This is a genomic window from Acinetobacter wanghuae (assembly GCF_009557235.1).
GTDB classification, from domain to species: Bacteria; Pseudomonadota; Gammaproteobacteria; order Pseudomonadales; family Moraxellaceae; genus Acinetobacter; species Acinetobacter wanghuae.
The window spans coordinates 980414-1038084 of the sequence record NZ_CP045650.1 but is presented as its reverse complement, the minus strand read 5'-3'; the positions used below and the strand labels follow the sequence as shown (position 1 = coordinate 1038084).

54 protein-coding genes, 4 tRNA genes and 1 pseudogene (2 of these 59 running past the window's edge) are annotated in these 57671 nt (G+C 40.9%); 25 read left to right on the top strand and 34 right to left on the bottom strand.

Going from position 1 to position 57671, the window contains the following annotated elements:
- The 6 genes from pstB to GFH30_RS04710 form a co-directional block, all read right to left on the bottom strand.
- A protein-coding gene (gene pstB, locus GFH30_RS04735; RefSeq protein WP_153373360.1) for a phosphate ABC transporter ATP-binding protein PstB crosses the window boundary here: on the bottom strand, positions 1–810 show its 5' portion. 105 nt of this gene lie to the left of the window's left edge; 810 of the gene's 915 nt are visible here — the first part of the coding sequence; it begins with the start codon at positions 808–810; the stop codon falls past the left edge of the window.
- A gap of 13 nt (positions 811–823) precedes the next feature.
- Positions 824–2218 (bottom strand): phosphate ABC transporter permease PstA, encoded by a 1395-nt coding sequence (gene pstA / locus GFH30_RS04730; RefSeq protein ID WP_153371140.1) that lies wholly within the window; start codon positions 2216–2218, stop codon positions 824–826.
- Positions 2218–3597, bottom strand: a complete 1380-nt coding sequence (gene pstC / locus GFH30_RS04725; RefSeq protein ID WP_153371139.1) for a phosphate ABC transporter permease subunit PstC — start codon at positions 3595–3597, stop codon at positions 2218–2220. The genes pstA and pstC overlap by 1 nt, the downstream gene beginning before the upstream one ends.
- A gap of 105 nt (positions 3598–3702) precedes the next feature.
- Positions 3703–4725, bottom strand: a complete 1023-nt coding sequence (locus GFH30_RS04720; protein ID WP_153371138.1) for a substrate-binding domain-containing protein — start codon at positions 4723–4725, stop codon at positions 3703–3705.
- A gap of 323 nt (positions 4726–5048) precedes the next feature.
- Entirely contained in the window at positions 5049–6581 is a 1533-nt protein-coding gene (locus tag GFH30_RS04715) for a pyridoxal phosphate-dependent decarboxylase family protein (protein WP_153371137.1), read from the bottom strand.
- A 3-nt stretch (positions 6582–6584) separates the two neighbouring features.
- Positions 6585–7958, bottom strand: coding sequence for a diaminobutyrate--2-oxoglutarate transaminase (locus tag GFH30_RS04710; RefSeq protein ID WP_153371136.1), 1374 nt, complete (start codon positions 7956–7958; stop codon positions 6585–6587).
- A 485-nt stretch (positions 7959–8443) separates the two neighbouring features.
- Here GFH30_RS04710 and GFH30_RS04705 point away from each other — a divergent pair, with 485 nt between their 5' ends.
- Both GFH30_RS04705 and GFH30_RS04700 read left to right on the top strand, forming a co-directional pair.
- Positions 8444–9148 (top strand): SIMPL domain-containing protein, encoded by a 705-nt coding sequence (locus tag GFH30_RS04705; protein WP_153371135.1) that lies wholly within the window; start codon positions 8444–8446, stop codon positions 9146–9148.
- Between the two features lie 159 nt (positions 9149–9307).
- Positions 9308–9904, top strand: a complete 597-nt coding sequence (locus tag GFH30_RS04700) for a phosphatase PAP2 family protein (RefSeq protein WP_153371134.1) — start codon at positions 9308–9310, stop codon at positions 9902–9904.
- 59 nt (positions 9905–9963) lie between these two features.
- Here the strand turns inward: GFH30_RS04700 and proB are convergent, their stop codons facing one another.
- The 4 genes from proB to GFH30_RS04680 form a co-directional block, all read right to left on the bottom strand.
- Positions 9964–11097 carry a glutamate 5-kinase gene (gene proB, locus GFH30_RS04695; protein ID WP_153371133.1) on the bottom strand — a complete coding sequence of 378 codons (1134 nt, stop codon included), beginning with the start codon at positions 11095–11097 and terminating at the stop codon, positions 9964–9966.
- Positions 11098–11123: 26 nt separating this feature from the next.
- Positions 11124–12338 carry an Obg family GTPase CgtA gene (gene cgtA / locus GFH30_RS04690; protein ID WP_153371132.1) on the bottom strand — a complete coding sequence of 405 codons (1215 nt, stop codon included), beginning with the start codon at positions 12336–12338 and terminating at the stop codon, positions 11124–11126.
- Positions 12339–12515: 177 nt separating this feature from the next.
- The gene (locus GFH30_RS04685; RefSeq protein ID WP_153371131.1) at positions 12516–13106 is read right to left on the bottom strand and encodes a hypothetical protein; all 591 of its coding nucleotides are present in this window, start codon (positions 13104–13106) and stop codon (positions 12516–12518) included.
- Between the two features lie 34 nt (positions 13107–13140).
- Complete coding sequence (locus GFH30_RS04680) at positions 13141–13512, bottom strand: winged helix-turn-helix transcriptional regulator (RefSeq protein ID WP_153371130.1); 372 nt, start codon at positions 13510–13512, stop codon at positions 13141–13143.
- A gap of 119 nt (positions 13513–13631) precedes the next feature.
- On the opposite strand from GFH30_RS04680, the gene GFH30_RS04675 reads away from it, so the two are divergent.
- Positions 13632–14486, top strand: coding sequence for an SDR family oxidoreductase (locus GFH30_RS04675; protein ID WP_153371129.1), 855 nt, complete (start codon positions 13632–13634; stop codon positions 14484–14486).
- A 22-nt stretch (positions 14487–14508) separates the two neighbouring features.
- On the opposite strand, the gene GFH30_RS04670 is transcribed toward GFH30_RS04675, so the two are convergent.
- The 6 genes from GFH30_RS04670 to uvrB form a co-directional block, all read right to left on the bottom strand.
- Positions 14509–15183 (bottom strand): hypothetical protein, encoded by a 675-nt coding sequence (locus tag GFH30_RS04670; RefSeq protein ID WP_153373358.1) that lies wholly within the window; start codon positions 15181–15183, stop codon positions 14509–14511.
- A gap of 9 nt (positions 15184–15192) precedes the next feature.
- Positions 15193–15870: an MFS transporter gene (locus GFH30_RS04665; protein ID WP_406565747.1), complete on the bottom strand. Its 678-nt coding sequence runs from the start codon at positions 15868–15870 to the stop codon at positions 15193–15195.
- A 321-nt stretch (positions 15871–16191) separates the two neighbouring features.
- Positions 16192–17649, bottom strand: coding sequence for a glyceraldehyde-3-phosphate dehydrogenase (locus GFH30_RS04660; protein WP_153371127.1), 1458 nt, complete (start codon positions 17647–17649; stop codon positions 16192–16194).
- Positions 17650–17969: 320 nt separating this feature from the next.
- On the bottom strand, positions 17970–18905 hold the full coding sequence (gene rarD, locus GFH30_RS04655; protein ID WP_153371126.1) for an EamA family transporter RarD: 936 nt from the start codon (positions 18903–18905) through the stop codon (positions 17970–17972).
- 155 nt (positions 18906–19060) lie between these two features.
- Positions 19061–19651 carry a lipocalin family protein gene (locus GFH30_RS04650; RefSeq protein ID WP_153371125.1) on the bottom strand — a complete coding sequence of 197 codons (591 nt, stop codon included), beginning with the start codon at positions 19649–19651 and terminating at the stop codon, positions 19061–19063.
- 143 nt (positions 19652–19794) lie between these two features.
- On the bottom strand, positions 19795–21816 hold the full coding sequence (gene uvrB / locus GFH30_RS04645; RefSeq protein ID WP_153371124.1) for an excinuclease ABC subunit UvrB: 2022 nt from the start codon (positions 21814–21816) through the stop codon (positions 19795–19797).
- Between the two features lie 232 nt (positions 21817–22048).
- On the opposite strand from uvrB, the gene GFH30_RS04640 reads away from it, so the two are divergent.
- Complete coding sequence (locus GFH30_RS04640) at positions 22049–22831, top strand: A1S_2505 family phage non-structural protein (protein WP_153371123.1); 783 nt, start codon at positions 22049–22051, stop codon at positions 22829–22831.
- An 80-nt stretch (positions 22832–22911) separates the two neighbouring features.
- Here GFH30_RS04640 and GFH30_RS04635 read toward each other — a convergent pair whose 3' ends face one another.
- Positions 22912–23094 carry a hypothetical protein gene (locus tag GFH30_RS04635; RefSeq protein WP_153371122.1) on the bottom strand — a complete coding sequence of 61 codons (183 nt, stop codon included), beginning with the start codon at positions 23092–23094 and terminating at the stop codon, positions 22912–22914.
- A 393-nt stretch (positions 23095–23487) separates the two neighbouring features.
- On the opposite strand from GFH30_RS04635, the gene GFH30_RS04630 reads away from it, so the two are divergent.
- The 4 genes from GFH30_RS04630 (at position 23488) to GFH30_RS04620 (ending at position 27219) form a co-directional block, all read left to right on the top strand.
- The gene (locus GFH30_RS04630; RefSeq protein ID WP_153371121.1) at positions 23488–24606 is read left to right on the top strand and encodes an OmpW/AlkL family protein; all 1119 of its coding nucleotides are present in this window, start codon (positions 23488–23490) and stop codon (positions 24604–24606) included.
- A 133-nt stretch (positions 24607–24739) separates the two neighbouring features.
- Positions 24740–25951: an MFS transporter gene (locus GFH30_RS04625; protein WP_153371120.1), complete on the top strand. Its 1212-nt coding sequence runs from the start codon at positions 24740–24742 to the stop codon at positions 25949–25951.
- Complete coding sequence (locus GFH30_RS13490) at positions 25944–26078, top strand: hypothetical protein (protein WP_264766837.1); 135 nt, start codon at positions 25944–25946, stop codon at positions 26076–26078. The genes GFH30_RS04625 and GFH30_RS13490 overlap by 8 nt, the downstream gene beginning before the upstream one ends.
- A gap of 175 nt (positions 26079–26253) precedes the next feature.
- A complete protein-coding gene (locus GFH30_RS04620) occupies positions 26254–27219 on the top strand; it encodes a TauD/TfdA dioxygenase family protein (RefSeq protein ID WP_153371119.1) in 966 nt (321 codons plus the stop codon).
- Between the two features lie 92 nt (positions 27220–27311).
- Here GFH30_RS04620 and GFH30_RS04615 read toward each other — a convergent pair whose 3' ends face one another.
- Positions 27312–28217 (bottom strand): LysR substrate-binding domain-containing protein, encoded by a 906-nt coding sequence (locus tag GFH30_RS04615; RefSeq protein ID WP_153371118.1) that lies wholly within the window; start codon positions 28215–28217, stop codon positions 27312–27314.
- Positions 28218–28326: 109 nt separating this feature from the next.
- Between GFH30_RS04615 and GFH30_RS04610 the strand changes: the two genes are divergently transcribed.
- Positions 28327–29190: a pirin family protein gene (locus GFH30_RS04610; protein WP_153371117.1), complete on the top strand. Its 864-nt coding sequence runs from the start codon at positions 28327–28329 to the stop codon at positions 29188–29190.
- Between the two features lie 71 nt (positions 29191–29261).
- On the opposite strand, the gene sthA is transcribed toward GFH30_RS04610, so the two are convergent.
- Positions 29262–30677, bottom strand: a complete 1416-nt coding sequence (gene sthA, locus GFH30_RS04605; RefSeq protein ID WP_153371116.1) for a Si-specific NAD(P)(+) transhydrogenase — start codon at positions 30675–30677, stop codon at positions 29262–29264.
- Between the two features lie 215 nt (positions 30678–30892).
- Here sthA and lipA point away from each other — a divergent pair, with 215 nt between their 5' ends.
- Positions 30893–31906: a lipoyl synthase gene (gene lipA / locus GFH30_RS04600; protein ID WP_153371115.1), complete on the top strand. Its 1014-nt coding sequence runs from the start codon at positions 30893–30895 to the stop codon at positions 31904–31906.
- Positions 31907–32247: 341 nt separating this feature from the next.
- Positions 32248–34709 (top strand): annotated as a pseudogene (locus GFH30_RS04595) (acyl-CoA dehydrogenase).
- A 58-nt stretch (positions 34710–34767) separates the two neighbouring features.
- Here the strand turns inward: GFH30_RS04595 and GFH30_RS04590 are convergent.
- The 8 genes from GFH30_RS04590 to GFH30_RS04555 all read right to left on the bottom strand — a co-directional run bounded on the left by GFH30_RS04590 (position 34768) and on the right by GFH30_RS04555 (position 42450).
- The gene (locus tag GFH30_RS04590; protein ID WP_153371114.1) at positions 34768–35643 is read right to left on the bottom strand and encodes an NAD(P)-dependent oxidoreductase; all 876 of its coding nucleotides are present in this window, start codon (positions 35641–35643) and stop codon (positions 34768–34770) included.
- 9 nt (positions 35644–35652) lie between these two features.
- Positions 35653–37020 (bottom strand): pyrimidine utilization transport protein G, encoded by a 1368-nt coding sequence (rutG, locus tag GFH30_RS04585; protein WP_153371113.1) that lies wholly within the window; start codon positions 37018–37020, stop codon positions 35653–35655.
- Positions 37021–37052: 32 nt separating this feature from the next.
- Positions 37053–37520, bottom strand: coding sequence for an NADH-dependent FMN reductase RutF (rutF, locus tag GFH30_RS04580; protein WP_406565746.1), 468 nt, complete (start codon positions 37518–37520; stop codon positions 37053–37055).
- Positions 37521–37670: 150 nt separating this feature from the next.
- Positions 37671–38051 carry a pyrimidine utilization protein C gene (gene rutC / locus GFH30_RS04575; RefSeq protein WP_153371111.1) on the bottom strand — a complete coding sequence of 127 codons (381 nt, stop codon included), beginning with the start codon at positions 38049–38051 and terminating at the stop codon, positions 37671–37673.
- A 38-nt stretch (positions 38052–38089) separates the two neighbouring features.
- Positions 38090–38836: a pyrimidine utilization protein B gene (rutB, locus tag GFH30_RS04570; RefSeq protein WP_153371110.1), complete on the bottom strand. Its 747-nt coding sequence runs from the start codon at positions 38834–38836 to the stop codon at positions 38090–38092.
- Positions 38833–39942, bottom strand: coding sequence for a pyrimidine utilization protein A (gene rutA, locus GFH30_RS04565; protein WP_153371109.1), 1110 nt, complete (start codon positions 39940–39942; stop codon positions 38833–38835). The genes rutB and rutA overlap by 4 nt, the downstream gene beginning before the upstream one ends.
- Positions 39943–40267: 325 nt before the next feature.
- A complete protein-coding gene (gene rutD / locus GFH30_RS04560) occupies positions 40268–41056 on the bottom strand; it encodes a pyrimidine utilization protein D (protein ID WP_153371108.1) in 789 nt (262 codons plus the stop codon).
- Positions 41057–41259: 203 nt separating this feature from the next.
- Positions 41260–42450, bottom strand: coding sequence for a S1C family serine protease (locus GFH30_RS04555; protein WP_153371107.1), 1191 nt, complete (start codon positions 42448–42450; stop codon positions 41260–41262).
- A gap of 167 nt (positions 42451–42617) precedes the next feature.
- On the opposite strand from GFH30_RS04555, the gene GFH30_RS04550 reads away from it, so the two are divergent.
- The 7 genes from GFH30_RS04550 (at position 42618) to GFH30_RS04520 (ending at position 45378) form a co-directional block, all read left to right on the top strand.
- Positions 42618–43376, top strand: a complete 759-nt coding sequence (locus GFH30_RS04550; protein ID WP_153371106.1) for a Nif3-like dinuclear metal center hexameric protein — start codon at positions 42618–42620, stop codon at positions 43374–43376.
- 155 nt (positions 43377–43531) lie between these two features.
- Positions 43532–44158 carry a superoxide dismutase gene (locus GFH30_RS04545; protein WP_153371105.1) on the top strand — a complete coding sequence of 209 codons (627 nt, stop codon included), beginning with the start codon at positions 43532–43534 and terminating at the stop codon, positions 44156–44158.
- Positions 44159–44306: 148 nt separating this feature from the next.
- Positions 44307–44382 (top strand) — tRNA-Asn (locus GFH30_RS04540).
- A 5-nt stretch (positions 44383–44387) separates the two neighbouring features.
- Positions 44388–44463: transfer RNA gene (locus tag GFH30_RS04535), tRNA-Asn, on the top strand.
- 250 nt (positions 44464–44713) lie between these two features.
- A tRNA-Asn gene (locus GFH30_RS04530) sits at positions 44714–44789 on the top strand.
- A 5-nt stretch (positions 44790–44794) separates the two neighbouring features.
- Positions 44795–44870, top strand: a tRNA-Asn gene (locus tag GFH30_RS04525).
- Positions 44871–44934: 64 nt separating this feature from the next.
- Positions 44935–45378: a DUF2726 domain-containing protein gene (locus tag GFH30_RS04520; protein WP_153371104.1), complete on the top strand. Its 444-nt coding sequence runs from the start codon at positions 44935–44937 to the stop codon at positions 45376–45378.
- A 5-nt stretch (positions 45379–45383) separates the two neighbouring features.
- Here the strand turns inward: GFH30_RS04520 and GFH30_RS04515 are convergent, their stop codons facing one another.
- From GFH30_RS04515 to glnA, 6 genes are all read right to left on the bottom strand, one after another.
- Positions 45384–45608: a hypothetical protein gene (locus GFH30_RS04515; protein WP_153371103.1), complete on the bottom strand. Its 225-nt coding sequence runs from the start codon at positions 45606–45608 to the stop codon at positions 45384–45386.
- A 149-nt stretch (positions 45609–45757) separates the two neighbouring features.
- The gene (locus tag GFH30_RS04510) at positions 45758–46975 is read right to left on the bottom strand and encodes an alpha/beta hydrolase family protein (RefSeq protein ID WP_153371102.1); all 1218 of its coding nucleotides are present in this window, start codon (positions 46973–46975) and stop codon (positions 45758–45760) included.
- 107 nt (positions 46976–47082) lie between these two features.
- Positions 47083–47967: a 4-hydroxybenzoate octaprenyltransferase gene (gene ubiA / locus GFH30_RS04505; protein ID WP_153371101.1), complete on the bottom strand. Its 885-nt coding sequence runs from the start codon at positions 47965–47967 to the stop codon at positions 47083–47085.
- 12 nt (positions 47968–47979) lie between these two features.
- Positions 47980–48453, bottom strand: a complete 474-nt coding sequence (locus tag GFH30_RS04500) for a chorismate--pyruvate lyase family protein (RefSeq protein WP_153371100.1) — start codon at positions 48451–48453, stop codon at positions 47980–47982.
- A gap of 24 nt (positions 48454–48477) precedes the next feature.
- A complete protein-coding gene (locus GFH30_RS04495; RefSeq protein WP_153371099.1) occupies positions 48478–48756 on the bottom strand; it encodes a hypothetical protein in 279 nt (92 codons plus the stop codon).
- A gap of 95 nt (positions 48757–48851) precedes the next feature.
- Entirely contained in the window at positions 48852–50267 is a 1416-nt protein-coding gene (glnA, locus tag GFH30_RS04490; RefSeq protein WP_171501022.1) for a type I glutamate--ammonia ligase, read from the bottom strand.
- 797 nt (positions 50268–51064) lie between these two features.
- On the opposite strand from glnA, the gene GFH30_RS04485 reads away from it, so the two are divergent.
- From GFH30_RS04485 to GFH30_RS04455, 7 genes are all read left to right on the top strand, one after another.
- On the top strand, positions 51065–51649 hold the full coding sequence (locus tag GFH30_RS04485; RefSeq protein WP_153371097.1) for an anthranilate synthase component II: 585 nt from the start codon (positions 51065–51067) through the stop codon (positions 51647–51649).
- A gap of 19 nt (positions 51650–51668) precedes the next feature.
- Complete coding sequence (trpD, locus tag GFH30_RS04480; protein WP_153371096.1) at positions 51669–52715, top strand: anthranilate phosphoribosyltransferase; 1047 nt, start codon at positions 51669–51671, stop codon at positions 52713–52715.
- Between the two features lie 17 nt (positions 52716–52732).
- Positions 52733–53539 (top strand): indole-3-glycerol phosphate synthase TrpC, encoded by an 807-nt coding sequence (gene trpC / locus GFH30_RS04475; protein ID WP_153371095.1) that lies wholly within the window; start codon positions 52733–52735, stop codon positions 53537–53539.
- A gap of 184 nt (positions 53540–53723) precedes the next feature.
- Positions 53724–54410, top strand: coding sequence for a Smr/MutS family protein (locus GFH30_RS04470; RefSeq protein ID WP_153371094.1), 687 nt, complete (start codon positions 53724–53726; stop codon positions 54408–54410).
- 95 nt (positions 54411–54505) lie between these two features.
- Entirely contained in the window at positions 54506–55054 is a 549-nt protein-coding gene (folE, locus tag GFH30_RS04465; RefSeq protein WP_171501025.1) for a GTP cyclohydrolase I FolE, read from the top strand.
- Positions 55055–55349: 295 nt separating this feature from the next.
- The gene (locus GFH30_RS04460) at positions 55350–55865 is read left to right on the top strand and encodes a hypothetical protein (protein ID WP_153371092.1); all 516 of its coding nucleotides are present in this window, start codon (positions 55350–55352) and stop codon (positions 55863–55865) included.
- Positions 55866–55916: 51 nt separating this feature from the next.
- The gene (locus GFH30_RS04455; protein ID WP_153371091.1) at positions 55917–56483 is read left to right on the top strand and encodes a DUF4385 domain-containing protein; all 567 of its coding nucleotides are present in this window, start codon (positions 55917–55919) and stop codon (positions 56481–56483) included.
- Positions 56484–56500: 17 nt separating this feature from the next.
- Here GFH30_RS04455 and GFH30_RS04450 read toward each other — a convergent pair whose 3' ends face one another.
- Positions 56501–57671: the 3' portion of a diguanylate cyclase gene (locus GFH30_RS04450; RefSeq protein ID WP_153371090.1), read on the bottom strand. It continues 215 nt past the right edge of the window; 1171 of the gene's 1386 nt are visible here — the last part of the coding sequence; the start codon falls outside the window, past its right edge; it ends in the stop codon at positions 56501–56503.

Genomic DNA, 57671 nt, shown 5'->3' with positions numbered 1-57671 from the left:
AGCTGTGCGATGAGAAACACGCGCTGCTTGCTGCATAGAATGCGTCACAATCGCAATGGTGTATTGCTGTGATAACTCTGTGATCAGTTCTTCAATCTTCGCTGTAGCAATCGGGTCAAGTGCCGAACACGGCTCATCCATTAAAATCACTTCAGGCGATACAGCAATAGTACGTGCGATACATAAACGCTGCTGTTGCCCCCCTGAAAGCCCTGTTCCAGGTTGATTCAAACGATCTTTGACTTCATCCCACAGTCCTGCTTTTCTTAGGCTATTTTCTACAATTTCTTCAAGATCATACTTATCCCGTGCCAATCCATGTAATTTCGGACCATAGGCCACATTATCAAAAATTGATTTTGGAAACGGATTTGGCTTTTGGAACACCATACCCACTTGCGCTCGCAATAACACCACATCTAGGTTGGGATCGTAAATATCTTGATGATCTAGCATTACTTGACCTGTCACACGGCAACCATCAATCGTGTCATTCATACGGTTTAATGTGCGTAAAAAGGTCGATTTACCGCAGCCTGATGGCCCAATAAATGCAATGACTTCATTTTCATAAATATTCAGATCAATGCCTTTAATCGCCTCCGCTTCACCATAATAGACATGCACATTTGAAGTACTCATTTTAACGTCACGTTTTTTTTCGCTCGGTTGTTGTTCTGTTTGCACATCAAATTGCGAAATAAATGACGTCGAAGACTGCTCAATAGCTTGAGTATGAAGATCCTGCGTTGATTGAGGCATTGTAGCGCGATCCTTTTCTAAGGCATTTAATATATCTGTCGTTTTCATCATTGTGTCTCCCCTACCAACGAACTTCAAATTTCTTACGTAACCAAATCGCTAAACCATTGAGTCCAATCATCAATGCCAGTAATACAATAATGGCTGCTGCGGTACGTCCTTCAAAAAAGTTACGTAATTCATTGCCTTGCCATAAAAAGATTTGCACTGGAAGTGCTGATGATTGATCAAACGGCGTTGCAGGCACACTTGCCACAAATGCACTCATACCAATGAGAAGCAAAGGTGCGGTTTCACCTAAAGCTTGTGCTACCCCAATAATCGCGCCTGTTAAAATACCGGGAATCGCAAGTGGTAACACATGGTGAAATACCGTCTGCAACCGAGATGCACCTAAGCCCAATGCCGCTTGACGTATTGAAGGTGGCACAGCTTTTAAAGATGCACGCGTAGTAATAATCACGGTTGGCAATGTCATTAAACTCAAAACCAAACCACCGACCAATGGTGCTGAAAGTGGTAAATGCATCCAACCAATGAAGATGGCAGCGCCGAGTAAACCAAATACAATCGATGGGACTGCTGCAAGGTTATTAATATTGACTTCGACGATGTCCGTAACCCAATTCTTAGGTGCGAATTCTTCAAGATAAATCGCTGATGCCACGCCAATGGGAATCGAAATAAAGATCACGATCAACATCATAAATACTGAGCCCATGAATGCGCCCGCTAAACCAGAGGTTGCTGGCGAGCTTCTTGAATCTGGACTAGAGAAAATATTGGTATTGAAGGTATTTTCAATCACATTTGATGCTTTCAGTTCATCTGCAATGGTACGAACTTCAGGGCTAAGTTGTTGCTGCTCATCCGCTAAATCACGATTAATATTGCCTTTGAGCCATACATCCACATTAGCATCCGCCAACACTTTGACTGATTGTGTTTGACCAATCAAGGTTGGATTTTCTAGCACCATATCTCGAAGACGATAGGCTTCTGAACTGGCATAAATAGATGACAGTTCATCTCGCTGACTTTCTAGTTTTGGAGACTGTGCAATCATGGCATTGATAATCAATTGATCCCAATCCACCATACCGACTTGCGTTTGCCATGCGATATAACGCTGTTCAAACTGCGCAGGTGTCTCTGCCTCTTTTTGAATAGGCTTAGCAGCAATATCAATCACCTTCGCATCAAAGTAAATTGGCAAACTCATACTACTTTGCCAAAACGCAGGAATACCCTTTGCCAAAATACTGCCAAATAATAGGACAACAAAAAAAAGTCCAGAAATGACGGCACTAAAACCTAAAAACTTAAATGTTTTTTCTTTGCGATGTCTTTTCGACAAAGAACTTTCAATTAAGCGCTTACGCTTTTCACGGCGCTCTTGAGCCAATGTTGACTCAATTGCTTCATCGATGGGTGTCGTTGTTTGAGATGTTGTCATTAGTCGTATTGCTCGCGATATTTACGCACAATCATCAGTGCAACAATGTTAAGGCCTAATGTAATCACAAAAAGAGTCAATCCTAACGCAAAGGCAACGAGGGCCTGTGGACTAGCAAAATCGGTATCACCTGTCAGTTGATTCACAATGGTGATAGTGACCGTTGATACGGCTTCAAGTGGATTAATATGCAGCAATGGACTATTACCTGCGGCTAGCACCACAATCATGGTTTCCCCAATTGCACGAGAAGCTGCCAATAAAAATGCACCAATAATGCCGGGTAATGCTGCCGGAATGACCACTTGACGAATGGTTTCTGATTTAGTTGCACCAAGCCCCAATGAGCCATCTCGCATCGCACGTGGCACTTGAGTAATGATGTCATCTGAAAGTGACGACACAAAAGGAATGATCATAATGCCCATGACAAAACCAGCTGTCAGTGCACTGGTCGCATTAATATCTAATCCGACACTCGCGCCTAAAGATTTGGCAAAAGGACCAATAATCATAAGTGCAAACACACCATAAACAATGGTTGGTATACCCGCTAATATTTCAATTGCCGGTTTCGCCCATGTTCTGAATTTCGGTGAAGCATATTCTGCTAAATAAATGGCAATCATCAAACCCACTGGAATAGCGACAAGCAATGCAATGCCGCTGACCATGAGCGTTCCCCATAATAAGGGCAATAAGCCATAACTGCCTTCAGCATTTCCTGTCGTGCTGAATCCCGGATCCCAAACCGTACCAAAGAAGAAACTAAGTGGATTGACGAAACTAAAGAATCGCATTGCTTCGCTGAACATCGACATGACAATGCCAATCGTGGTGAGAATGGCAACACCTGAACACAGTGCCAAACCAAAGTTCATCACTTTTTCGACATGATTTCGCGCGCGATACTGGGCCGTAATTTTTTTCTTCGCCCACATGATTCCAACAATCGCAACCGTTAACACCACCACCAATTTGGCATATTGTGCAATGCTCAGCATTTGTGCTAATTGTGCTGCGGCTTGTAACTCATAAGGTTGAGCTTGATCATTCACCCCAAAGCCTGAAGCAATGGCTTGCACACGATCCATCAATACGCTCAAACTTGCAGGATCTAAACTTGCGAGTACCTGTGCGGGCACATGATCTAAAATAATGTGCTTTAAAAGCAGCGGTTCGACAATATTCCAAACCAACAAAATGAGAAATGCAGGCAACCCGCACCAGAGCGCAACCAAAGCAGCATAATATTTCGGACGTGAATGTAATGCAGATGAGTTTTGACCCACACCCGCTAACTTTTTACTCTTCGCAAGTCCGATTTGATAAGCAATTGCAATCAGTGCCAACAACACACCGATGAGGAGTAAATTCATGTACTCTCCAATCCATTTTTATGGGTTAAATGGCTTTAAATCACCGCTTTAACCTAAAGTTAAATCCATGATAAAGCCCAGTTCATCATGGATTTTTCATTGTGATTATTTAACGCTTTTGCCTGCTTTAAAGTTAGCAAGAATACTGGCACGGTCTTTATCAGATAGCGAAATCAGACCGGCTTTATCCAGTTTTGAACCTTTTCCTGACACTTTTTTACTGATGAAATACTCGGTGAATTCTTTTAAGCCTTTAATTGATTTTAAATGTTCACCTTTCACATATACATACAATGGGCGAGATACAGGATAAGACCCATTTAAAATGGTTTGTTCTGAAGGAATGACATTATTCACTGTTGCAACACGTAACTTGTCACGGTTTTGATCATAGAAGCCTAAACCAAACACACCTACCGCATGTGGAGAAGTTTTTAAACGTGCCAATGTTTCGGTGTAATCACCTGAAATCTCAATGACTTTGCCGTCTTTACGGAAACTTGAACATGCTTTCTTTTGTGCATCTTTATTTAAATTTTTAATAGCAGCATACGTTTCACAACCATCGTCCACCATTTTCTCCTGGAAGACTTCACGCGTACCATGATTCGATGCTGGAATAATTAAAGTGATTGCTTCATTCGGTAAGTTTTTATCGATTTGATTCCAACGTGTATAAGGATTTGGCACCATTTTGCCATTCGACGGAAGCTCGGCAGCAAGGGCCGCATAAACATGTTGTGGACGTAATTTATAAGCTGCTTTTTTCGCATTGGATGCAAATACAATACCGTCATAACCAATCTTAATTTCTAAAACCTGATTCACACCTGCTTTTTTACATGCATCAAGTTCAGTACTTTTAATTTTTCGTGATGCATTGGCAATATCAATGCTGTTGTCCCCAACGCCAGCACAGAACTGCTTAAGTCCACCAGATGTCCCTCCTGATCCCACAACAGGTGTTTTAAACTGCGGAAAGTTTTGTCCAAATTCTTCAGCCACAATACTCGCATAAGGCAGAACTGTTGAAGAGCCTGCAATTTGAATCGTATCGCGTGCTGCATTGGCTGTGGTTGCTGTTGCCCCGATAACTGCAATGGCAAGTGCTATTTTTGTAAATTGCATTGTGTATCTCTCTTTTTAGCAATGTGAGTACGCAACTTTTATATCGTTATGTACTTGTTTCGATACCAGCATTTTGATTTTAGAATATGACAAGCAAGTTACGGGTTTATGACAGTTTTATGATTTCTCAAAATAGAAACTTTTTTTAAATATTATTTATATTTATCAGTTGTTTAAAAATACCAGAATTACAAATATCCGTACCAATTGACACATAGCGGATGTAAGGAAATTTGTATTTTAAAAATAAAATTAGATGAAATGACATACTTTTGATTAAAAAAAGGCGCTCGATTGAGCGCCTTTTTTACATAAGCAATCGATTAATCAATTGGCGGTGTATATGTACCATCCGCGATTGAACCTTTGATACGATCAGCCTCGTTTAATACAAGTGCCAACAAGTTCTTCACGTTATCTAAAGTTGCAACAGGGCTTAAAGTCGTCATTTTCAAAGATTGAACCTGACCCACTTTCGTTACACCAATATTCGCTTCACCACGGGCAAAGAGTTCATCTGCCACGTTTTGATTCAGTGTATCGAGTAATTCTGTTGGGTAACCTTCAGGAATAACACGGAATAAAACTGAAGCAAATTGTGGATCTACCAACATTTCTAGACCATCAGTTGCATCGATATACGCTGCAACATCACGAGTAAGACCTACACCGTGATCGATCATTGAACCGTAAAGCTCTTCACCGAGTGCTTCAACCGTCATCCACAATTTGAGAGCATCGAAACGACGCGTCGTTTGTAATGACTTCGAAACAAGGTTCGGTACGCCATGCTCTTCATCATAAGCTGAGTTTAAATACTCTGCTTCATAATGCATAAAGCGATAGTTCGCTTCGTCTTTGAGCAAGAACGCGCCACACGAAATCGTTTGGAAATAATGCTTATGGAAATCAAGCGTCACTGAGTCAGAAAGCTCGATCCCGTCTAGCATAGAACGATAGTCATTCGAAAGAATCAGTGCACCGCCCCATGCTGCGTCGATATGCATCCACGCGCCATATGTGTTGGTGATTTCACGAATTTCTTTCAATGGATCAATCGCACCTGCATCTGTTGTACCCGCAGTTGCCACCACACAAGCCACAATCTTACCTTCTGCCTGAAGGTGCGCCATGGTTTTTTCAAGTGCGTCTACATCCATCTGTGCGTTGTCGTTCACAGGAACAGTGACCACAGATTGGAAGCCCATGCCCATCATCGCCATGTTCTTTTGCACAGAGAAATGTGCATTTTCAGAACAAATGACTTTGACATTACGCATAGCGTCGCTCGGCACTCCATCACGCTGAACAGACCACGGATGACCGTTTTCGTCTTTCCAGTTTTTCGCGATGCACGCATCACGCGCAAGCAACACACCCATTAAGTTCGACTGCGTACCGCCAGAGGTGAATACACCTGCTTGACCTGCACCATAGCCGACTTTTTGGCGAAGCCAGTCGATGAGTTGCACTTCCATCAATGAACCTGCAGGGCTTTGATCCCATGAGTCCATGGATTGGTTGGTTGCGTTAATCAACACTTCCGCGATTTGGCTGGTCACCATGGTTGGGCAGTGCAAATGCGCTAAAGAATGCGGATGATGTACTTTTAAGCTTTTATTGAGGAAAAGCTCAACCATACGATCAAGTGATTTTTGTACACCTAAACCTTCTTTAGAAGGATTGAATGCAATAGCAGAGCGCAGCTCTTTGATGCTACCGCCCGTGTACATTTTGTCATTTTGCAACCATGCAGATACAGCTTTAACCGCTGAATCCATTGCTGACTGATAGTCAGCAATAGACTCTGCATCATTGCAGAATAAGGCTTTACGATGTTCTGCAAAATCTACCATGTCTTACGCGCCTCGAGTTGCAACTAATGCTTCAGCAAGAGCTTTCTTGAAGCGAGCAATCACTTCTACACATTCGTCATGATTGATGATCAATGGGCAAAGTAAACGAATCACTGTACCGTTACGACCGCCTTTTTCTAACAATAGTTTGTTATCGAAGCATGCGGCTTGAATGGCAGCAGCCAATTGACCATCACCTGGCAATGAACCCATGTGATCGGCTTTTTGACGCTCATCTACAATTTCAACACCAATCATCAAACCACGACCACGCACGTTACCGATACATGGGAATTCTGCTGCCAATTTTTTAATTTCAGCTTGTAAGAAATCACCACGCTCTTGCGCGTTTTGCGCCAAGTTTTGCTCTTTGATGGTTTTAATTGTTGCAAGACCCGTACCCATCGCCAATTGGTTACCACGGAAAGTACCCGTGTGACCCGCTGGCTGCCAAGCATCAAACTTACGTTTAATACCGAGTACAGCAAGTGGCAAGCTACCACCGACGGCTTTTGACATCACCACAACATCAGGTTCAATACCCGCATGTTCAAACGCAAACATCTTACCTGAACGTGCAAAGCCTGCTTGAACTTCGTCAAGAATTAAAACGATGTTATGTTTTTCAGTCACTTCACGAATTTTTTTCAGCCATTTCACTGGTGCTGTCACCACACCGCCTTCACCTTGAATCGCTTCAAGAATGACAGCCGCAGGTTTAGTTACACCGCTCTCGACATCTTCGATAAAGTTTTCGAAATAATAAGTTAAAGCATCTACACCTGCTTCACCGCCAATACCCAATGGGCAGCGGTATTCGTGTGGATATGGCATAAATTGTACGCCTGGCATTAAGCCATTCACCGAATTTTTCGCAGACAAGTTACCTGTCATGGCTAAAGCGCCATGCGTCATCCCATGATAGCCACCAGAGAAGCTAATCACAGAACTACGACCTGTATAGGTTTTGGCTAATTTAATCGCTGCTTCTGTACCATCTGCACCAGACGGACCACAGAACTGTAGACAATACTCTTCCTTACCACCCGGTAATTGTTCAAGTAAAGCTTCAGTGAAAGCATCTTTTAAAGGTGTTGTTAAATCCAAAGTATGCAACGGTAAACCGCTTGCAAGGGTATCTTGGATACTTTGAATGACCGCAGGGTGATTATGGCCTAATGCCAATGTCCCTGCCCCAGCTAAACAATCGAGGTACGTCGTACCTTCAACATCGGTAACCCAGCACCCTAAGGCTTTTGCTATCGCAAGTGGAAGTTTACGTGGATAGCTACGAACATTGGATTCCATCTGACTTTGGCGAGTCAAATAGTATTCGTTAGTAGACTTAGTGGCAGAATTTACTGAAGAAACGCTCATATCGAATTACCATCTCTGATATGGGTTAATAGAAATAAGTCGGGGGACTTTCGGTCTTTTGACTCGGTGCTTTATGGTTTTCTAGTTAGTTTAGAGAGCTCTTTATAAGGAATGGCTAACTAGATGGCGGATGATACAGTTTTTTTAAAAAAAATATAGAGTTTTTGCTACTAAAATCTATAAGATTCTTACGAAAAGTTTTACTAAACAAAGAATATGTATGAATTCCAAGCAAAATTCTAATTTTATTGCGTATTTAACCCGAGTTTTACTTGCTTAAAAAGCATCAAATTCGATGACAAAACAGCGCATAAAAAATCAATCAAGTTATTGATTATATTAAATATAAATTAAAATAATAAAGAAAATAAATCCTAGTGATTAACAATGATTAGACACGATCTTCGTATATTCATCACGATTAAGATTTAATATGCTTAAATACAGAAATATCGTTACATTTTTTAAAAAATAGGATAAAAAATATGCGTCTTTTGCCAATTTCGACAGCGCTCATTGCTGCTGCACTTTCTACACTCAGTTTTGCCGCACCCACTGAACCGCTGAATTACAATATTATTAACTTAACGGCTGAAGCAAATCGTGAAATTTCCAATGATGAAATGCATGCGACTTTGTATATTGAAAAATCGAATAAACAACCTGCACAACTTGCGACTGACATAAATCAATTAATGAATTCGGCCGTGGCTGCTGCTAAAAAATATCCATCTGTCAAAATTGAAACGGGTTCACAAAGTACTTATCCAATTTATGACAATGACAACCGAAAACTCAAAGAATGGCGTGGTCGTGCACAGGTTCGTATTGAATCAAAAGATTTTAAAGCCACGTCTCAACTGATTGCTGAGCTGCAACAAAACTTCCAAACTGAGTCAATTAACTTCACTGTTTCAGATGAACAGCGTAAAAAAGTCGAAAATGAATTGATGATTGAAGCCTCTAAAAATTTCCAACAACGTGCTCAAAGCTTGGCACAAGCATGGCATAAATCAGGTTATCAGTTGGTCAGCTTAAATATGAATACCAACAGCTATAGCCATCAGCCTGTACCCCGTATGAGTATGATGAAAGCAGCATCAAATGATATGGCAGTCACTGAGCAAAATGTGGCTGCGGGCGAATCACAAATGACGATTAGTGCAAACGGCTCAATTCAATTGAAATAAAACAGTTGAATAATTGAATAAAAAACCACCTTGATGGTGGTTTTTTATCAAGTGACATTTCAATTCAAACATCATTGCTACAAATTCGTGCAATGGAGTGTATAAATTCAGTCTGCATCTGATTAAAGTAAGCCGTCTTTTGTGCAATGCCAGTCTTCCATGTCAATCCAACAACTTAACTTAGACTTATTTCAAACACTGAATGTCCCTGAACACGCTTCTTCAATGATGATGCACTATGCGATGTTTATTGCGCATGATCTGGTTTACGTGATGCTGATTGTGTTTGCAATCGCATGGTTTATGGGCAATCGAGAAACAAAAACAGGCATTGTTAAAGCTTTTATTTTTACGGCAATCACACTTTTAATCAGTGAAGTTTTATCTGCTGTTTTACATACACCGCGTCCTTTCGTGATGCACGTTGGTCAGACGCTCATTGAGCATGATGCAACGGGATCTTTCCCAAGCAATCATATGAGTATTTTTAGTGGTATTGCATTCGCGTATTACTTCTCAGTTAAACGTGATTTAGGGCGAATTTTACTGTGTGTCGCCTGGCTGGTGGCATGGTCTCGGGTTTATGTCGGTGTGCACTTCCCGATTGATATGCTTGGGGCATTTTTCATTGCCTTGATAATCAATTTGACAGGCTTACCTTTGTGGTGGAAATATTCAGATAAATTGATGGATGGGATTTTATGGATTCATCAGAAAATCTTTGGCATTTTTATTCGTAAAGAATGGATTCGGTAAATATAAACTAGAATAAAAAAATCCCGCTCGAAAGCGGGATTTTTTATGCAGAGGCAAAATCAATAAATTGCCATATGATTTCGATGGATCATCTCAAGTGAACGTGCTTCACCTAAAACCTGATGAACTTTGTCTGACGCCAAACCGCGAACAATATCCGCAGAACGTGAACTAAAGTTGACACGACCGACCGCAATACGATGACCTTGGGTATCGACACATTCAACCACATCACCACGCTCAAAGTGACCTTCGACTGCTTTAACCCCTACAGGCAATAAGCTACGATGGTTTTCTTTAATTGCCTTCACCGCACCATCATCAATCACTAAACGTCCTGCAGTTTGCAAGTGCGCAGCAAGCCATTGTTGATGTGCAGTCATACGGTCTTTATCGGTCACAAACATTGTGCCCAATAACTCGCCTGACATGAGGCGTGATAACACATTATCACTATCACCGCTGGCAATTAAGGTCGGACAACCCGATTTCGCAGCTAAACGTGCAGCACGTACTTTGGTCAGCATACCGCCACGACCAAACTTGCCACCACCGCCTGCCATATCAAATAGACTTTCATCCATGGCACGTACGGTATGGAACAGTTTGGCATTAGGGTTTGAACGTGGGTCAGAGTCAAACATACCTTCTTGATCGGTAAGGATAATCAAGAGATCTGCGTGTACCTGACCTGCCACCATTGCAGCCAACGTATCATTATCACCGAAGCGAATTTCGTCGGTGGATACTGTGTCATTTTCATTGATAACAGGAATCACACGCCACTCAATCAAATGCTGTAAAGCATCACATGAGTTGAGATAACGACGACGATCCGCCAAGTCGTCATGGGTCAGTAAGACTTGCGCAGTTTGAATGGATTGATTTTCCAATACACTCGACCACGTTTGAATTAAACCCATTTGACCAATGGCAGCACAGGCTTGAAGACTGGGTAGATCGGTGGGTCGTTCTTGTAGCTTCATGCGAACCATTCCTTCTGCGACAGCACCCGATGACACCAAAATAATTTCGTGTCCGGCATTGTGTAGATCTGCAATTTGTCCCGCCCAATGCGTGATTGCTGCAATATCTAAACCTTGCCCGTTTGCTGTGAGTAAAGAAGATCCGATTTTAACGACAATTCGTTTAAAACCCTTGAGCTGACGTAGCTCATCCACCACTTCTACCATTTTGTCCTCAGACTCTTATTCAGAGATTAGCGTACGTAGTACACTTCCACATCACCGTCATCGCCATCTTCATCATCTTCGTCGTCGCCCAAAATACCGGCAAGACGTTGTTGACGACGCATCTCACGATACGCTTCTTTTGCAGCGATGGTTTGTTCACGTGTTTCAGCTTCAAGCTGATCACGGAATGCTTTCATTTCTGCAGCATATTCTGGATCTTCTGTTTCGCGCTCGCGCTGCTCATCAATTTGATCCATCAAGTAGTAAACCACGTCTTTTGTGCCTTCAGCCGTTAAGCCTGAAGTTTTGAAGACGGGACCTTCCCACTGTAATTCTTCAATAATATGGTTACACCATTCTTCGCGTGTTTCTTCTGCCAATTGATCGACTTTGTTCAGCACGAGGACAACTTGTAATTTTGAAAGTGTTGGGGAGAATTTTTCTAACTCTTTCAAGATTGCTTTTGCGTTGTAAACAGGATCTGAACCATCAATCGGTTGAACGTCAACGATATGCAATAAAATACGTGTACGTGCCAAATGTTTTAAGAAGCGAATACCTAAGCCTGCACCTTCCGACGCACCTTCGATCAGACCCGGAATATCGGCCATAACGAATGAACGATAACGATCGGCATCGACAACACCAAGGTTAGGTACCATGGTCGTAAATGGATAATCTGCCACTTTTGGTTTCGCTGCTGAAACGGCACGAATGAAGGTAGATTTACCCGCATTTGGCATACCCAACAAACCGACATCTGCAAGTACTTTAAGTTCTAAACGTACTTCGCGGAATTCACCTTTTTGACCGTGTGTACATTTACGTGGTGAACGGTTGGTCGATGATTTGAAATGAGTATTACCCAAACCACCATCACCGCCTTTTGCCACAAGCACACGTTGGCCGTCTTCGACTAAATCACCGATAATATCGCCTGATTCAACGTCAACAATCGTCGTTCCCACTGGAACGAGTAAAATAGTGTCTTCACCGCCACGACCTGCGCAGTTCGCGCCACGGCCATTTTTTGCTCGTTCTGCACGATAACGACGTGTAAAACGATAATCAACTAGCGTACTGGTGTCGTCGTTTGCTTCAACATAAATGCTACCGCCACGGCCACCATCACCACCATCTGGACCACCAAATGGTACGAATTTTTCACGGCGAAAACTGGCTACGCCATTGCCACCGTCGCCAGCCTCTACGGTAATGACTGCTTCATCAACAAAGCGCATAATGCCAATCCTCTAAAAACTTTAAAACCGCATATTCTGCCACATTTTACTAAATTTCTCGACTATATTTATGGACTATTCCATGAAGATGGCTCATCTTTACAAGAATTTGGTTCACTTAGATAAAATTCTTCGCATTATTCTGTTTGAATGATACAAATGAGTAAATTAAAGACATTAATTTCTGTAATTCGATATCTCAAATAGACAATCACACATTCTTCTAAAATTATTGTGATAATCAGATAGATCTACACCTTGATAATCTACTTTTCTCAACTCCCAAGCACTGTAGACAATATATTGATGCACCTTCTCTGTTTCTAATAAGAAAGTGTCGATGACCTTAGAATATTCATCATTACAATATTCTTTTACTCTTCCTAAATCACCCATATGTATTGAAATTATAGAGGAAAAGTTTTTAAGCAAATACTTTGCTCCATCCTTTTGGATGAGTGTAGTTCGGGATTTAGGATTTTGCGATTGAGCTATGTCTACTACAAAAGAACTTATTTTAGTTAGATCAATATGAAGTTTACGTGCTAAGTTGGCTACTTCTTCTTCTCTTTTTTGTTCCTTCCAACTTGTATACGTCATGAGTACAGCTATTGGCGCAAATATGGTTGCTGACCAAAGTAAAAGATTTGTTGCAGTAGGCTTATCATCGACAAATAACTGAATCAGTGCATAGAGTGCGATACTAATCGCACATAAAATCCCGTAGATGACTAACAATGTAGCAACCAAATTTTCAGATTTTTTCATCACATTGCTTCCCCAAAAGCAATTTAGAAACAAATTAAGCGATGGTCGACTTCGCTTCCAAAATCTCAGGCAAACCACGCTCAATCCAATTGACCATTTGAATCACTTTATCCGCCGCTTGTGAACCTGTCAGCGTCAATTGATACTCAACTTTGGGCGGCACAACGGGATACACCGTTCTTAAAATAAAACCGTCCTGCTCTAGCATTTTTAAAGTTTGCGCGAGCATTTTTTCACTGATACCTTCAATGCGTTTTTTGAGTTCACTAAAACGATGCACACCTTCATTCAAGCAGCGTAATACTAACACCGACCATTTATTCGTCAGATGTTCCAAAATTTCCCGCGACGGACAATTCGCCGATAAAACTTGCCCTAATAATTTACTGTTTTCATAAGCAGACATAAAAATCTTTCCTTTGGGTAATAAGCTTACTTTTTGGTACGTACTTACATTTAGTAAGTTATCAGATTAAGATTTATTCATCAAGTCTATTTTTTAATCTAAAAAGAGAGGGTTCAACGATGAAAATTGCAATTACAGGCGCGACTGGACAACTCGGTCAACGCGTGATTCAACACTTAGTCTCATTGTCTAATGAACACGATATTGTGGCTTTAGTTCGTCATCCTGAAAAAGCAGCATCATTTAAAGCTCAAGGCATTGAAGTTCGCCATTTCGATTATGATCACATCGAGACACTTGAGCCAGCTCTCGAAGGTATTGATAAATTACTGCTTATTTCTGGAAACGAAATTGGTCGTCGTACACCACAACATAAAGCCGTGATTGATGCTGCAAAAGCGGCAGGCGTTCCTTATATTGCTTATACCAGCTTACTAAATGCAGAGCACTCAGTTCTAGGTTTAGCGCAGGAGCATCGTGAAACGGAGCAACTGATTCGAGAGAGCGGTTTAAGTTATACCTTCCTTCGTAATAATTGGTATATGGAAAATTATTTGGGTTCGCTTCAACACGATATTGCGTCGGGTGTTATTTATGGCGCATCAGGCGAAGGTTTAATCAGTGCTGCTACACGCTCAGACTATGCTGAAGCCACAGTACGGGTATTACTTAGTCCTGTCCTATCAAATCAAACCTATGAACTTGCAGCATCACAGAGTTTTACGAAAGCAGAGTTAGCAGCGGTAATCGCTCAAGTTGCCAATCAACCCGTACGTTATGAAAATTTAAGCGCCAATGCTTATCAAGCAGCTTTGATCCAAGCAGGACTACCCGAAGGCTTAGCAAGCTTCTTAACGGAAGTTGACCTAAAAACTGCCGATGGTGCTATGTTCAGTGAAAGTCGAGATTTAGAGCAATTGTTGGGTCGTCCAACGACATCTTTAAGTCATGCGATTCAATCATTGTTGGTGTAGCAACATTTAAAGCATTTTAAATTTATGGATGGATTTGGTTTAAGCCTAAGTCCATCTTCATATCTAAATTGGCTTCTGTATCGCGTTCAATATTTTTGAGTGTGGCATTAAAATCTGCAATTTTACGCATGGTCATGGCATCGTTTAGCTCAATGGTTGGTTTAAATTGATGCTTCACATCAAGCTGTAATTTCTCATTAAATTGCATATACACAGGGCCATTAAAACGAATTTGAATCGGAATTTGATAGTTTCGTTTTAAGTGAAATGGCACAGACAGTTTGATCGGAATATCGAGTTTGAGTGGAAACTTGGGTAAAAATTTCGTTTTATAAATCAAACTGGTATCCGCCTCCAAAGGCATGACTTGATCGACTTCAATATGGGTTTGATAATCCACCTCGACATTAACAGGAACTTCAACGACAAATTGCAGATTGGCTAAGTATTTCCCTTGCAGCGGAAGTTCAATCTGACGATCAATATCAATAATGGTATCGAGCTGACCCTTAGCATGTGTTTGTAAGTAGTTTCCAACTGCAATCTTAGTCGGTAGTTGATCAGACAAGCGCACTGAGGCATTTTGTGCACTGACATACATCGATGCTTGAATGTTGAGATAAAGCCAAAATAATGCAGCAATCAATACCGTCAACATCATAAAACTGATCAAGCTATAACACAGCATCTTTGACATCGGCATCTGCTACTGCCCTTCAGCATCAAGTGATTGTTGTCTTTTCTTTAGCTGTAATGTGTTTAACGGAATGACCAATTGACCCTGTTTAATGTTAATCGGCAAAGTGTTTTGTACATCCACAGTGGCTTTAAGTGCTGTTTTAATAGGAACGTTCAAATGACCCTGAATGGGAATATTGGTTTTGATGGTGGTATCGAGTGGAATATGCAGATTTTCTTTGAGGACGGCTTTCACGGGAGCGTCAAACTTCAAATGAACCTTTTGTTCAAGCGGCACATCTAAATTCAGGGGAATATTTAAATTAATTGGGATATTGCCACGTAAAGGCAGCGTGACATCTTTACCTAAAATTTTGACCTTAACCTTGGTATCAATGGGCATGAACTGTTGCACAACCAAGCGTTCACGAACGGGAATGCTAGTTTTAATCGGTACTTGATTATCAAAATAGACACGTGGATTTAACGTTTGAGTTAAAGGAATATTCAGATTTTCCTTAATGGGAATTTCAGTATTCACCCGCCCAGAAACATCTACATCTAAGGCATCATGAATTTGTACTTGTGCTTGTAGCGGTTCAAGCAAATCAATTTTAACTTTTTGATTTTCCAGTGGGATATGAATTTTAAAATGCTGAAAAATCCAGATCGCAATCATTAGCCCACAGACTGCGGCAGCAATCATGATGAGCACACCACTTACAACGTATTTAATTCTCAAAAGGCAATCCTTGTCCTCTTCTTTCTTTTATTATCAATATAAATGTGATCTAGTTTGCAATTTTTTGTATGAGGTATTTGATCCCATTAATTCAAGCTTATTTTATTGTTCATCTTTACGTCATATTTTATAACTGACTACAAATTTTATCGTATGAACCTGCGCTTATCCACTGATCTTGGCGTATCAACGATGCTTTTCATCTGAATCTTGAGCAATCATTTTAGAGTAGATTTGCATAAAAAAAGAGCCTCAAATGAGGCTCTTTTTATTACTTAAAACAAATTATGCATTTGTTTCAGCAGGAACTTTTGGATAGCTTACGCCGCCCATTTGTTCAGCAATACGTAATACTTGGCAGCTATAACCCACTTCGTTATCGTACCAAACATAAGCTGTTAAACGGTTGCCTGAAGTGATTGTTGCTTGCGCATCAAATACACCAGCAGTGCGTGAACCGATAAAGTCAGATGATACAACTTCAGTCGAGTTGGTATAACCAATTTGACCTTGAAGGTTCGAGCTGATTGAAATTTGACGAATGTATTCGTTCACTTCTTCACGATCAACTTCTTTATCTAACGTTAAGTTTAGAATAGCAAGCGATACGTTTGGTGTTGGTACACGTACAGAATTACCTGTCAATTTACCTTGAAGTGCAGGAAGTGCTTTCGCAACTGCTTTCGCAGCACCAGTTTCAGTAATGACCATGTTCAATGTTGCAGCACGACCACGACGATCCGCTTTATGGTAGTTGTCGATTAAGTTCTGGTCGTTTGTGAACGAGTGAACAGTTTCAACGTGACCATTAATCACAGTATATTTGTCGTTTAACACTTTAAGTGTCGGTGTGATTGCGTTTGTTGTGCAGCTTGCAGCAGAGATGATTTTGTCTTCATCAAGGATGTCCGCTTGGTTCACACCAAATACAACGTTCTTCATATCACCTTTACCAGGTGCAGTTAGAATCACACGTGCAGCGCCTGGGCATTGAAGGTGTTGAGCAAGACCTTCTGAATCACGCCATTTACCAGTGTTGTCGATCACAAGCGCGTTGTTAATGCCATATGCTGTGTAATCTACTTCAGAAGGATTAGATGCATAAATCACTTTAATGAAGTTACCATTTGCGATGATTGCTTCATTTTCTTCATCTACAGAAATCGTACCTGCAAATGGACCGTGAATAGAGTCACGACGTAACAAAGACGCACGTTTCTCTAAATCACCATCAGATGATTTACGAACAACAATCGCTTTAAGGTTTAGACCACGACCTAGACCTGATTGGCTGATCATTAAGCGCGCAAGGATACGACCGATACGACCGAAACCATAAAGCACAACGTCTTTATGTTCTACAGTTGCTGCATTGCCTTGTAGTGATTGAACCGCATCCGCAACGAATGCATCAATATCGCCGCCTTTTGCTTTAAAGTCTTCAGCAAGTTTGCCTAGATCAATTTCAGCTGTACCGATGTTCTCAACTTTAGCCAATGCTTCAAGAATTGGGAAAGTGTTCACGACTGAAAGTTCAACATCCAATACGCGTGCGCGACGGTGTGCTTTCAGAATTTGAATCACAGAGCGGTTGATTAAAGAACGACCGTATACTGTTGCTACGATGTTTTTTTCGCGATATAACTGACCCACAAGGGCAATCATACGTTCCGCTAATTCTTCGCGGTTTTTCCAGCGACCTTGGTGCTCTGCATGTAGGGCAACGATAGTGTCTTTGCTCACAGATACGTCCTCTAATTAGTTGTAAATCTAGGCATAAATTTCAAAACCCCATAATTGTAATGGAATTGGCTGCAAGTTTGAATCAAAAGCTGACTTAGACGGCGGCTTTTTGCCGTATATTCAGTATAAATTTGAGAAATAGTTGCAATTAGCTAAATGATTTTGCATTTAAAAATAATAAAAATCACTTTTCACACGCAAATTTCAAAATTTTGTTAAATGTTGTTTATTCAAACAACGTTTCATGTTCAAAGCTTGTGAGGTTTTCCTAACGAATCTACAGATCACTTAATTTAATCGATGTAGATGCTAAGACTCATTTATTGCGGTGTCTTACGTTGCTCAAACTGATCCACATTTTTTAGTAAATCACGCTTGTTTTTCTGTTGCTGACGTAAATGTAAGATTCCTTCTACAATTAACACAAATACGGCTAACCAAATTGGAATATACGTCAACCACTCACCCGCTTCGACACGTTCGCCTAATGCCATGGAAGCAAATGCCAATAGCACAGGTTCTAAATAACTCAGTAAACCGAAAACGACAAAAGGTAAATAACGACTCGCTAGAATATAACTTCCCAAGCCCAATGCACTTAAAAAACCAAGTCCCAGTACGGTAAATATGAGATGTGGCGCGCTAAAGAACAGTGGCATGGACTCTGAATAGATAAAGCCCAGATAAATCGCCACAGGTAAAATTAAAAATAAATCCCACCAAAACCCGCCTAAATGGTCTGTGCCAAATTTACGGCGCATAAAGAAATATAATGGATAGGCCAATGCCACATACACTGTTTCCCAAGCAATCGCACCAATCCGCCAAATCTCATGTCCGACACCAATCACCGCAAAAATGACGGCAAGAATCTGTAACTTGGACATTTTCTCTTTATAAAGAATACAACCGACCAACACCATCACTAAAGGCAATAAAAAATACCCAAGGGAAACCTCTAAGCCGCGACCGTTAATCGGTCCCCATAAAAACAACCAGAGTTGTGTAGTACAGAGTAATGAGCTGATGATGAGCCAAATGAGAATCGAGGGCTGTTTAAGGATGCGTTTAAAGATTTCGGCGACATATTTAAGATCACCTGTCCACCACATAAATGCCGTTAAAAATGGCAAAGTGGCTAACATACGCCACGCAAAGGTTTGCTCGCTGTCTAAAGGCTGCAAAAAAGGCGTAAAAATATACAGAACACCAAAAACAAGTGATGCTAAAACTGAAAGTGCAATGCCTTTATACATGCCTAAAACCTAAGATCATTCGCAAGGATTATAACGATTAGTCAAAGCGAAAGCTTGAATATTCATCATTTATAATGAAGTTGTATCTCTACTTTTTATGAAAATATGGGCATAAAAAAACCATGCCGCAACATGGTCTTTTTTAAATGTGTTTATTATTTTTGCGTTTGCTTGGTATGAATCACATCACCTAAGTCATAACCAACCGATTTTGCATACTCTAAATACTCACCCACCACCTTTTGATCTGGATTTGGTGTACGTGATAGTACCCACATATATTTTCGTTTCGGCTCGCCGACTAAAACTGTTTGATAATCATCGTCAATTTTAAGGACCCAGTAATCACCGCGACCGACAGGCAACCAGCGGATCACTTCTGGTAAGAAGCTCACTTTTAATTTGGTGTTATACGGTGCATTTTGCACATATGCTTCGCCCACAGAACCCGTTTGCTCACCCGCTTTGGTGAAACAACGGTTATCGACTTTAATATTGCCATTTTCATTTAAGGTATACATGGCAGTCACATCACGATCACACTTCTTTTGGAACGACAGTGGTTTACGCGCAACTTCGTACCATTTACCCAAATAACGATCGAGTTCTACTTTTTCAACAGTCGGTAAATTGTCCGCAGGTTTAGCATACGCCATGCTTGCTGCCCCTAAACCCAATAATACAGCGCCACCAACGGCAATTTTCGCCAATCTTAAACCAGCAACGGGGAGATTCTTTGTTGTCATAAAGCTACCTATTTTATAAAAAGATCAGATTTACTTGAAATATCAATGCTTAAAATAGCCTTATCCGCATTTCAGTTGTGTAGCGTTATGTTAGATTTACGATATAATTTACGTAAATCTAACATAATTTAATTACCTTAAAATTAACTCAGCATTTGCGCTTTTAAACGTAAAATCTCATCTCGTAAACGAGCAGCTTGTTCAAACTGTAAATCTTTCGATGCTTTGAGCATCTCTTTTTCAAGCTTGCTCATATGTTTCGCTAACATCTTCGGATTTGCCAAAATATGGCGTTCATCCGCACTTAGTGCGCGCGCTTGTTGTGAGATATTTTCATCAATTTGATCATCATCTAGCACTTCGCCTGTATCAATTTCTTTGATAATTTGGCGAACAGCACTGCGTGGTGTGATGCCATGTTCTTCATTGTATTGAATTTGCTTGGCACGACGGCGATCAGTCTCATCAATGGCTTTACGCATAGAATCGGTAATGCGATCTGCATATAAAATCGCACGCCCTTTTAAGTTACGTGCAGCACGCCCAATCGTTTGAATGAGTGAACGTTCAGAGCGTAAGAAACCTTCTTTATCGGCATCTAAAATGGCAACCAAAGATACTTCTGGCATATCTAAACCTTCACGCAACAAGTTAATGCCAATGAGTACATCATGCACACCGGTACGTAATTCATGAATAATCTTCACGCGTTCTACAGTGTCGATATCAGAATGCAAATATGCCACTTTAATGCCATATTCTTTTAAATAAGACGTTAAATCTTCCGCCATACGCTTGGTCAATGTCGTCACCAAGACCCGCTCATTTAAATCTTTACGTAAGTTAATCTCAGACAACACATCATCGACTTGAGTCAATACAGGACGAATTTCAATTTCAGGATCAATCAAACCTGTTGGACGCACCACTTGTTCAACAATTTGTTGAGATTTTTCCAATTCATAATGCGCAGGCGTGGCACTCACATATACCGTCGTCGGTACAATACGTTCCCATTCTTCAAATTTCATAGGGCGATTATCGAGTGCACTCGGTAAGCGGAAACCATAATTCACTAAATTTTCTTTACGTGAACGGTCACCTTTGTACATCGCACCAATCTGCGACACCGTGACATGCGATTCATCAATAATTAGCAATGCATCATCGGGAATATAATCAAATAAAGTCGGTGGTGCTTCCCCGCTTGGTCGACCCGATAAATGCCGTGAATAGTTTTCGATGCCGTTGGTATATCCCAATTGCTGCATCATTTCTAAATCATAACGAGTTCGCTGTTCAATGCGCTGCGCTTCAAGCAATTTGTCATTTTCACGGAAAAATACCAAACGCTCTTTGAGCTCTTCACGAATAGTTTCTATGGCGCGGGCTAAATTATCCTTAGGTGTTACATAATGGCTTTTTGGATAAATCGTGACGCGTGGCACTTTACGCACCATTTTTCCAGTTAATGGATCAAACCAACGGATGGAGTCGACTTCATCATCGAAGAGTTCAATACGAATGGCGTCTTTATCCGATTCCGCAGGGAAAATATCAATAATTTCACCACGAATACGGTACGTACCGCGTAAGAATTCAAGCTCGTTACGGCTATATTGCATTTCGACCAAACGACGAATAATCTCATCACGATTCAGCCGGTCACCCTGCACAATATGCAATAACATGCTCATATACGCATTAGGGTCACCCAAACCATAAATCGCAGAGACTGACGCAACAATAATCGCATCTCGACGTTCGAGTAATGCCCGTGTTGCAGACAAACGCATTTGGTCAATATGATCATTAATAGCAGCATCTTTCTCAATAAATGTATCGGAAGATGGCACATAGGCTTCAGGCTGATAATAATCGTAATAACTGACGAAGTATTCAACCGCGTTATTCGGGAAAAATGCTTTAAATTCGCCATAGAGCTGTGCTGCAAGCGTTTTATTGTGTGCCATGACGATGGTCGGGCGCTGCGTACGCGCAATCACATTTGCCATGGTGTAGGTTTTACCGGAACCGGTGACACCCAATAAAAGTTGATCGTGATAACCCTGCTCAATGCCTTTGACTAATTTTTCGATGGCTTGAGGCTGATCACCTGCAGGTTGATAATCGGTCACCAGTTGAAATGGGATTTTTTCACTCACAGATACATAACTCAGCCGAAATACGGATCGTTAATTTTAGCAGATTTGCACGCCTCTGCTAAAAAAATCATATCTATACATACTCAATCACTACATTTTGCCAATGAAAAATTGGTTTTTATCCTGATTATTTTTGCGGATAAAATGATTGTTGCAATCGAAAATGAATCTTGCTTGACCCGCCTGAATTAACGAGGCAACATGAGTAAAACATAAGCTAGAACGCATCATCATGACTTATAAATACCACGACGAAAGCATTATCAAAGCATTACCTAAAAATACCGTATTTGTCTTTGGTAGTAATCTGGCAGGACAGCACATCGACGGCGCAGCAAAAACAGCTTTAACACATTTTGGCGCTTTAAAGGGTGTGGGTCGTGGTTGGTCAGGTCAAAGTTATGCGATTCCGACCATTAATGAGCATTTGCAGCAAATGCCATTATCGCAAATTCAACACTATATTGATGACTTTAAAATTTACACGAAAAATCATCCAAAAATTCAGTATTTTATTACCTCACTCGGTTGTGGCATTGCAGGTTATAAAATTGAAGAAATTGCACCGATGTTCCGTGGCATTTCACGTAATGTAATTTTCCCACAATCTTTTAGAGCATTTGTCGAAAAACCTTTACCTAAATTAACGGATACATTCTTACATTGTCTATTTTGTGATGCTGTCATTTTAGCGACGGAATCGGATGCCCTGATTGATGCTTTAGATATTTCGGACAATGAAAAGAGCTTGGCAAAAATCTTAGTCAATACACCGATGTATCCAACCGACAGCAATGACCGCGATCGTGTATTTGAAATACAAGATATTTTGCATAATCTAGAGACTAAAATTCCAGATTTTCAACAGCAAACTGAAAAACCGATGCTTTTTGGTGGCGTGGTATTGGCATTACTTGAGCTGTATCATATTAACGAACAAGACTTTGCCGATGCTTGGCATGCTAAACGCCAAATCACACCACCAAAGCCTGAGCATAAATCTAAGAAGTCTTAGTTAACAGCATGCCTAGGAACATTTAAAAAATATTAAATAATGATCATAAAAAAAAGCACTGAAATTCAGTGCTTTTTTAATTAACGTTTACCCATCGAACGGCGAGTACCACGCGGTGGCATCCAAGTACGGTCTGCATAACGTTGCGGTTTAGGTCGTAAATCTTCTAAGATTTCCTCTGCCGCATTTTGTTCAGCTTGTTTAATTGGAAAAGGCAAATTAACCAAGGCCTTCTTCTTGGTGGAAGAATTTGGGGAGCTCATGTGTGTCACTCAATAGTATCTAGCGCTATTGTACAAAAAAAACCACGACAGGTGTAATTTGTAATTTATCTTGCATATGGTCTTTGTGCAAAATCGTTTTGATCGTTCACCACTTTTTGCTCATGTCTTTCATACATCAATCTAAAAATGCGCTACTCCTTTTAATTCGCATAAGTAGAACATTCATCTAACAGCACCCACTTTCTAGCCGTATATTTAAGCGATTTTTATTACATTAATCCTGTTTAAATCATCAAGAACTGTAACCTATTTGTTATTTAGTTACGTATGAACAACAAAGCCTGATCTATTTTGCGACAAGAATTCTCGCCCTCATTTTAGATAATGCCATAACAACAATGATGAATAAACTTGGACATGGAGTCCTCTTATATGAAAAAAATCTATGCTTGCGTGCTTGGAACAATGGCAGCTTTCCCCGCAATGAGCTATGCAGATTCACCTTATTTTAGTTTAAAAGATGGTGATGGATTTAAGCGTTTTTCCGTGTCTGTCGGTGCGTTACACGTGATGCCTCAAGGCAAAGCCCAACCCTTTCAAGTCAATACTGCAATTCATGAAGGATTTAAGTCTAGCGTTGGCGATATCAAAACTAGCTCAGTGCTTGGTGCAATTGATGAAACTGTCGAAGGCGCATCTGCGAAGAAAAAGGCGTTAGAAACCGTTTTAAATACACCGATTATTAATAAACTGGTTTCATATGAAGATGAAAATGGCGTTCAGTATTTAAAAGGTAGCGTTGCAGGTGAAGCAGAAATTTATGGTTTAGATTCTTGGTCAAATCCAGGGACAGGTTTGGAAGCGGACGATGTCACCACCCTAGGGATCATGACGAACTACTTTTTCACTGACAATATTTCTTTAGAAGTGAAAGCAGGTATACCACCGAAGGTCGATTTATCCGGTAAAGGTAAAATCTATGCGCCATTTAGTGGAACTGCATCGCCTGAAGGTGTCGGCGCAATTATTGGTGACTTACCACTCAAGAGTGATATCGAGATCACAGACTTGGCTGCGCATGGTGCTGCTGCAACAGCCCGTGCTTGGACACCTGCCGCTGAACTGCAATATCATTTTGGTAAAACAGGTGTCAATAAGTTCCGTCCCTATGTAGGCTTAGGGGTTCTTTATGCTTATTTCAATGAACTGAAAATCAATCCCACCATTGAAAATGACTTAATTAATGCCGGTCATATGATTGCCAATATTCAAAATAATCAAGCGGGCGCAGCGTTAGATGGTAAAAAAAGTGATGCGAATCCGAAAGTAAAATTAGATGCAACCGATACTTTCGCTCCAGTAGCCACAGTGGGTTTCACCTATGATTTCAATGATAAATGGTTTGCTGTTGGCTCTGTTTCTTATGCGCATTTGAAAAATGAGACCACCATTACGGTGAGTGATGAAAACTTAGGCGAACTCATTCGCTCTAAAGCAGATATCGAGATTAATCCAATCTTGGCATACGCCGGCGTCGGGATGCGTTTCTAAAAATAAAAAACGGCGTAAGCCGTTTTTTTTACAACCATAAATATTTTTTATTGTTTGTTCAATTTTTATTGAATCGTTTCAGACAAGGCAATGCTCTAATATATGCTCTAAATTTCATCTTATTGGATTCAGCATGTCGGACAGCCAATTTTCAAAACCACTGATTTATATGCTCATTGGTGCTGCAATTATCTTGGCATTGTCTTTAGGTGTTCGACATGCATTTGGACTGTATTTGGTTCCCATGAGTGATGAGTTCGGTTGGGGACACAATGTTTTCAGTCTTGCCATTGCCATGCAAAACTTAATTTGGGGTGCAGTGCAACCCTTTACGGGTGCTTTAGCCGACAAGTATGGCAGTCGTTTAGTCGTTGCCACTGGTGGCTTACTCTATGTCATCGGCTTATTGATGATGGCGGTCAGTTCAACAGGCATATTGCTGAATATCAGTGCGGGGCTTATTTTAGGTTTGGCGCTATCAGCAACCTCGTTCCCAATTTTACTGTCTGCCATCGGTCGCGCTGCTCCACCCGAAAAACGTAGCCTCGCGATGGGGATTGCCAGTGCAGCAGGCTCATTTGGTCAGTTTATTATGCTACCAACGACCTTGTTATTACTACAAAATATTGGGTGGTCAGCGGCATTAGTGGTGAGCGCGATCTTAATTGCACTTATTATGCCCTTAGCAGCAATGCTTAAAGCACCAACCTATGCCGCACCGAATGCAATAACCACCACACAAGCCGCGTTGAGTTTTAAAGACATCCTCATCATTGCCAAAAATCATAAACCATTTTGGTTCTTAGCCTTAGGATTCTTGGTCTGTGGTTTTCAAGTGGTATTTATTGGCATTCATTTGCCAGGGTATTTGATTGATCATGGTTTTAATGCCACCACAGGTACTGTTTTTCTTGCTTTGGTTGGATTGTTTAACGTCGTAGGGACTTATACAGCAGGTTGGCTCGGTGGAAAGTACTCTAAACCGCATTTATTGATGGGGTTATATGGCTTACGCGGCATCGCCATTATCGCATTTTTACTTCTGCCGCTCAGTACATGGACGGTCTATGCCTTTGGTGTAGTAATGGGCTTGCTTTGGCTCTCTACCGTGCCACTCACCAATGGTATTGTCGCCAACATGTTTGGGGTAAAATACTTAAGTATGCTAAGCGGTATTGTGTTCTTCACTCATCAAGTGGGTTCTTTCTTTGGGGGGTGGTTAGGCGGTGTCAATCATGATATGAGTGGCAACTATAATGTGATTTGGATGCTCTCTATTGCGCTGAGCATATTAGGTGTAATAGTTCATTTTTGGGTCAATGAGGAGCAAGTGGTGCATGATTAATTCCACCTTAATGTTTAAAATTGCCCTTGGCTTAACGGTCATGGTTCTGCTGATCTTGTCATTACTGCTGTGGTCAAATACACCACAGCTATTTGACTCTTTTAACCAAGCCTTTTGTGCCCACTAATGTTGACGTTTTCTCAGCAAGGATTTAGCTATATAAAGCACATTAACTTAAATGATTTAAAATCAAAATGATAATACAAAAATTAGGTTTTTCATAAGGTTATCATTTCTTATGATTTTATTTTTAAAAGTGGATTTTTTACATTTTCTCTCATAAAAATTCTCTGAGCAGAAAAATGACAAGTCTAACCCAGCTCTCGCAAGCCATTCACGATGCACCGCGTTGGCATCAGCCTGAACAATTTCAAAATAGCGATGAAATCAAAATCATTCCTCAAGATCATGCGGCACTCGGCGCAATCGTTTATGGTTTAGATGCACGTAAAGCACAATCTGGGGAAACTATTTACAAACTCAAGCAAGCATTGGCACAGCATTTAGTTTTGATTTTTAAACAACAAACGTTAGACGATTTACAATATTTGGCTTTCGCCACTTATTTTGGCGCTATTTTCCGTCCAAGTGCCGATACACCCGTGTTGGCGTCACAACAGGAAAATGGTGTGCCGCCTGATGTCGTTCCTGTCTCGAATGCAGTCGGACAAGGCGATTATACGGGTCATGGTGAACTCACACCGCATGCCGACCATCAATGGACACCACTTCCCTCCTTTGGCTCCTTACTTTATGCCATCGAGCTTCCTAAGGACGGTGGCAAAACTTCATGGATCAATACGATCAAAGCTTATGATGCTTTAGATGAAGAAACCAAAGCAGAGATCGATCAGTTACAACTGATTACCTATAATCCATTTGTGCGTCGTCAAAAAACCAAGGATTTAAACGAGAGTAACGGTTATGGCGAGAGCCCTTTATATCGCTTTAAAGATCAGCCGATCCTCAGCCATGCTTATCCGCATCCATTGGTGCGTATTCATCCAGAATCGGGTCGTAAAGCATTGTGGCTGAATACGCATACTGAAGTTGAATTGGTCAATTATGACGATCAAGCAGGCAGTGCGTTAATTGCAAAATTACGTGCGCATATACAAAAACCTGAGTTTCGTTATGAACACGATTGGCAAATTGGTGATGTTGTCTTTTGGGATAATCAAGCGACTCTGCATTCACGCCAACCCTTTCCCGCAGACCAGCGCAGATTACTGAAGCGTATTAGTTTGGCAGGCAGTCGACCTTTCTAATTTTTACGTGTTCCATGTTGATCAAAATAATCGGGCATGAAAATAAATGATCGTCATGCCCTATCTTCTGTACTTAATTTCACCTTTTGAGCTTATTCGGTCTGTAAATTGCGAAACTCGAGTAACAAGTAATCTAAAAATGCACGTACAGCGGGCAACATCCCTTGCCGTGATGCATATGCCACATGAATGACACCACTTGGCAATTCCCATTCAGGGAAAAGTTGCACTAACTCTCCCGATTTTAATTCATCTCGTACAAAAACTTTTGGCAATGACCCGATTCCCACGCCGAGTTTAACCGCAGTTTTCATCGCAAGGAAGCTATCGGTTTTTAATCTCGGATTTAGACTTAAGCTTTGCTTTTGCATGGATGCTTGATGGGTAAATTCCCAAATATGTTTAGGGCGGTCAAAGCCCACACTTGGATAATCACTCAAATCTTGAAATGTCGTGGGTTCACCATGCACATCAAGAAAAGCAGGTGATGCTATCAAGACATGTCCCCATGCATCAAGTTCCCTAACGACTAAATCACTGTCTTCGATCGGTAAATGTCGAACACGAATGGCTAAATCAATCCCTTGAGCAATCACATCAACACGCTCATTGGTTGCCATGAGTTGAATATGCACAGCAGGGTTTTGTTGCAAAAACCGTGATACGATGCCACCAATCGGGGTTTCAACTAAAGCCACTGGACAGGAAATTTTAATGTTGCCACAAAGTGCATCGTTCAATGTGCTATGAATAAAATTTTCTGCTTCATCGACATCTTCTAAAATTTTTAAGCAATGCGTGTAAAACTGCTGTCCAAGCTCAGTCACGGTAAATTTACGCGTATTACGTTGAATCAAGCGCACATTTAGACGCCCTTCAAGGTCGCTAATACGACGTGAAAGCTTAGATTTGGTAATACCTAAAGCTTCGCTGGCTTTGGTATAACCGTGGTATTTGACTACTTGAACGTAGTAATAATAGTCGTTGAGATTTTGCATCATTGTTTCATTTATAGAATTATCTGTTGATGTTATCGATCTGTATTCAGTCCTACTATAGCCCAATAATAGTCTTCATAAGCAAATTATTATATTGAGGATATGAGCGATGAGTACTATTCAACGTGTTTATCAAAGTGATCGCAGTACTTGGGTTGGTGATGGCTTCCCGACCAACTCCATGTTACCGATGCATGAAATGGGCAATGCGACCAGTCCATTTTTGGTCATGGGTTATACTCAAGATTATGTATTTAGCCCGAGTCAACATCAACGTGGGGTCGGTATGCATCCACATCGCGGATTTGAAACCGTGACCATTGTCTATGACGGTGAACTTGAACATCGGGATTCCAAAGGCAACCACGGCACAATTGGTAAAAATGAAGTGCAATGGATGACGGCGGGTCGTGGCATTATGCATGCCGAACATCACTCGAAAGCCTTTGCACAATCAGGTGGACATTTGGACATGATTCAATTGTGGGTGAATTTACCGAGTCACGCCAAAATGACTGAACCGCGTTATCAAGAATTAACCGAACGCAGTATTCCTGAAATTACTTTAGCTGATCAACAAGGGATTATTCGAGTCATTGCAGGTGAATATTTACATTCAGGCGAGCTTGCTGTTGGTCCTGCACAAACGTTTAGCCCAATGACTGTGCTGGATTTACGTTTCAATACAGGCGCTACGCATCAATTGCAACTCAATCCAAAATGGAACAATATGATTTTCGTATTGAGTGGCGAAATTCAGGTAGATGGTAAAAACTACGGCGCGTTACAAACACTTTATGTGAGGGATCAAACGACTGCCGTTGATATTCAAGTAAATGCAACCAGCAAGCTTTTGGTATTAAGTGGGCAAGCTTTAAATGAACCGATTGTTGCGCATGGTCCATTCGTGATGAATACTCAAGCAGAAATTGATCAAGCGTTTAACGATTTTAATCGTGATCATTTTGCTTAAATACTTAAACGTTGCTTCAATAAAAAACCCGTAAGATAAACTTACGGGTTTTTTGCGTCTAAATTATAAAATTAGAACAAACGATTCATACCGTTTAATGTTGCTACACGGTACGCTTCCGCCATGGTTGGGTAGTTAAACGTCGTTTCAACAAAATACTTGATGGTGTTGTTTGGACTATTCATCACGGCCTGACCAATGTGGATAATTTCCGATGCGTTATTACCGAAGCAATGTACGCCTAAAACTTCTAAAGTTTCACGATGGAACAGAATCTTCAGTTCGCCCATCGTATCACCAGTAATTTGGGCACGTGCCAAATGACGGAATGATGCTTGTCCGACTTCGTACGGAATTTTTTCTTCCGTTAACTGTTGCTCTGTTTTACCAATCGAAGAAATTTCAGGAATGGTATAAATCCCAGTCGGAATATCCGTTACAGGTTTTACATTTTCTTCGCCATTCATATTCGCGCCTGCGCAACGACCTTGGTCATAGGCAGCCGAAGCAAGTGAAGGCCAACCAATGACATCACCCGCCGCATACACATTTTCAACTTCAGTTTGGTATTGATCATTCACCGTTAACTGACCACGGCTATTTGGTTTTAAACCAATATTTTCAAGACCTAAACCATCGGTATTACCCGAACGACCGTTACACCACAAAATCGCATCAGCTTTGATTTTTTTGCCACTTTGGGTATGCATAATCACGTGATTATCAAAAGTTTCAAGATAATCAATTTGTTCGTTATGACGAATTAACACACCTTGTTCACGTAAGTGATAAGACAAAGCATCTGAAATTTCATCATCCAAATAGCTGAGGAGCTTCGGCTGAGTATTAATTAGATCAACTTTATGTCCAAGACCGATGAAGATGGATGCATATTCACAACCAATCACGCCTGCACCATAAATGATGATTTTTTGGATTGAGAAATCCAGATCCAAAATTTTGTCTGAATCAAATACACGTGGATGGTTAAAATCTAAAATTTCTGGACGATATGGACGTGAACCCGTTGCAATGACCAATTGCTTGAACATTAACGTTTCTTTAATACCCTCAGGACTAAAGACGAAAATAGTATTTTGATCTTGCACGTAAGCACGACCATGGTAGATATCAATCTTATTGCGGTCATAGAAACGCGAATGTGTTTCTACTTGCTGTTGAATCACTTTGTGCGCATTTCGAAGCACTTGCTTCATGGTGTATTGTTTCCAATCACCCACTTTTTGGAACATTGGATCACGTTGATATCGAATAATGCTCGATACGGTTTGACGCAATGCTTTACTTGGAATCGTACCGACATGGGTACAGTTACCACCCAATTGTTCACGCATATCAACAATTGCAACGCGTTTGCCGGATTTAGCAAGCTTCATTGCCGCGCCTTCGCCCGCAGGGCCTGAACCTAGAACTACCGCATCATACTTAACGAAAGTCCCACTAACGACCTCTTTCTTACGTGGCATTCAACGCTCCTTTAAAATTCAAAAAATTCGCTTTAATCTAAGCCATTATTATGACGCAAATATGGCACACATGGTGTATTTAACTCGTATATATTAAGTGATAGGATCATTTTTTAAATGAATAATGCTTTTCGCCCTATTTGTCATGAACTTGGTTATACTTAAAGGGCTATCTTTGATCATCTCCCCCTTCAAAAACAGTGGAAAAGTTGAATATGTCTGAGAACCGTAAACCTGAACAGGGTGTTAAACTTCGTGGCGCAGAAAAAGTTGCTCGTATTCCTGTAAAAGTGATCCCTACGGTTGAAACACCGCGAAAACCGGATTGGATTCGCGTCAAAATGGCAGCCCCTGAAGAGGTTCAACGCATCAAAAGTACGCTTCGCGAGCAAAAACTTCATACTGTCTGCGAAGAAGCAGCATGTCCAAACCTGCCTGAATGTTTCGGTGGGGGTACGGCAACCTTTATGATTATGGGTGATATTTGTACCCGTCGTTGTCCATTCTGTGACGTTGCGCATGGTCGCCCTAATGCTTTAGACCCAGATGAACCGCGCCATATGGCTGAAACCATTTCTAATTTAGGTTTGAAATATGCGGTCATTACCTCTGTCGATCGCGATGACCTGTTAGACGGTGGTGCACAGCATTTTGTAGATTGTATTAAAGAAGCACGTGCGTTAAGTCCAAATACCTTACTTGAAATTTTAGTGCCTGACTTCCGTGGTCGTATGGATATCGCGCTACGTATTATGACAGAATGCCCACCTGACGTATTTAACCATAATATTGAAACTGTGCCGCGTTTATATAAAGCGATGCGTCCAGGTTCAGACTATCAACATTCTCTAAATTTACTCAAAATGTTTAAAGAATATTGTCCAGATGTACCCACCAAATGTGGTTTGATGGTCGGTCTAGGTGAAACTGAAGAAGAAGTCTTAGCGCTCCTTGATGATCTACGCGCACATGATGTGGATTACATTACGATTGGTCAGTATTTACAGCCATCAAAACAACATGCACCGCTTGATCGTTTTGTGACACCTGAAGAATTCGAGCGTTATACTGCACATGGTCAAAAATTAGGTTTCCGTAATATTTGGGCAGCACCTATGGTACGTTCAAGCTACTTCGCTGACCGTCAATACTATGGCGAGCCTGTACCAGCAGTACGTCGTAAAGCAGATCCTGCGAAAAAAATTACAGTTCAAACCATCGAAGCTTAAATTCGATCAGATAAAAAAGCGCTCACTATTGAGCGCTTTTTTATGCCTTTAACTTGGATATTCCTACTAATAGATACTGCATTTGTCTATTTAACTTTTACCTAATACTACATTTATCCCACATTTATCCTTTTTACCCTTTGCTCAAAAAGCTCTAGCTTAATCAACAGAGGTAGCGTCTTCGCAACACAGCGAAATCAACACACTGCCGTTTCGGATTATTATTTTAATTGACCTGATTCTTAGCTTAAGTACGCATTAGAAAAATTTAAAACTAAATGCTTTTCACACACGTCTTGAGTACTTAAGACAGAATGAAGTCTTCAATGGGAGGATTATTTATGTTCTTCATTATAAGTGTAGCCATTTTAGCACTTGCCGTATGGGCGGTTTTTTTCTTTGCTTTATCACGGATGGCAGGTGCCATTTCACTGATTATTATTTCTATTTTAGTGGCTTTTTTAAGCCCTTGGTCACTTTTACTGGGTATTCCCCTTATCCTCATCAGCTTAGTGGTGTTAATTGATCCTTTAAGAATGGCACTCATCACCAAGCCTGCGTATAAAGCCTTGGCAAAAGCCATGCCTGCCATGAGTACCACCGAACGCGAAGCCTTGGACTCAGGCACCAGTTGGTGGGAAAAGAGCTATTTATGGGAGCACCGAATTGGGAAACGTTTCACGATTATCCCTATCCAAAACTCTCCAATGAAGAACAAGCATTTTTAGACAATGAAGTTGAACAACTATGCAGCATGCTCAATGAATGGGAAATCCACCAAAATAAAGACCTCCCTGAACACGTATGGCAATTCATTAAAGACCATGGTTTTTTAGGGCTGATTATTCCTAAATCCTACGGTGGCCGTGAGTTTTCATCATTTGCCCAAAGCCGCATTATGAGCAAAATTGCCTCACGCTCATTAACCACAGCGGTCAGTTGCATGGTGCCTAATTCACTTGGACCCGGGGAACTGTTACTGCATTAGGGTACAGAAGCACAAAAAGATCGTTATCTGCCGGGACTTGCTAAAGGCGAAGAAATTCCCTGCTTTGGTCTGACTAGTCCAGAAGCGGGTTCAGATGCGGGTGCGATTCCAGATAGTGGTGTGGTCTGTTACGGAGAATTTGAAGGTCAACAAGTGCTTGGCTTAAACATGAATTTTTCTAAGCGTTGGATCACGCTTGCGCCAATTGCCACCGTGGTGGGTCTAGCTTTTAAAATGTATGATCCTGATGGCTTACTAGGTGATGCCAATAAAAAAGAATACGGTATTACCTGCGCATTACTGCCTGCCAACCATGACGGCGTTCAAGTCGGCGCACGACATAATCCCGGCTCACCCTTTATGAACGGTACGGTCGATGGAAAAGATGTTTTTATTCCCCTCGACTGGATTATTGGCGGTGTTGAAAATGCAGGTAAAGGTTGGCGTATGCTGATGGAATGTCTTGCCGTTGGGCGTGGCATTTCATTACCTGCACTGTCTACTGCCGCAGGTGAAATGACTTATTTAAATGTCGGTGCATTTGCGCGTATTCGTCAACAATTTAAAATTTCTGTCGGCAAATTTGAAGGTGTACAAGAAGCGACCAGTGAAATTGCTTCCGATACTTATATGCTCGAAGCCTTTCGCTATTTAGTCACCTGTGGACTCAACCAAGGTGGAAAACCCGCAGTCATGACGGCTATGGCCAAATACTACGCCACTGAGACCATGCGTAAAGTGGTTAATCATGGTATGGATGTTGTCGGTGGACGTGCCATTCAAATGGGTCCACGTAACTTTATTGCATTGAATTATCAAGCGATTCCCGTCTCTATTACGGTTGAAGGTGCAAATATTTTAAGTCGTTCTTTAATGATTTTTGGTCAAGGTTCAATGCGTTGTCATCCTTACCTGTTTGAAGAACTACAACTTTTACAGGCTGATGATAAAAACACAGCATTGCACAGTTTTAATGACATGTTATTTAAACATCTAGGCTATACCTTTAATCGTACCGCTCGCTCATTGGCTTATGGCTTCACAGGCGGCTCTAGTACAGCACCAAAAAGTGCCACTGATTTTACGCGTCCGTATTATAAAGTAATTAACCGACTCAGTAGCAATTTTGCCCTCACTGCGGATATGTGCCTTGGTTTACTTGCGGGTGATATCAAACGTAAAGAAATGCTCTCAGGTCGTTTAGCGGATATCCATTCACATCTATTTATTGCCACCGCAATTTTAAAATACTTTGAACATAGCAAAAAAACCGAAGCTGAAAAGTTACATGCCAAACTTGCTGTTGAGAAAGCGCTTTTTAATGCGCAGGAAGCTTTTTATGGTTTATTTGCCAACTTCCCTCAGGGTGTCGCAGCAGGCTTAGTTAAAATGGTCTGTTTTCCATTTGGACGACCTGTGAAAGCCCCTTCCGACACATTAAAACGTCATGTTGCTGAAAGCATGATGCAAGATAATGCTTTTAGGAATGAGCTCAAAAAACATGTTTATTACAACACCGAAGAGCATGATGTAACAGGACGAATGGAATCCACTTTCTTAATGCTCCTTGATGTTGAAGCATTATGGGATCGGTTTAAAAAAGCTGAATCGAAAGGAAAATTTGCAGGTTTAAGCTTTGAAGAACATATAGTGGATGCACAGCAACAAGGCTTTATCACGGACAATGAGGCAGAAAAGCTGCTTAGCTATAATGCCAAACGTTTTGATAGCATGTTAACGGACATCTTTGATGAAACCTTAACAGAGGTTTTAGACTTAGAGAATCCACACTTAACCGCGACTCCCACTTCTTAATGCAAACCTAAAAAAGCGACCCGATTGGGTCGCTTTTTTCGTTCACAAATAATGAAAATTAATCATGCAGTTGAATTTCAGTTTGTCGTTCTAAAATTTGTACTGCGGCAGAAAAATCAAGTTGCTGTGCTTGTGATTTATTCAACAAATTAAATTGCTGCTGAATCAATTGCATATTGGGTAAAGCTAAATCTTGCTCACTCATTAAATCGAGCGCAATGCCAATATCTTTTTGCAATAAATCAAGCGCAAAGGTTTTCTCAAAAGAGCGACTCAATACGCGCTGTGAAATAATCGTTTCAGACATTTTACTTTGCCCGCTCGAATGATTAATACAATTAACCGCTGCTGACAAGTCGACCCCATTTGCTTTGAGCACCGTGAGACCTTCTGCCAATGCCCATAAATGAGTTGCCATAAGGGTGTTATTGACAGCTTTCACAGCAAAACCTGTCCCACTTTCACCCACATATTCAATTAAGCCTGAAAATGCTTGAATAATGGGCTGCGCTTGTTGAAAAGCCTGTTCATCACCGCCGACCATGACCGTCAATGTTCCGCTTTCAGCACCAATGGTTTGACCTGAAACCGGTGCATCCAAATAATGGCAACCGATTCTCTTTAACTCTTGCGATAGTTTCTGCGCTGATGCAGGCACACCACTGGTACAGTCAATCCAAATCGCACCCGCTTTCGGTGGATATTGGGCAATGAGCTGCTCAACATCCGCACTGGTCGGCAAACAACTTATAATAAAATCAGCCTGAACCGCTTCTTCAATAGAGACAGCTTGCGTGTTGAAACATTGCGCATGCTGCTCAGCTTTGGCAACTGTTCGATTCCATACCAAAACATCCAGGCCAAGCTTTGGCAAATGAGATGCCATATGCCATCCCATTGCCCCGAGTCCCAAAAATGCCACACGTTGATTCAAAATTTGCTCCTAGTGCTGAATAGCTGCATCTGAACTTAAATCAGACTCTGGTTTTTCATTGATGCTTGCCGGCGCTTCTTGATCATCACCACGACTTAAGAACAGGTTCAGTAAAATAGCGGCTAAGGTTGCGGTACCAATCCCACCTAAATCAAATCCACCAATTTGTAGACTATAATTCCCCGTACCCATAATCACACTCACCGCTGCGATTAATAACGTACTATTCTTAGTAAAATCAATACGATTATCGACCCAGATTTTGGCACCCGCTACTGTAATTAAACCAAATACCACAATCGAAGCACCGCCTAATAAAGCCACTGGAATCGTACTAATCACCGCACCAAACTTAGGGGATAGACCCAGCAAAATTGCAACTAAACCTGCGAAGATAAACACTGTGGTGGCATATACTTTTGTGACTGCCATCACCCCAATATTTTCTGCGTATGTGGTCATACCCGTGCCACCAACGGAAGCTGACAATGACGTACATACCCCATCTGCAAAGAAACCTCGTCCCATATAAGGGGTTAAGTTTTTGCCAGTCATAGCAGAGACAGCTTTAAAATGTCCTAGATTTTCTGCAATCAAAATAATAGCAACAGGTGCAATCAACATCATTGCAGTGGCATCAAATACAGGGGTTTGGAAGGTCGGCAGACCAAACCATGCTGCTTCTGAAACTTTGCTAAAATCAATTGCTGTGCCAAAACCTAAAACATTGGTTAAAATGAAATAAATAAAATAAGACGATACTAAGCCAAGCAATAATAATAAACGGCGTACCATACCGCGGGTAAATACAGCGATCACACTGATACAGACAATTGTAATTAATGCCATCCATGCATCAAATTGATTAGCAGAGACACTTTTGATGGCAACAGGCGCGAGGTTTAAACCAATAATCATCACAATGGCACCGGTCACGATCGGAGGCATCAGCTTTTCAATCCAAGCTGTTCCCGTTTTCATTACAATTGCACCAACAATGGCGTAGACAATACCGCAAGCGATGGTTCCACCAAGCGCTAAACCAATATTGGCATTGGCACCAACACCCGCATATCCTGTAGCCGCAGCAACCGCGCCAATAAACGCAAAACTTGAGCCTAAGTAACTCGGTAAACGACCACCTGTCATGAGGAAAAATAAGATCGTCCCAATGCCAGTAATAAAGATGGTGAGATTTGGATCAAAGCCCATTAATAAGGGGGCAAGTACAGTAGCACCAAACATGGCGAATGCATGTTGTAAGCCCAATACAATGCTTTTACCTGCGGGCAGATATTCATCTGTCTGCACAGGTGTTATGTCTAAATCGCCTTGATAAGGCTTAAATTTTGGAAACCACGATTCTTTTGTTTGCATTGACTTCCCCTCCTAAATTAGGAATGTTTTGATCACATAGACTGTGTCTCGCAATAAGAACGATTAAAATAAACTAACGCATTTTCTTCAGATTGTTGGCGGATCGCTTTGACCTGACAAAATAGGACATCATGACTACCAATCGATACGCTTTGCACCACGCGACAATCAAAACTGACTAAAGCATCTTCCAGTACGGGTGCTTGGGTCAGTAGTGTTCGCCATTTTCCTTCAGCAAAACGTGCTGACATTGGTGTTTTGCCGCCAAATACATTTGAAAGATGCTGCTGTTGAGCATTCAATGTATTCACACACAGCACCTGATTTGTTTTAAAAGTTTCATACACCGATGCTGAACGGTTTAAGCACACCAACAATGTCGGTGGTGAATCACTGACACTACATACTGCCGATGCCGTAAAACCTGCTTTACCTGCGTGTCCATCCGTTGTAATGACATTCACAGCTGCTGCAAGTTTTGACATACCTTGTCTAAACATTTGCTGATCGACGTGACCAACATCTTCATTTATCGTGCTACAGCGTTCTAATTGTTGTGCAAGTTGTTGGGAGATTTTTGCATTCATTTTCATTTCCCCTTTACAGGATTTAGCATGATTCATGCCATGTATCAGTCCGGCGAATATCTTTTAAACATGAGCAATCGACGCGATTTCAACCAAGGCATCTGGTTTGACTAGTCCCGTTTGTACGCAGTAACGTGCCGGCTTATCTCCCGGGAAATAGTCCGCATAGACCGCGTTAATAGCGGTATAGTCAGCCCAATCTTTGACAAATACGTGATTAAAAGTCACATCATCCATACTGCCGCCTGCTGTCTCGATCACCTTTTTAATGGTTTCCAAAATGTGCCGTGTTTGTGCAGCTGCATCGCCCACATGCACTACATTGTTGTTTTCATCAAAAGCCAAGGTGCCTGATACATAGACAATATTGTCAGCTTTGGTTGCGGGCACATACGGTGCGAGTGGTTTAGATGTTCCTTCAGGAATAATGATGTCTTTTGGCATGATTCGACCCTCTATTTATTTATATGTTCAATCTATGGTTATGCGGTTTTGGCGTAGTCTGGTTGCTGACTCGATGTTTTAAAGGTGTCAACAAAATGAGCGGTATCGGACACCCATCCAAAAAAGGTTTTAATGTTATAAAGACTAGCGTCATGTGCTTCGACAGGACCCGCTTGATAACACGCATCAGCAAGGGCGACGCCAAAATATTCTAAGAAGAAACCGTCTCGAAGGGTCGATTCCACGCAAACATTGGTCGCAATGCCGACAAAGACCAAATTACGAATGCCGCGAACCCGCAACATACTGTCTAATGCGGTATTAAAGAATCCGCTGTAACGTGGTTTTTCAATGACAATGTCCTGCGGCAGTGGCTGTAAAGCATCTATCAGTTCAAAATCCCAACCGCCTTTTGCCAAAAGTTTGCCCTGCAATTCAGGCTGTTGACGCATAGTTTTTAATGCATTGGATTTATGGAAATTTGGTGAATCAAGACCACCAGCCTCTTTATATTCAGCATCCCAACCATTTTTAAAGTAAATCACTTGAATGCCAGCCGCATGTGCTGCATCCACAGCTTTTTGGATGTTCTCTACCACAGGTTGTGTTTTTGAAACATCAAAGCCAGCCAAGTCCAAATAACCACCTTCGGAGGTATAGGCATTTTGCATATCAATGACGATTAATGCTGTTTGTTCAGCTGCCAGTTGAATACATTCAGGCTCAGCTTTTAAAACTTTGCCATTGCCATTTGCCGCTGTGAATTGACTACATACGATACTCATGCGATTTTCTCCAAGACAGTTGCTGCTTCGCCTTCAACCACAACGTGTTGACGACATGCCATTAACGGTTGAATGCGTTGTCCGAAATCTTCCACGCCTTGAATAAAATCATCGAAAGTTAATAAAATGCCTTCTGTTCCTTCAATTTCACCAATTTCATCCAGCATTTTTGCGACATTTTCAAATGAGCCTACCAAAGTGCCCATATTGATATTGACAGGTGAAACACTCGATGCCATTTGACGAATATTGGTGTCTGCACCTGATTTTGTATCTTTACCTCCCTGATTCATCAGCCAATTGATTGCTTCCATATCCGCACCATCGTTATAGTGCTGCCATTTCGCAAATGCTTCCTCGTCAGTTTCTGCTGCAATCACCATAAATAAAACATAGGTTTGCACATCACGACCGGTTCGATCGGTATGGGTTTTCAGACGGTCATTAATCTCGGCATAAGCGGTTGGGGTATTTAAACCTTTGCCAAACACGAAGTTGTAATCGGCATATTGTGCTGAGAAAGCCAAACCTGCATCGGACTGCCCTGCACAAATAATTTTCATGTCGGCTTGTGGTTGTGGACTGACGCGGCAATCTTCCATTTGGAAGTGCTCACCTTTGAAGTCTGATCGACCTGTTGCCCAAAGTTCACGCAGAATGTGCACATATTCAGATAAATATTCATAACGCTTACCGAAATATTCATCGCCCGGCCACATACCCATTTGGGTATATTCTGGTGCTTGCCAACCCGTTACTACGTTTAAGCCAAAACGACCATTTGAAATCGAATCAATTGTGGATGCCATACGCGCGACAATGGCAGGCGGCATGACTAAAGTGGCAGCGGTGGCATAAATTTTAATTTTACTGGTGACAGCAGCAAGACCTGCCATTAAGGTAAATGTTTCTAAGTTATGATCCCAAAATTCTGTCTTGCCGCCAAAGCCACGCAACTTGATCATACTGAGTGCAAAGTCAAAACCATAATGCTCCGCACGTTGCACGATTGTTTTATTTAACTCAAAAGTCGGTTGGTATTGTGGTGCATTTTCAGAGAGCAACCATCCATTATTTCCAACGGGACAAAAGACACCGATTTTCATTTGCACACCTCATTTGATTGATCAATGATTCATGTTGTATTCCAAGTTTAGGAATTTCATTTACTCATGAAATATTGCAAACTGCGTGCCAGAAATGTTTAATTTATATTTTTCATATATTTAATATTTATATTTTTTACTTTTTAGTAAAAACCAAGTTTTATAAGATGAATCAATTTAATCCATTTTGTTTCATTCAAGTGCATTCAGCTTAAATGACGCTTGCTTTCTTTTTGGGATTGAGTGCTCTTTTTAAGAAAAGTGATTCATTAGAAAAAATAAAAAAGCCAAGACTATGGCTTGGCTTTTAGCATAACGATTTAGATTACTTTTTGAAAAAATCGAGGATACATCGATTCAGATTTTCAGTTTCAGTCAGCGTAGATGCATGCCCACCTGTGGCTAAAAGGCTTAACTGGCTTTTTGGCAGCAATTGCTTTAACTGCGCTGACTGATGAAATGGCACCAAAAAATCATCCTGGTTAGCAATGAGATGAATTGGGATCTTTGCTAAAGCCTGTTGATGAAGTTCATTCAAATGAAAAGCTTGCACTGCGTCAAGTCGAGCTTTGACATTATGAATAGGTGGAAAATCCAAAAGCTGTTGGTCTTCCATCTGGCGAATTTTTTGATGATGCTGTGAGATCCAAGCCGGAGGATATAAAAATAGGGCTTGCGCGCGCACATAGGCCTCTGCCCCACTATCTAGCAATAAATGTGTTCTGGCGGCAAAACATTTTTGCGTATGCGGATCTAATTCAGCCCATGAATTGATTAAGGTTAGGCTTAGCATGTTTAAGTTGTTTTGACTCAAATGTAGCGCGAGCTGCATGCCAATATGGCCACCCAAAGCATGCCCAATGAAATGAAAACTCTGGATTTCTTCAGCAAGCAAAAGATCCCGTAATTGCTGTGCCATATGATCGATACTATACGGCTGTGGTAATAATGCAGAATCCTGATGGCAGCCTTCTTGGTCATAGGTCACCACATGAAAGTGCTGTTGCAAGGCTGCAATTTGCGGTGCCCAAAAACTTGCATGCCCCCCTAAACCTGAAGATAGCACCACATAATCAGCATTCGGATTCGGACATAAATAAATCAATACAGACATACATTTCTCTATATAACATTTGCCTGTTATTGAGCAAGATACGTGCCTAATTTGGTATTTTTTTGACCAAATATTCAAATTCCTTCATCGCTATAGCGTTATATTTTATCTCATCAATATAAATACCCATCACTAAACCAACAGTATGTATATTTTTTTGACGTAAAAAATCCCTCCGAAGAGGGATTTTTAAAGCAGAGTGATTATTGCGGTTCAGGCAGCGGAATATATTGCGACTGCGCATTTCGAGTCTGCATTTTACGCTCGCCAATTTTCACATCTAAAGTTAGTGGTTTTGAGTCTCGTTCCAATGAGACTTTGACCGTGCTATTTGGCATTTGCAGTGCGACATAATTCACCAAATGTGATGCAGAGCTAATCACTTCATCATTCACGCTTAAAATCACATCACCTTTTTGCAAGCCTGCTTGTGCTGCCGGACCATTCGGCTCAACATTGGCAACCACCACGCCTACGGTTTTCGGTTTTAAGAAGTCCTCTTGTACCGCTGGTGCGAGACCAATCCCAAGATAACCACGCACTACGCGACCATCTTTTAGAATTGCATTAAGCACTTGTTGACAGATCTTAGCGGGAATTGCGAAACCAATGCCGAGTGAACCACCCGATTGCGAGAAGATCGCAGTATTAACCCCAATTAAGTTCCCTGCGACGTCAATTAAAGCACCACCAGAATTCCCAGGATTAATCGCAGCATCGGTTTGAATAAAGTCTTCATAGGTATTGATGCCTAAATCTGAACGACCTGTCGCTGAAATAATCCCTTGTGTGACTGTTTGCCCGACACCAAATGGATTACCAATGGCAAGTACAACATCACCGACTTCATTACCACTGAGTTTAAATGGCAATACTGGCAAATCATCTAAATCAATTTTAATGACGGCTAAATCAGTTTCAGGATCTGTACCAACCACAGTCGCTAAAGCACGACGACCATCTTGTAAGCCAACCACAATCTGATCTGCCTGAGCAATCACATGGTTATTCGTCAAAATATAACCGTCTTTGCGTACAATCACTCCAGAACCCAAACTGTTTTCATTTGGTGCTTGTTTAAATTGATCAGGTAATTGATTGCCAAAGAACTCACGAATAACAGGATCATTCAGGAGTGGATTGGTCTGTTGTTTAACTTTTTGCGTGGTAAATACATTCACAACCGCAGGAGCCGCAACTTTCACTGCAGCGCTATAAGACACAACACCCCCAGTTCGAGTCGTGTTAATTAAAGGCTCCACTTTTTCAGCAGGCATTTTTACGCCATCAATAGCAACAGGTGGTTTCGGTTTATTAAATTGTTGCCAACCCAAAAAACCAACAATCACAAATATTAGTAACACCCAAGGTAACCATGTAAAGGTCTTGCGCACGTCCTCATCCTCTAAATGTTTTAATTCGTTGATGGCAAAAGTAAATTCGTCAATATTGTAATCTTAAATAAAAAATGCAACATAAAAAAGCAAAAGAGATTTGTGCGGCTTTAGTTACCATGCAAAATATGCTTTGATAATCCTTATCGCGCATTTAAGAGATCATTATGGCTTATTTAAAAGAGATTATTCAGTGGTGTGACCAGACCTTGTCTGCCTCAGCATTTAAAGACTATGCGCCAAATGGTCTACAAATTGAAGGAAAAACTGAGGTCAATAAAATTTTGTGTGCTGTATCGGCATCACAGACCGCAGTCGATGCTGCTATTGCACAGGGTGCTGATCTGTTATTGGCGCATCATGGCTATTTTTGGAAAGGCGAAGCTTATCCCATTACAGGCATGCGCGGAAAACGCATTAAAGCTTTAATTAAAAATGACATTTCTTTAGTCGGATATCATCTGCCTTTAGATAGTCATCCGAGTTTAGGCAATAACGCAGCCATTGCAGATTTGCTTGAACTTGAGCGTATTGAAGCACTTGATCCGAGCGAACGTCACCCCATTGGCAATATTGGTTATTTAAAACAGCCGATGAGCCCTGAGCAATTTAAAGCGTTTGCGTCTGAAAAATTAGGTTTTGATACTATTCATTTACCTGCGGATAAAACAGAAATTCTTAAAGTCGGTTTTTGTACGGGTGGTGCGCAGGATTATATTCATAAAGCAGCCGAGCAACATTGTGATGCCTATATTTCAGGTGAAGTCTCTGAACGTACTTTCTATGAAGCCCAAGAACTCAATGTGCATTATTATGCATGTGGACATCATGCGACTGAAAAATATGGCGTGCAACGACTCGCAAAAGCTATTTCAGAACAGTTCAATATTGAGTATAGTTATTTCGAATTGAACAATCCGATTTAATTCGTTCTAAGGGAAATTTGACCTAGGCTTTATACGTATATTTTCAGGCTTTATTCTGTATTGTTATTTAAACGCAATGCGCATTTTTGTCCAATAATCTATTACAATAAAGCCACTTAATGTCAAAACCCAGCAAAATGCAAGGAATTGAAAACATGACAACCATTACTTTACCAGCATTACCATACGGTTACGAAGATCTTGCTCCACACATCAGCAAAGAAACTTTAGAATACCATCACGACAAACACCACAATACTTATGTTGTTAACCTAAACAACTTAATCAAAGGCACTGACCTTGAAGGTAAAACTTTAGAAGAAATCATCACAGCGACTGCTGGCGATGCATCTAAAGCAGGTGTATTTAACAATGCTGCTCAAGTTTGGAACCACACATTCTACTGGAACTGTATGGCTAAAAACGGTGGCGGTAAAGCAACTGGCGCTTTAGCGGCTAAAATTGACGAAGCTTTCGGTTCTTATGAAAAATTTGCTGAAGAGTTCGCTGCTGCTGCAACAACTCAATTCGGTTCAGGTTGGGCTTGGTTGGTTGCTGACGAAGTAAACGGTAACTTATCGATCCTTAAAACTGCAAATGCTGACACGCCTCTTGCACACGGCAAAGTTGCAGTATTGACGATTGACGTTTGGGAACATGCTTACTACATCGATTTCCGTAACGCTCGTCCTGCTTACATCAAAACTTTCCTAGAAAGCCTTGTAAACTGGGATTATGCAAATGCGAAATACGCTGGTCAAGAAGCTGGTGTAGAGAAATAATTCTTTATTTCTTGCATAAAAAACCACCTTTTATGGGTGGTTTTTTTTATTTTGATTTATTAAATGCATATTATTAAAGCAAATGATTCATTTCTTTACATTATTTGGTTGACGACCTGAATATTCCTGCCTAAAATGCGCATCAGATTCTCCAATAGCTCAGTCGGTAGAGCGACGGACTGTTAATCCGCAGGTCCCTGGTTCGAGCCCAGGTTGGAGAGCCATCTATTCTTCCATAGCTCAGTCGGTAGAGCGACGGACTGTTAATCCGCAGGTCCCTGGTTCGAGCCCAGGTGGAAGAGCCAAGATTCTAAAAAAGCCCACTCATTACGAAGTGGGCTTTTTTTATGTCTACATTTTAAAATCTAAAAATAAAATGATGCTTTTAATCCCATTTTGAAATGCTATTCAAAAACACATGTACTTAAGATTAAAGCTAAAATTGTGACCTTAGATGGCTTTAGATTATTTTTAAAACACTTAATAGGCTTTTCACCGCTTTTTCTTAAAAGTTCCTTGACCCCTTTCAAAATCTCTCTATAATCGCTTTCAGATTCTCCAATAGCTCAGTCGGTAGAGCGACGGACTGTTAATCCGCAGGTCCCTGGTTCGAGCCCAGGTTGGAGAGCCATCTATTCTTCCATAGCTCAGTCGGTAGAGCGACGGACTGTTAATCCGCAGGTCCCTGGTTCGAGCCCAGGTGGAAGAGCCAAGATTCTAAAAAGCCCACTCATTACGAAGTGGGCTTTTTTCTTTTGTCCTAATTAAGTTCTCTCGTGCCGCATTTAAGTCAAATTATTTTCTTCGTTATCGGTTGCTTTGCCAGCTTTGCATTAATGTGCCTTGTGTTTCCCAACCTATTTACGCGTAAGCAAACGTTTTATCCAAAGCCAGTCATTACTAACTTCGAAAGTCGTCTGTTCAAACGTTTAAATGAAGCATTTCCCCATCATCATGTGTTGGCTCAAGTGGCATTTAGTGCACTCATTACCCACGACAATATGAAGATGCGTGCCAAATTTAATCGAAAGGTCACCGACTTTGTTTTACTCGATCAAAGTTACAAAGTCATTGCGATTATTGAACTTGATGACCCAACGCATATTGGTAAAGAACAAGAAGATGCCGAGCGTGATGCAATGTTGATTGCTGCGGGCTATATGGTCATGCGCTATACCGAGATTCCAACAGTACGTCAGTTGCAACGGGACTTAAAGTAACTGAACTATTTAGGTTGTATTGTTCGTTCTGAAGCAGCTTGCTCTGCAACTTTACGCGCTTCAATCCGCTCAAGCATTTCAGCGTGTTGTTGCTTATACTTTTCCTGATTTTTTGCATCACTATTTACTGCTAAAAATGCTACGCTTACCAACAAAATAGGCACACATAAACCCAATGTTCCCAAAATTACAAGTTTTTTAATACTGCGCGGCTGTGGCTGTTCTGACATAAAATTCTAAACGCTTTATTCAATGCTCATGGATTCACCAATATAGCAAATGCAGATATTTACTCAACGCATCATGCATGTTGTATAGCCGCGAATTTACTCCAAATAAAAAAAGCACCTCGTTCAGGTGCTTTTCTTTTACATGATAATTATTCCTTCATCAAAGAATCGACCGTATCTACCAATTCAGAAGTATAATCGGTCATAATCGTTTGATGAGTCGCATCAGGTTTCGCTCTAAAAATAAGATGATCAGGCTTTTCTACTGCCGCTATTAAATCAGGAAGTAGATAATCAACTGTAATTTGTGCAGGGACTGTAGTATCGCCCGTCCCCTGATACACATAGACTTTATTGGTTATTTTATTTTGAGCTGGCAAGTTTTCTGACAAATATGCACGAACATCAGCATCCAATAAAAATTTAGGTTGTAGCGCTTGATAAGCAGAGAAACCACCATTTGAAGATGAACTCAAGAAAAGATCGATATCATCTCTAAATTTCTCAGCCACCTGTGGTGAGCACTCTAATTCGGCATTTTTCGCAATATCGACCTTATCTGCCAAAAACGCTTGATTATAATTAAATGTGGGATTTGCCGCTTTAATACCTGAACTCACAATAGCTGCATAACCATATAATGTTCCCGCAATCTGTTTTGCTACAGGTAAAGTTTGCACAGATCCTGCATATTGATTCGCGACACCCATGCCATAATTCAAAGTTTCTGCCAAATAAGAAGCAGGTGCAATTGCAACAGTTCCCTTGAACTTATAACCTAATAAAGCCTTTTGGTATTCAGCTGCCGCTAATGCTGCATGCCCTCCTTGTGACCAACCAATGACGCTCCACTCACGACCCAATTCATCGCCATAAAATTTACGTGCTTCATGAATAGCCGATAAAATTGAATTTGCTGCACTTGTTAAATGTAAATATGGATGTGGCACATTGTCATTCCCAAGCCCCTCGTAATCAGGTGCAATCACAGCATAACCTTTTTGCACCAATCCCATAATCAGTTGTTTTTCAGGCGATGCTAATGCTAAACGTGATGGTGCACATTTATCAGCAGCACCTGTCGTTCCATGCGCCCATACCACAATTGGCCAGCCCCCTTGAGGTGCATTCCCTTTAGGCGTAAAGACTAGAGTCGTGGCTGTCACCATTTTACCCGTCACGCTCATCATTGGATAAGTGAATACATCATGCTTATTGACGACTTTAGCTACATCCCCATCAACGTTGAAGGTTTTCACAGGTCCCGTTTCAATAATGACCGTATCATTATCATCACTACCACAACCACTTAGTAGCAGTGAGCCACATAAAACCGTTAACGCTATATTTTTTATATTCTGCTTCATTTTGTATTTCCTTATTGTTATTACTTTCTCTCATCAAGAGATTCATTTAATTAAACATAAAAAAAGCACCTCATTAAGGTGCTTTTTGTAATTCATTGTATTGGCTATTAATTTATTAATAAGGCTGCAAGAATCCCTACAAAGATCATCAAACCCACCCAACGATTATGTCGAAATGCCCAAAAACATAATTGTGGATTTCGATCCTTGGTTTTTGTCCACTGATAGATGAAATCAACCCCTACTGCAGCCAAGGCAATTAAGCCAAAAGGCATCAATAAATCTTCAATTGCTAACGCGGTACCAATCAAAACAATACTGAGCAATTGCAGCAATGAAATGATTTGAATATCAAACTTACCAAAGAGTATGGCGGTCGATTTCACACCAATTTTTAAATCATATTCACGATCGGTAATGGCATATTGCGTGTCATACGCCACTGTCCATGCTAAGTTACCGAAGTATAAAAGCCAACAGGTGAGATTAGGCTCAACACCTACTGCGGTATATGCCATCGGAATTGACCATGAAAATGCCGCCCCCAAAAACACTTGCGGCAAATGCGTGTAGCGCTTCATAAATGGGTAAATAAAGGCTAAAAACAATGCACCAAATGACCAATAAAAGGTTTCAATCGGCAAGAAAAAGAGCATACAAGCACTAGCAAACACCAATGCCAAAAACACATAAATAGCTTCACGCGCTTTGATCACACCCGTTGCTAGAGGACGCGTTTTCGTGCGTTCTACCGCCCCATCAACTTTACGATCAGCAAAATCATTAATGGCACAGCCCGCAGCGCGCATAAAAATCGTGCCTAAAATCATGGGAATTAAAATTTCGAAGCTTGGTGTACCTTGATTAGCAACCCATAATGCCCACATAGTAGGCCAAAATACTAATTCTGTGCCGATGGGTTTATCAAAGCGACATAAATAATAATAAGCGCTCAATCGTTCGCGCCATGTGGTTGCCTGTGCGGTAGACATAAAAGTTAAGCCTTAAGATTTCTGTATATAGTCTTCAAATGTAGCTAAAAATGTCTCTTGGACAATGAATTTGCAGCCGTGCCAAGTATAGCAGCTCTGACGCGTCCAACCCTCTTCAAGCCAAATCACGCGACGTTCGCACTTTGGATTGGTACGCTGAAATAAATACCACCCAATAGGTCTACTCCCAATATGCTTAAAAATACGCGCCCGTTTTTTTAAGCTTAAAACTGGGAAAATACTTTTAGCTTTGACCCATGGCGCTGCTTCACAGCCATACAGATAACTTTCACGCACCCAAGCCCCATGCTGAAATGGCATCTGCATCCATTTGGCATCATTTAACAACAGCTTTTGAAAAGACTCTTGAACAGGCTGAACGCGAAACTGCCCACCTGCAAGCTCAGTCAACTGCTGAGTGAGTGAACCTGATGCGTATAACCATGGTTTAAGTTTAGCAGGCATGATTGGATTAGATTTAGACATGATGGTTTCAATATCCAAAGCTGCTTAAGCGTTATCTGTTTTAGCAATGACATCAAATGTACCATGTGCAGTTTTGCTTAGAATAAAGCCTTCAGCACTGATATAAAAACTTTTAGGGTAGTCATAATCAAGTGCTAATTCTGGATTTTTTAGTGCCACGAACTCTGCTTGCTTATACCCTTCAACGGTTCTTCCCACTTCTAAATAAGTCACTTCAGAAAAATTGAGCTTAAAACCTTTGTCGTGATCTTTTGGATCATTCCAAGGAAAAAATCCTGTATGTTTTTTACGTGGTTTTGCCATAACAGTTCAAATCGCTAATCAATAGCCCATATTACCCTAGTACAAAAAAACCCGCGACAAGCGCGGGTTTTTTTAGCGTGAAATTCTGTACAGAATTACAAGCTGTAGTACATATCGAATTCAACTGGATGCGTTGTCGTGTTCAAACGACGCACTTCTTCAGTTTTAAGCTCGATGTAAGCCTCAAGCATTTCTTTCGTGAACACGCCACCTTTAAGCAGGTAATCATGATCAGCTTGAAGTGCTTCAAGTGCCATATCAAGGCTGTGTGCCACTGTTGGGATTTTTGCTTCTTCTTCAGGAGGAAGATCGTACAAGTTTTTGTCGGCTGCTTCACCTGGGTGGATCTTGTTTTGAATACCATCAAGACCCGCCATCAACAATGCTGCGAAACCTAAGTACGGGTTCATCATTGGATCTGGGAAACGTGCTTCGATACGTTTGCCTTTCGGGCTAGACACGTAAGGAATACGGATAGAAGCCGAACGGTTACGTGCTGAGTAAGCAAGCATAATCGGTGCTTCGAAGTGTGGCACTAAACGTTTGTATGAGTTTGTTGACGGGTTAGTCAACGCATTCAGTGAACGTGCATGTTTGATAATACCACCGATGAAATACAACGCCATTTCTGACAAACCTGCGTATTCATCACCAGCAAACAAGTTCTTGCCATCTTTAGAGATTGACATATGAACGTGCATACCAGAACCGTTATCACCTACCATTGGTTTAGGCATAAAGGTCGCAGTTTTTGCGTATTGATGTGCAACGTTCCAAACTGCATATTTGAACTGTTGAACTTCGTCCGCTTTACGAACCATTGTGTTGAAGCTCACACCAATTTCTAATTGGCACGATGCAACTTCATGGTGATGTACTTCTACACGACCAGGGCCCATGATGTCTTCAATACGCGCACACATATCCGCACGCATGTCATGAGAAGAATCTACAGGAGGAACTGGGAAGTAACCGCCTTTTACACGTGGACGGTGACCAGAGTTACCGCCTTCGTAATCTTTGTTTGTAGACCAAGCAGCTTCTTCAGCGATCAATGTATGGCGCGCGCCAGACATATCAATTTCCCATTTTACTTCGTCAAATACGAAGAATTCTGGTTCTGGACCAAAGAATGCAGTATCACCAATACCTGTCGATTTTAGGTATTCTTCAGCACGGCGAGCAATCGAACGTGGGTCACGGTCATAACCTTGACCAGTTGAAGGTTCAATCACGTCACAAGTGACCACAACTGTAGGCTCGGCGAAGAACGGGTCAAGGAAACCTGTTGCAGCATCTGGACGTAAAATCATGTCAGAAGCTTCAATGCCTTTCCAACCTGCGATTGAAGAACCATCGAACATTTTACCGTCTTCAAATGTGTCTTCATCGATAGTGTCAGCTGGATAAGTTACGTGCTGCTCTTTACCTTTCGTGTCTGTAAAACGGAAGTCGACCCATTTTGCGCCACTTTCTTGGATGAGTTGAAGGACCTTGTTCGCCATGCTCAATTTGCTCCGATGTTTTTTTGTTGCACTCGTTACGTGCGTGTTAGTAGTTGGTAGTTATAAAGCAATTACCGTACCAACTTTTAAAAGTAAAGATAAAATCCTGAAATCCTTATTAGAAAACGTGATTAGGCCCTTGTACTTTGCGCTTATTATACTTGCTATGAAACTAAATGCACTATATTCACGCACTGTTAATCCGTTTTGTTTTATTGGTATTTTTTAGTGCACCTAAATAGTGCATCTTACAACTCTGCTTTCTTTATACTCCTTCATTATTGAGTATTCTGGTGTGTTTTATAGCCATAAGTGTAAATTTTCAGCAGATTTTAAGTTTATGTGTAATTTTGACTCACTTTTATTCAGGCAATGTCGCCCTAAAAACTCCCTGTTTTGAGTCACTTTAAAGTTTTGATTATGAATTCCTACAGATCAGAAAATTTCTTTAAATTTAACTGTTGGTATTTCAAACGATATGGCTGTCTATTTTTCATTTTTCTTATCAGTTTGCGCTTAAAAAGCTATTTTTAGAAAACTTTAGGTTTGGCTAAAACCAACTATTTTTTATAAGGAATTAACAATAGATGTATTCGGACTAAAAACCTAATTCCCTCTATAAAAAAGGGGGAAAATCTCATCCCGAAATCACCGATTATTTGTTATGATGATTCACGCTTTATTTTCACGTAATGAAATCAATTATTTAATTGATAATCTAAATCAATTTATGTGACATAAAAATAAAGTCCGACCTTAACAACGCTAGCACTTCATGTGCATAAATTTTACAGGTTAAGCTCATGCTTTTAATGATCGACAACTATGACTCTTTTACTTACAACATCGTGCAATATTTTGGCGAACTCAATCAAGAAGTAAAAGTGGTCCGTAATGATGCCGTGACATTGGAAGATATTGAGCGATGGCAACCGAAGTATTTGGTCATTGGTCCTGGTCCATGTTCACCGAGTGAAGCGGGCATTTCCATTGCTGCGATTCAACACTTTGCTGGCAAGATTCCTTTACTCGGGGTATGTCTTGGGCATCAAAGTATTGGGCAAGCCTTTGGTGGGGATATTATTCGTGCGAAACGTGTCATGCACGGTCGTCTATCCGACATGTACCACAGCGATACGGGCATTTTCAGCAATCTGCCCTCGCCTTTTGCTGCAACACGCTATCACTCTTTGGTGATTGATCAAGCAACGCTTCCAGAATGCTTGGAAGTGACGTGTTGGACCAATGAAAATGATGGCTCAATGGAAGAAATTATGGGGATCAAACATAAGACATTGCCGATTGAAGGCGTGCAGTTCCACCCTGAATCGATCCTAAGCGAACATGGCCATCAAATCTTTAAAAACTTTTTAGACATTTATGCATAATTAAGCGAAATTTTACAACATGAATATTCAACAAGCGTTACATAACATCACCAAAAATATTGAACTGACTCAAGATCAAATGGAATGCGTAATGCGCACCATCATGAATGGCGAAGCGACCGATGCACAAATTGGTGCGCTGATGATGGGGCTACGCCTTAAAGGCGAAAGTATTGATGAAATTACTGCTGCTGCACGTGTGATGCGTGAATTTGCCATCAAAATTGATGTCAGTGATTTGCCGTATTTAGTCGATATTGTCGGTACAGGTGGTGACGAACAAAACCTATTTAATGTATCAACAGCTTCAAGCTTTGTCACCGCTGCTGCGGGCGCAACCGTAGCCAAACATGGTGGTCGTGGTGTGTCATCAAAATCAGGATCTTCTGATTTACTTGAACAAGCAGGTATTAACCTTGACTTAAATATGCAGCAAACTGAACGCTGTATTCGTGATATCGGCATTGGTTTCTTATTTGCACCCAACCATCATAAAGCGATGAAATATGCTGCAGGTCCACGTAAGGAACTGGGCTTCCGTAGTATTTTTAATTTACTTGGCCCACTTACAAATCCGGCTGGTGTACGTCGTTTTGTGATTGGTGTATTTTCAAAGGAATTGTGTCGCCCATTGGCTGAAGTACTGAAACACCTCGGTGCTGAACATGTCATGGTGGTACATTCACGCGATGGTCTTGATGAAATCAGTTTGGCATCATCGACCTCTGTCGCTGAACTCAAAAATGGCGAAGTTTTTGAGTGGGAAATCTTGCCTGAAGATGTCGATATCGAATCGCAAACATTGACGCATTTATCGGTAGACAGCTCGACTGAAAGTTTAAATCTGATTAAAGACGCTTTAGGTAAGAAAAAATCCCCTGTTGGTGAAAAAGCTGCAAATATGATTGCGCTCAATGCCGGTGCTGCGATTTATGTCTCTGGTTTAACGTCAAGCTATAAACATGGTGTCGCACTTGCACACGATATTATTTATGGCGGTCAGGCGCTTGAGAAGATGAGCGTACTGTCTGAATTCACCAAAACCGTTAAACAGTACAACGCCTAAGGAATGGAATAAATATCATGGTTGATATCGCAAATACAATTTTAGGCAAAATCGTTGATCGTAAAAAAGAAGAATTTGCACTACGTTTAAAGCAAAAAAGTTATAAAGATCTTGAAGAGCTAACCTTAGCTGCATCACCTGTACGTGGTTTCTCGCAGTCACTGCTATCTAAACGCCCGGGTGTGATTGCTGAAATTAAAAAAGCGTCGCCTTCAAAAGGGATTATTCGTGAGAATTTTAATCCTGCTGACATTGCAGCGCAGTATCAAGATGCAGGTGCGGCATGCTTATCTGTTTTGACCGATGTGGATTTTTTCCAAGGTCATGATGACAATATTCAAATTGCCCGTACACACTGTGACTTGCCCGCACTTCGTAAGGATTTCTTGATTGATCCTTATGGTGTAATTGAAGCGCGCGCTTTACATGCTGACTGTATTTTATTAATTGTGGCATGTTTATCTGATCAACAATTGGAAGAAATGTCGAAGACTGCATTTGAGCACAACTTAGATGTGTTGGTTGAAGTGCATGATGAAGCCGAACTTGAACGTGCTTTAAGATTATCGGATCGTTGTTTATTGGGCGTGAATAACCGTAACTTAAAAACCTTTGATGTCGATCTAAATACCTCACTACGTTTGAAAAAGTTACTCGATCCATCTCGTCTTTTAGTCACTGAAAGCGGTATTGCAACGCCTCAAGATGTAGCTATGATGCAAGAACATGACATTCATGCATTCTTGGTCGGTGAAAGCTTTATGAAACAACCTCGTCCTGATCATGCATTCCGTGATTTATTTGGTGAACCTGAATCAGTTTAATGGTTCATTTGAAATAACTAAAAAGCCCAATCATGAAGATTGGGCTTTTTTATTCTGCCTAAGAGCGACAGGTACTGCATATTGAAGTAACGCATTATCTATAGGTGTTGCAAGCTTTTCAGTTCTCATCTGTGACATTTCAGACTATAATTTAACGACCCTTTGACATCTTCCTATTTTCACTATGAGCAACGATTCTTCATTTTCAAAGTCACAGCTTGATTTGTTAAAGCAGATGAAAAAACAAATTACGACAACGCAGGTGCAGGAACAGATCAAAAAGGTTCAGCAAGCCGCTGCGAAAGTTGAAGACGATCTCGAAGATGAAATGGCTTTATTCCATAAGCAGATGCAAGGCGTACAAAAAATTGAAGCCAGCAATCGTGCCAAAATTGAAAAGCCGAAAAAGAAAAAGATAGATGCCCAAACTTTAGCAAAACGTGCATCAGCCATGGGTCCAATGGAAACAGAAGACACGATTATGTCGGATACCCACGCTATGCTTAATCCTGTCGGTAGCCAAGTGGCGCTCAGTTATCGTATTGCGACATTGCAACATAAAGTGTTTGAAGATTTAAAAGCCGGCAATTTACGTTGGTTTGAAGCAGTCGATTTGCATGGTTGTACCATCGAAGAAGCCCGCTCAGCGGTTTTACAAATTATTCAAATCGCAAAAGATGAAAATCAAAATGTGATTAAAATTGTGCATGGTAAAGGTCCTGAAGCGATTTTAAAAAGCTATGTGAATAGTTGGCTCCGTCAGCATCGTGATGTCTTGGCATTTGTCAGCGCACCTGAAAAACAAGGCGGTACAGGCGCTGTTTTAGTCCTGCTAAAACGTGCTGAAAAAAACCCACAGCTCAAACAGTAAACAGTTTCACCTTCAAAGCAAGGCATTGTATTTGTTTTCTGATACAATGCCGTCCTTATTCTTTTTCTCAGTGTAAGTGAATACGTCACATGACTATGCAGCAATCCTACGCAAACATTCTTACTGCCGTTGGTGAAGATTTAAATCGCCCGGGTCTCAAAGATACGCCAATGCGTGCTGCCAAAGCATTTTCATATTTGACTTCTGGCTATAGTCAAACACTTGAAGAAGTGACCAACAAAGCGGTCTTCCCTTCAGATAACCGTGAAATGGTATTGGTTAAAAATATCGAATTTTATTCACTCTGTGAACATCATTTATTGCCATTTTATGGTCGTGTGCATATTGCTTACTTACCTGAAGGCAATGTTTTAGGCTTATCTAAATTCGCACGTATTACTGAAATGTTTGCGCGTCGTTTACAAATTCAAGAAAACTTGACCCAGCAAATTGCAGAAGCTGTAGCAGAAGTGACTGGCGCACGTGGTGTGGCTGTGGTGATTGACTCTGCACATATGTGTATGATGATGCGCGGTGTGGGCAAACAAGAATCAACCACACGCACAGTGTCTTTCGTGGGTGATTTTAAAACCAATAAAGAAGAACGTCGTGAATTTTTAAGTGCTGTACCTGAAGCGTATTAAGCATTTATTGCTCCAATTCTATAAACCTCGATACGTCGGGGTTTTTTATTGCCTGATAAAATAAAAAGAGCAGGTTTTTTGCCTACTCAAATTAAAGCGAGTTTATTAATCTTGTAACTTAAAAATAAAAAGAGGCTTTACAATTCAAAGGCTTATAAATCCCAAGTACAACTGACTAACAATTGGAAACAAGATCACCTTTTATCGTGCGCCATTTATTCGTACATTGATCTCAGATGAATTTTCATCCAATCATCCTTATGCAATATAACAACATTATCGGAAGGACTGCATCATGGCTACAGCGAAGAAAACAACTGACGCAAAAAAAACAACTGAAAAAGACAGCAAAGACAACAGCACTAAAAAAGTGGCGAAAGACAGCAAAAAAGCCACCGAAGTAAAGGCTAAAAAATCGACCAAAAGTACAGCAAAAGACACAGATAGCAAAGCATCGAAAAAAGCCACAACTGCGAAGAGTAAAACCAGTAGTGCTAAAAAGGAAGCTGCATCTAAAGACGAAAAAGTGAAAGCTAAAAAATCAGCGAGTAGCAAAGACGCAACTTCAGCTAAGGCTGAGAAATCAACCTCAACCAAAAAAACCGCGAAAGCAAAAACCGAAAGTAAAACCAAGGATGAAAAACCGAAAGCTGAAAAGGCAGCGAGTAAGAAATCATCTACAACGAAAAGCAAAACTGCTGCTGCAAAAAAAGAAGCAAGTACTACGTCAAAAACTAAAGAAAAAGCCAAAGATGAAAAACCAAAAACATCTAAAGCAAAAACCAAATCTACGAGCAAAAAAACCAAATAAAATCAGCCCCATTCGTGGGGCTTTTTAAAGCATCCCATTTGAGGTGGCAATGTGAAAGAAGTCAAATCGTCAGATGCAAACAAAACACCTAGACGAATCTCTCGTGTTAACTCAACGAGTTTTGATTATTCACTCGATTTTAAAAAGATTAACTTTAGAGAACGCCCTGAACTGTATCGCATTGGTCGTGGTGAACAAGGCGTGCTTTTAGTCGAACCTTATAAATCAGAAATCCTCCCCTATTGGCGTTTTGCCGACGTAGAAAAAGCCACCATTAGTAGTGAAAAAATTTGGACACTTTTTGAAGCCTATTTAAACACTGAAGATTTTGTCGGTGCAGATATGGCACGTAAATTTTTACAAATGGGCTTTACGCGTGCGCGTCGCTATGCCAATCATAAAGGCGGTAAAAAATATGATGGCGCAGTGCCTGAGGATAAAAAAGGCTTAAGCGGTGCGCATGGTCGTGATGAATTGCCACGACAACCAGAAGATCCGGTGAAAGCAGCTGCCGCTGCCATTTTCAAAAAAAAATGGGATGAAGCCAAAGTTCATCCCAAATATTTACAGCAAAAAGAGCAATTCTTAGCGCTGATTAAAAACCAAGAGCAAGCTTAAACGAAGATGAATCTTGTTTAAGCCAAAGTCGCTTGCAGAGTTGACTGCGCAACATAGACACGATTTCGACCTGTATTTTTTGCAGCATACAGTGCTGTGTCTGCGGCATCTAAGAATTTTTGATAATCTGGATGACCGTCGAAAAGAACACAACCTATACTCACGGTAAATTTAAACTGTTGCCCTTGGCTCGTTGCAATCATGCCATGCTCAACGTATTGACGAATACTTTCCGCCACACTAATGGCACGCTCTAAATCGGTATCGACCAATAACAATAAAAATTCTTCACCACCGACACGAAAAGCGTAGTCACTGCCTTGGCTATATTTTTGCAAAGCTTCTGCAATAAACTTCAGTGCTAAATCCCCTGCTGCATGACCAAATTTATCATTAATAGATTTAAAGAAATCGGCATCAATCGCAAGTAAAGACAACGGTGTACGATTTTGACGAGAAAAGGTAATTTCACGTCCAATAATAGTGTTTAAATAACGGCGATTTAACAGTTGAGTCAATGCATCATTGCCTGATTCAATATATTCCGAGACTTGGAACAGTTGATCGACTAACAGTTGAATCTCACGATTTAGATCACGAATGGATTGAATCAGGGTCAGAATTTTCTCTTTTTCTACACATTGCACCACCACATCATTCAATTGATCGACTTGATAAATACGGTCAATAATCAGTTGTACTTGATCTGAACCTGAGAAAGCATACGAAGCTTTATGAATAAACCATAAGCCAAATTCAGACTTTGACAACATCGGATGTTTAAAATTATGTCCACCTGAAAAGACTTTAAACATCAGATCATTTTCCCAATCGAGTAATGAACTTCGCTGTTTATCTTTTTGTACTGCAACATCTTGCATAGCTGAGAACAAGCGATAACTATGTTTGACTTCTTGATTGGCTACCGTCTTTGCTTCATAAGAACGGCACATGATTTCTGTGGCAAAGCCCATGATTTGAACGATATAGCTACAAGTGGTTAAGGCACTTTTATATTCAGCTTCACTCAGTAACTCAAACATTTTACGTTCAATTTCACGCACACCGCGCATAATTAACCATGATGGAATGCCAACACGCGCATGCACATGCCCCACCATACGTTGTTTTTTGACCGCTTCTGTAAAGCTTTTATTGATGCCAACACTGAAGCTTTCTAACAACCAT

What these genes read in the sequence shown, in the direction of transcription:
- pstA (WP_153371140.1), bottom strand. Translation starts at nt 2,218, where the DNA reads ATGACAACATCTCAAACAACGACACCCATCGATGAAGCAATTGAGTCA.
- pstC (WP_153371139.1), bottom strand. Translation starts at nt 3,597, where the DNA reads ATGAATTTACTCCTCATCGGTGTGTTGTTGGCACTGATTGCAATTGCT.
- GFH30_RS04720 (WP_153371138.1), bottom strand. Translation starts at nt 4,725, where the DNA reads ATGCAATTTACAAAAATAGCACTTGCCATTGCAGTTATCGGGGCAACA.
- GFH30_RS04715 (WP_153371137.1), bottom strand. Translation starts at nt 6,581, where the DNA reads ATGGTAGATTTTGCAGAACATCGTAAAGCCTTATTCTGCAATGATGCA.
- GFH30_RS04710 (WP_153371136.1), bottom strand. Translation starts at nt 7,958, where the DNA reads ATGAGCGTTTCTTCAGTAAATTCTGCCACTAAGTCTACTAACGAATAC.
- GFH30_RS04705 (WP_153371135.1), top strand. Translation starts at nt 8,444, where the DNA reads ATGCGTCTTTTGCCAATTTCGACAGCGCTCATTGCTGCTGCACTTTCT.
- GFH30_RS04700 (WP_153371134.1), top strand. Translation starts at nt 9,308, where the DNA reads ATGTCAATCCAACAACTTAACTTAGACTTATTTCAAACACTGAATGTC.
- proB (WP_153371133.1), bottom strand. Translation starts at nt 11,097, where the DNA reads ATGGTAGAAGTGGTGGATGAGCTACGTCAGCTCAAGGGTTTTAAACGA.
- cgtA (WP_153371132.1), bottom strand. Translation starts at nt 12,338, where the DNA reads ATGCGCTTTGTTGATGAAGCAGTCATTACCGTAGAGGCTGGCGACGGT.
- GFH30_RS04685 (WP_153371131.1), bottom strand. Translation starts at nt 13,106, where the DNA reads ATGAAAAAATCTGAAAATTTGGTTGCTACATTGTTAGTCATCTACGGG.
- GFH30_RS04680 (WP_153371130.1), bottom strand. Translation starts at nt 13,512, where the DNA reads ATGTCTGCTTATGAAAACAGTAAATTATTAGGGCAAGTTTTATCGGCG.
- GFH30_RS04675 (WP_153371129.1), top strand. Translation starts at nt 13,632, where the DNA reads ATGAAAATTGCAATTACAGGCGCGACTGGACAACTCGGTCAACGCGTG.
- GFH30_RS04670 (WP_153373358.1), bottom strand. Translation starts at nt 15,183, where the DNA reads ATGTCAAAGATGCTGTGTTATAGCTTGATCAGTTTTATGATGTTGACG.
- GFH30_RS04665 (WP_406565747.1), bottom strand. Translation starts at nt 15,870, where the DNA reads ATGATTGCTGCCGCAGTCTGTGGGCTAATGATTGCGATCTGGATTTTT.
- rarD (WP_153371126.1), bottom strand. Translation starts at nt 18,905, where the DNA reads ATGTATAAAGGCATTGCACTTTCAGTTTTAGCATCACTTGTTTTTGGT.
- GFH30_RS04650 (WP_153371125.1), bottom strand. Translation starts at nt 19,651, where the DNA reads ATGACAACAAAGAATCTCCCCGTTGCTGGTTTAAGATTGGCGAAAATT.
- GFH30_RS04640 (WP_153371123.1), top strand. Translation starts at nt 22,049, where the DNA reads ATGACTTATAAATACCACGACGAAAGCATTATCAAAGCATTACCTAAA.
- GFH30_RS04635 (WP_153371122.1), bottom strand. Translation starts at nt 23,094, where the DNA reads ATGAGCTCCCCAAATTCTTCCACCAAGAAGAAGGCCTTGGTTAATTTG.
- GFH30_RS04630 (WP_153371121.1), top strand. Translation starts at nt 23,488, where the DNA reads ATGAAAAAAATCTATGCTTGCGTGCTTGGAACAATGGCAGCTTTCCCC.
- GFH30_RS04625 (WP_153371120.1), top strand. Translation starts at nt 24,740, where the DNA reads ATGTCGGACAGCCAATTTTCAAAACCACTGATTTATATGCTCATTGGT.
- GFH30_RS13490 (WP_264766837.1), top strand. Translation starts at nt 25,944, where the DNA reads ATGATTAATTCCACCTTAATGTTTAAAATTGCCCTTGGCTTAACGGTC.
- GFH30_RS04620 (WP_153371119.1), top strand. Translation starts at nt 26,254, where the DNA reads ATGACAAGTCTAACCCAGCTCTCGCAAGCCATTCACGATGCACCGCGT.
- GFH30_RS04615 (WP_153371118.1), bottom strand. Translation starts at nt 28,217, where the DNA reads ATGCAAAATCTCAACGACTATTATTACTACGTTCAAGTAGTCAAATAC.
- GFH30_RS04610 (WP_153371117.1), top strand. Translation starts at nt 28,327, where the DNA reads ATGAGTACTATTCAACGTGTTTATCAAAGTGATCGCAGTACTTGGGTT.
- sthA (WP_153371116.1), bottom strand. Translation starts at nt 30,677, where the DNA reads ATGCCACGTAAGAAAGAGGTCGTTAGTGGGACTTTCGTTAAGTATGAT.
- lipA (WP_153371115.1), top strand. Translation starts at nt 30,893, where the DNA reads ATGTCTGAGAACCGTAAACCTGAACAGGGTGTTAAACTTCGTGGCGCA.
- rutG (WP_153371113.1), bottom strand. Translation starts at nt 37,020, where the DNA reads ATGCAAACAAAAGAATCGTGGTTTCCAAAATTTAAGCCTTATCAAGGC.
- rutF (WP_406565746.1), bottom strand. Translation starts at nt 37,520, where the DNA reads ATGTTTAGACAAGGTATGTCAAAACTTGCAGCAGCTGTGAATGTCATT.
- rutC (WP_153371111.1), bottom strand. Translation starts at nt 38,051, where the DNA reads ATGCCAAAAGACATCATTATTCCTGAAGGAACATCTAAACCACTCGCA.
- rutB (WP_153371110.1), bottom strand. Translation starts at nt 38,836, where the DNA reads ATGAGTATCGTATGTAGTCAATTCACAGCGGCAAATGGCAATGGCAAA.
- rutA (WP_153371109.1), bottom strand. Translation starts at nt 39,942, where the DNA reads ATGAAAATCGGTGTCTTTTGTCCCGTTGGAAATAATGGATGGTTGCTC.
- rutD (WP_153371108.1), bottom strand. Translation starts at nt 41,056, where the DNA reads ATGTCTGTATTGATTTATTTATGTCCGAATCCGAATGCTGATTATGTG.
- GFH30_RS04550 (WP_153371106.1), top strand. Translation starts at nt 42,618, where the DNA reads ATGGCTTATTTAAAAGAGATTATTCAGTGGTGTGACCAGACCTTGTCT.
- GFH30_RS04545 (WP_153371105.1), top strand. Translation starts at nt 43,532, where the DNA reads ATGACAACCATTACTTTACCAGCATTACCATACGGTTACGAAGATCTT.
- GFH30_RS04515 (WP_153371103.1), bottom strand. Translation starts at nt 45,608, where the DNA reads ATGTCAGAACAGCCACAGCCGCGCAGTATTAAAAAACTTGTAATTTTG.
- GFH30_RS04510 (WP_153371102.1), bottom strand. Translation starts at nt 46,975, where the DNA reads ATGAAGCAGAATATAAAAAATATAGCGTTAACGGTTTTATGTGGCTCA.
- ubiA (WP_153371101.1), bottom strand. Translation starts at nt 47,967, where the DNA reads ATGTCTACCGCACAGGCAACCACATGGCGCGAACGATTGAGCGCTTAT.
- GFH30_RS04500 (WP_153371100.1), bottom strand. Translation starts at nt 48,453, where the DNA reads ATGTCTAAATCTAATCCAATCATGCCTGCTAAACTTAAACCATGGTTA.
- GFH30_RS04495 (WP_153371099.1), bottom strand. Translation starts at nt 48,756, where the DNA reads ATGGCAAAACCACGTAAAAAACATACAGGATTTTTTCCTTGGAATGAT.
- GFH30_RS04485 (WP_153371097.1), top strand. Translation starts at nt 51,065, where the DNA reads ATGCTTTTAATGATCGACAACTATGACTCTTTTACTTACAACATCGTG.
- trpD (WP_153371096.1), top strand. Translation starts at nt 51,669, where the DNA reads ATGAATATTCAACAAGCGTTACATAACATCACCAAAAATATTGAACTG.
- trpC (WP_153371095.1), top strand. Translation starts at nt 52,733, where the DNA reads ATGGTTGATATCGCAAATACAATTTTAGGCAAAATCGTTGATCGTAAA.
- GFH30_RS04470 (WP_153371094.1), top strand. Translation starts at nt 53,724, where the DNA reads ATGAGCAACGATTCTTCATTTTCAAAGTCACAGCTTGATTTGTTAAAG.
- folE (WP_171501025.1), top strand. Translation starts at nt 54,506, where the DNA reads ATGCAGCAATCCTACGCAAACATTCTTACTGCCGTTGGTGAAGATTTA.
- GFH30_RS04460 (WP_153371092.1), top strand. Translation starts at nt 55,350, where the DNA reads ATGGCTACAGCGAAGAAAACAACTGACGCAAAAAAAACAACTGAAAAA.